This window comes from Streptomyces sp. AB3(2024) (assembly GCF_041862025.1).
GTDB lineage: Bacteria > Actinomycetota > Actinomycetes > Streptomycetales > Streptomycetaceae > Streptomyces.
In genome coordinates this window covers 1-57,042 of record NZ_JBGWAB010000015.1, presented here as the reverse complement: position 1 = coordinate 57,042, position 57,042 = coordinate 1, and the positions used below count along the sequence as shown (strand labels likewise).

Annotated in this window: 45 protein-coding genes, 2 pseudogenes and 1 riboswitch; of the genes and pseudogenes, 25 read left to right on the top strand and 22 right to left on the bottom strand. The window is 69.7% G+C overall.

The window, feature by feature from the left end; all coding sequences use genetic code 11:
* Window positions 1-46: 46 nt before the first annotated feature.
* Window positions 47-3,262: a DNRLRE domain-containing protein gene (locus ACEPPI_RS09390; protein ID WP_373914766.1), complete on the bottom strand. Its 3,216-nt coding sequence runs from the start codon at window positions 3,260-3,262 to the stop codon at window positions 47-49.
* Window positions 3,263-3,746: 484 nt separating this feature from the next.
* Between ACEPPI_RS09390 and ACEPPI_RS09385 the strand changes: the two genes are divergently transcribed.
* The 6 genes from ACEPPI_RS09385 to ACEPPI_RS09360 all read left to right on the top strand — a co-directional run bounded on the left by ACEPPI_RS09385 (window position 3,747) and on the right by ACEPPI_RS09360 (window position 15,331).
* Window positions 3,747-11,225 carry a polymorphic toxin-type HINT domain-containing protein gene (locus tag ACEPPI_RS09385; protein WP_373914765.1) on the top strand — a complete coding sequence of 2,493 codons (7,479 nt, stop codon included), beginning with the start codon at window positions 3,747-3,749 and terminating at the stop codon, window positions 11,223-11,225.
* Between the two features lie 34 nt (window positions 11,226-11,259).
* Window positions 11,260-11,658 (top strand): hypothetical protein, encoded by a 399-nt coding sequence (locus ACEPPI_RS09380; RefSeq protein WP_373914764.1) that lies wholly within the window; start codon window positions 11,260-11,262, stop codon window positions 11,656-11,658.
* Window positions 11,659-12,472: 814 nt separating this feature from the next.
* Window positions 12,473-13,720 (top strand): helix-turn-helix domain-containing protein, encoded by a 1,248-nt coding sequence (locus ACEPPI_RS09375; protein WP_329316731.1) that lies wholly within the window; start codon window positions 12,473-12,475, stop codon window positions 13,718-13,720.
* Window positions 13,721-13,911: 191 nt separating this feature from the next.
* Window positions 13,912-14,211 (top strand): hypothetical protein, encoded by a 300-nt coding sequence (locus ACEPPI_RS09370; protein ID WP_373914763.1) that lies wholly within the window; start codon window positions 13,912-13,914, stop codon window positions 14,209-14,211.
* A gap of 122 nt (window positions 14,212-14,333) precedes the next feature.
* Window positions 14,334-14,765, top strand: coding sequence for a hypothetical protein (locus ACEPPI_RS09365; protein WP_373914762.1), 432 nt, complete (start codon window positions 14,334-14,336; stop codon window positions 14,763-14,765).
* Window positions 14,759-15,331 carry a hypothetical protein gene (locus ACEPPI_RS09360; RefSeq protein ID WP_373914761.1) on the top strand — a complete coding sequence of 191 codons (573 nt, stop codon included), beginning with the start codon at window positions 14,759-14,761 and terminating at the stop codon, window positions 15,329-15,331. Before ACEPPI_RS09365 ends, ACEPPI_RS09360 begins: the two co-directional genes overlap by 7 nt.
* An 83-nt stretch (window positions 15,332-15,414) precedes the next feature.
* Here ACEPPI_RS09360 and ACEPPI_RS09355 read toward each other — a convergent pair whose 3' ends face one another.
* From ACEPPI_RS09355 to ACEPPI_RS09330, 6 genes are all read right to left on the bottom strand, one after another.
* Entirely contained in the window at window positions 15,415-16,710 is a 1,296-nt protein-coding gene (locus ACEPPI_RS09355; protein WP_373914760.1) for a tyrosine-type recombinase/integrase, read from the bottom strand.
* Window positions 16,710-16,922: a helix-turn-helix domain-containing protein gene (locus ACEPPI_RS09350; RefSeq protein WP_373914759.1), complete on the bottom strand. Its 213-nt coding sequence runs from the start codon at window positions 16,920-16,922 to the stop codon at window positions 16,710-16,712. Before ACEPPI_RS09350 ends, ACEPPI_RS09355 begins: the two co-directional genes overlap by 1 nt.
* Window positions 16,922-18,367 (bottom strand): replication initiator, encoded by a 1,446-nt coding sequence (locus tag ACEPPI_RS09345; RefSeq protein WP_373914758.1) that lies wholly within the window; start codon window positions 18,365-18,367, stop codon window positions 16,922-16,924. Before ACEPPI_RS09345 ends, ACEPPI_RS09350 begins: the two co-directional genes overlap by 1 nt.
* Before the next feature lie 151 nt (window positions 18,368-18,518).
* Window positions 18,519-19,295: a DUF2637 domain-containing protein gene (locus tag ACEPPI_RS09340; protein WP_373914757.1), complete on the bottom strand. Its 777-nt coding sequence runs from the start codon at window positions 19,293-19,295 to the stop codon at window positions 18,519-18,521.
* 40 nt (window positions 19,296-19,335) lie between these two features.
* A complete protein-coding gene (locus tag ACEPPI_RS09335; protein WP_373914792.1) occupies window positions 19,336-20,694 on the bottom strand; it encodes a cell division protein FtsK in 1,359 nt (452 codons plus the stop codon).
* A 65-nt stretch (window positions 20,695-20,759) separates the two neighbouring features.
* Entirely contained in the window at window positions 20,760-21,113 is a 354-nt protein-coding gene (locus ACEPPI_RS09330; protein ID WP_373914756.1) for a hypothetical protein, read from the bottom strand.
* 180 nt (window positions 21,114-21,293) lie between these two features.
* Between ACEPPI_RS09330 and ACEPPI_RS09325 the strand changes: the two genes are divergently transcribed.
* From ACEPPI_RS09325 to ACEPPI_RS09300, 6 genes are all read left to right on the top strand, one after another.
* The gene (locus ACEPPI_RS09325) at window positions 21,294-22,166 is read left to right on the top strand and encodes a GntR family transcriptional regulator (protein WP_373914755.1); all 873 of its coding nucleotides are present in this window, start codon (window positions 21,294-21,296) and stop codon (window positions 22,164-22,166) included.
* 577 nt (window positions 22,167-22,743) lie between these two features.
* Window positions 22,744-23,991, top strand: coding sequence for a helix-turn-helix domain-containing protein (locus tag ACEPPI_RS09320; protein WP_373914754.1), 1,248 nt, complete (start codon window positions 22,744-22,746; stop codon window positions 23,989-23,991).
* A gap of 155 nt (window positions 23,992-24,146) precedes the next feature.
* Window positions 24,147-24,488, top strand: a complete 342-nt coding sequence (locus ACEPPI_RS09315; RefSeq protein WP_373914791.1) for a hypothetical protein — start codon at window positions 24,147-24,149, stop codon at window positions 24,486-24,488.
* Window positions 24,481-24,756 carry a hypothetical protein gene (locus ACEPPI_RS09310; RefSeq protein ID WP_271245378.1) on the top strand — a complete coding sequence of 92 codons (276 nt, stop codon included), beginning with the start codon at window positions 24,481-24,483 and terminating at the stop codon, window positions 24,754-24,756. The genes ACEPPI_RS09315 and ACEPPI_RS09310 overlap by 8 nt, the downstream gene beginning before the upstream one ends.
* Before the next feature lie 931 nt (window positions 24,757-25,687).
* The gene (locus ACEPPI_RS09305; RefSeq protein WP_373914753.1) at window positions 25,688-26,359 is read left to right on the top strand and encodes a polymorphic toxin-type HINT domain-containing protein; all 672 of its coding nucleotides are present in this window, start codon (window positions 25,688-25,690) and stop codon (window positions 26,357-26,359) included.
* Complete coding sequence (locus tag ACEPPI_RS09300; RefSeq protein WP_373914752.1) at window positions 26,359-26,928, top strand: hypothetical protein; 570 nt, start codon at window positions 26,359-26,361, stop codon at window positions 26,926-26,928. The genes ACEPPI_RS09305 and ACEPPI_RS09300 overlap by 1 nt, the downstream gene beginning before the upstream one ends.
* Window positions 26,929-27,033: 105 nt before the next feature.
* Here ACEPPI_RS09300 and ACEPPI_RS09295 read toward each other — a convergent pair whose 3' ends face one another.
* The 5 genes from ACEPPI_RS09295 to ACEPPI_RS09275 form a co-directional block, all read right to left on the bottom strand.
* Window positions 27,034-28,302: a tyrosine-type recombinase/integrase gene (locus ACEPPI_RS09295; RefSeq protein WP_373914751.1), complete on the bottom strand. Its 1,269-nt coding sequence runs from the start codon at window positions 28,300-28,302 to the stop codon at window positions 27,034-27,036.
* On the bottom strand, window positions 28,299-28,487 hold the full coding sequence (locus tag ACEPPI_RS09290; protein ID WP_373914750.1) for a helix-turn-helix domain-containing protein: 189 nt from the start codon (window positions 28,485-28,487) through the stop codon (window positions 28,299-28,301). Before ACEPPI_RS09290 ends, ACEPPI_RS09295 begins: the two co-directional genes overlap by 4 nt.
* Entirely contained in the window at window positions 28,480-29,826 is a 1,347-nt protein-coding gene (locus ACEPPI_RS09285) for a replication initiator (RefSeq protein WP_373914749.1), read from the bottom strand. Before ACEPPI_RS09285 ends, ACEPPI_RS09290 begins: the two co-directional genes overlap by 8 nt.
* A gap of 136 nt (window positions 29,827-29,962) precedes the next feature.
* On the bottom strand, window positions 29,963-31,291 hold the full coding sequence (locus ACEPPI_RS09280; RefSeq protein ID WP_373914748.1) for an FtsK/SpoIIIE domain-containing protein: 1,329 nt from the start codon (window positions 31,289-31,291) through the stop codon (window positions 29,963-29,965).
* A complete protein-coding gene (locus ACEPPI_RS09275; protein WP_327136299.1) occupies window positions 31,291-31,617 on the bottom strand; it encodes a hypothetical protein in 327 nt (108 codons plus the stop codon). The genes ACEPPI_RS09280 and ACEPPI_RS09275 overlap by 1 nt, the downstream gene beginning before the upstream one ends.
* A 235-nt stretch (window positions 31,618-31,852) precedes the next feature.
* Here ACEPPI_RS09275 and ACEPPI_RS09270 point away from each other — a divergent pair, with 235 nt between their 5' ends.
* Window positions 31,853-32,725, top strand: a complete 873-nt coding sequence (locus ACEPPI_RS09270) for a GntR family transcriptional regulator (RefSeq protein WP_373914747.1) — start codon at window positions 31,853-31,855, stop codon at window positions 32,723-32,725.
* 70 nt (window positions 32,726-32,795) lie between these two features.
* Here ACEPPI_RS09270 and ACEPPI_RS09265 read toward each other — a convergent pair whose 3' ends face one another.
* A complete protein-coding gene (locus tag ACEPPI_RS09265) occupies window positions 32,796-33,518 on the bottom strand; it encodes a GntR family transcriptional regulator (protein ID WP_373914746.1) in 723 nt (240 codons plus the stop codon).
* Between the two features lie 155 nt (window positions 33,519-33,673).
* Here ACEPPI_RS09265 and ACEPPI_RS09260 point away from each other — a divergent pair, with 155 nt between their 5' ends.
* The 3 genes from ACEPPI_RS09260 (at window position 33,674) to ACEPPI_RS09250 (ending at window position 35,932) form a co-directional block, all read left to right on the top strand.
* Window positions 33,674-33,871 (top strand): hypothetical protein, encoded by a 198-nt coding sequence (locus ACEPPI_RS09260; protein ID WP_373914745.1) that lies wholly within the window; start codon window positions 33,674-33,676, stop codon window positions 33,869-33,871.
* Window positions 33,868-34,098 carry a hypothetical protein gene (locus tag ACEPPI_RS09255; RefSeq protein ID WP_373914744.1) on the top strand — a complete coding sequence of 77 codons (231 nt, stop codon included), beginning with the start codon at window positions 33,868-33,870 and terminating at the stop codon, window positions 34,096-34,098. Before ACEPPI_RS09260 ends, ACEPPI_RS09255 begins: the two co-directional genes overlap by 4 nt.
* A gap of 1,141 nt (window positions 34,099-35,239) precedes the next feature.
* The gene (locus tag ACEPPI_RS09250) at window positions 35,240-35,932 is read left to right on the top strand and encodes a DUF6193 family natural product biosynthesis protein (RefSeq protein ID WP_373914743.1); all 693 of its coding nucleotides are present in this window, start codon (window positions 35,240-35,242) and stop codon (window positions 35,930-35,932) included.
* A gap of 434 nt (window positions 35,933-36,366) precedes the next feature.
* On the opposite strand, the gene cobN is transcribed toward ACEPPI_RS09250, so the two are convergent.
* Window positions 36,367-39,987 carry a cobaltochelatase subunit CobN gene (cobN, locus tag ACEPPI_RS09245; protein ID WP_373914742.1) on the bottom strand — a complete coding sequence of 1,207 codons (3,621 nt, stop codon included), beginning with the start codon at window positions 39,985-39,987 and terminating at the stop codon, window positions 36,367-36,369.
* 53 nt (window positions 39,988-40,040) lie between these two features.
* Window positions 40,041-40,120: riboswitch (cobalamin riboswitch) on the bottom strand.
* Window positions 40,121-40,459: 339 nt separating this feature from the next.
* On the opposite strand from cobN, the gene cobG reads away from it, so the two are divergent.
* From cobG to ACEPPI_RS09230, 3 genes are read left to right on the top strand one after another with little or no spacing between them, the layout of a single operon-like run.
* Window positions 40,460-41,749, top strand: coding sequence for a precorrin-3B synthase (gene cobG, locus ACEPPI_RS09240; protein ID WP_373914741.1), 1,290 nt, complete (start codon window positions 40,460-40,462; stop codon window positions 41,747-41,749).
* 4 nt (window positions 41,750-41,753) lie between these two features.
* Complete coding sequence (locus ACEPPI_RS09235; RefSeq protein WP_373914740.1) at window positions 41,754-42,401, top strand: precorrin-8X methylmutase; 648 nt, start codon at window positions 41,754-41,756, stop codon at window positions 42,399-42,401.
* Window positions 42,398-43,903, top strand: coding sequence for a precorrin-2 C(20)-methyltransferase (locus ACEPPI_RS09230; RefSeq protein WP_373914739.1), 1,506 nt, complete (start codon window positions 42,398-42,400; stop codon window positions 43,901-43,903). The genes ACEPPI_RS09235 and ACEPPI_RS09230 overlap by 4 nt, the downstream gene beginning before the upstream one ends.
* An 89-nt stretch (window positions 43,904-43,992) precedes the next feature.
* On the opposite strand, the gene ACEPPI_RS09225 is transcribed toward ACEPPI_RS09230, so the two are convergent.
* From ACEPPI_RS09225 to cbiE, 4 genes are all read right to left on the bottom strand, one after another.
* On the bottom strand, window positions 43,993-44,493 hold the full coding sequence (locus ACEPPI_RS09225) for a hypothetical protein (protein WP_373914738.1): 501 nt from the start codon (window positions 44,491-44,493) through the stop codon (window positions 43,993-43,995).
* A gap of 122 nt (window positions 44,494-44,615) precedes the next feature.
* Window positions 44,616-45,416 (bottom strand): cobalt-precorrin-6A reductase, encoded by an 801-nt coding sequence (locus tag ACEPPI_RS09220; RefSeq protein WP_373914737.1) that lies wholly within the window; start codon window positions 45,414-45,416, stop codon window positions 44,616-44,618.
* Between the two features lie 5 nt (window positions 45,417-45,421).
* Complete coding sequence (gene cobM, locus ACEPPI_RS09215) at window positions 45,422-46,171, bottom strand: precorrin-4 C(11)-methyltransferase (protein WP_356215827.1); 750 nt, start codon at window positions 46,169-46,171, stop codon at window positions 45,422-45,424.
* Complete coding sequence (gene cbiE, locus ACEPPI_RS09210; protein ID WP_373914736.1) at window positions 46,168-47,415, bottom strand: precorrin-6y C5,15-methyltransferase (decarboxylating) subunit CbiE; 1,248 nt, start codon at window positions 47,413-47,415, stop codon at window positions 46,168-46,170. Before cbiE ends, cobM begins: the two co-directional genes overlap by 4 nt.
* A gap of 350 nt (window positions 47,416-47,765) precedes the next feature.
* On the opposite strand from cbiE, the gene ACEPPI_RS09205 reads away from it, so the two are divergent.
* Entirely contained in the window at window positions 47,766-48,713 is a 948-nt protein-coding gene (locus ACEPPI_RS09205; RefSeq protein WP_373914735.1) for an oxidoreductase, read from the top strand.
* Between the two features lie 104 nt (window positions 48,714-48,817).
* Here the strand turns inward: ACEPPI_RS09205 and ACEPPI_RS09200 are convergent, their stop codons facing one another.
* Complete coding sequence (locus tag ACEPPI_RS09200) at window positions 48,818-50,770, bottom strand: helix-turn-helix domain-containing protein (RefSeq protein WP_373914734.1); 1,953 nt, start codon at window positions 50,768-50,770, stop codon at window positions 48,818-48,820.
* Between the two features lie 338 nt (window positions 50,771-51,108).
* On the opposite strand from ACEPPI_RS09200, the gene ACEPPI_RS09195 reads away from it, so the two are divergent.
* Together ACEPPI_RS09195 and ACEPPI_RS09190 are read left to right on the top strand one after the other, a co-directional pair.
* Entirely contained in the window at window positions 51,109-51,435 is a 327-nt protein-coding gene (locus ACEPPI_RS09195) for a cupin domain-containing protein (protein WP_373914733.1), read from the top strand.
* A 150-nt stretch (window positions 51,436-51,585) separates the two neighbouring features.
* A pseudogene (locus tag ACEPPI_RS09190) lies at window positions 51,586-51,732 on the top strand (MerR family DNA-binding transcriptional regulator); the annotation flags it as partial.
* Window positions 51,733-51,836: 104 nt separating this feature from the next.
* Here ACEPPI_RS09190 and ACEPPI_RS09185 read toward each other — a convergent pair.
* Both ACEPPI_RS09185 and ACEPPI_RS09180 read right to left on the bottom strand, forming a co-directional pair.
* Window positions 51,837-52,160: a DUF6415 family natural product biosynthesis protein gene (locus ACEPPI_RS09185; protein WP_373914732.1), complete on the bottom strand. Its 324-nt coding sequence runs from the start codon at window positions 52,158-52,160 to the stop codon at window positions 51,837-51,839.
* Window positions 52,161-52,277: 117 nt separating this feature from the next.
* The gene (locus tag ACEPPI_RS09180) at window positions 52,278-53,501 is read right to left on the bottom strand and encodes a helix-turn-helix domain-containing protein (RefSeq protein ID WP_373914731.1); all 1,224 of its coding nucleotides are present in this window, start codon (window positions 53,499-53,501) and stop codon (window positions 52,278-52,280) included.
* 269 nt (window positions 53,502-53,770) lie between these two features.
* Here ACEPPI_RS09180 and ACEPPI_RS09175 point away from each other — a divergent pair, with 269 nt between their 5' ends.
* The gene (locus ACEPPI_RS09175) at window positions 53,771-55,171 is read left to right on the top strand and encodes an FAD-dependent oxidoreductase (protein ID WP_373914730.1); all 1,401 of its coding nucleotides are present in this window, start codon (window positions 53,771-53,773) and stop codon (window positions 55,169-55,171) included.
* A gap of 32 nt (window positions 55,172-55,203) precedes the next feature.
* Here ACEPPI_RS09175 and ACEPPI_RS09170 read toward each other — a convergent pair whose 3' ends face one another.
* The gene (locus ACEPPI_RS09170) at window positions 55,204-55,791 is read right to left on the bottom strand and encodes a pyridoxamine 5'-phosphate oxidase family protein (RefSeq protein ID WP_373914729.1); all 588 of its coding nucleotides are present in this window, start codon (window positions 55,789-55,791) and stop codon (window positions 55,204-55,206) included.
* Between the two features lie 148 nt (window positions 55,792-55,939).
* On the opposite strand from ACEPPI_RS09170, the gene ACEPPI_RS09165 reads away from it, so the two are divergent.
* Window positions 55,940-56,791, top strand: a complete 852-nt coding sequence (locus tag ACEPPI_RS09165; protein WP_373914728.1) for a CPBP family intramembrane glutamic endopeptidase — start codon at window positions 55,940-55,942, stop codon at window positions 56,789-56,791.
* Window positions 56,788-57,042 (top strand): annotated as a pseudogene (locus ACEPPI_RS09160) (hypothetical protein); the annotation flags it as partial. The gene ACEPPI_RS09165 and the pseudogene ACEPPI_RS09160, both read left to right, overlap by 4 nt.

The window sequence follows — 57,042 nt, the reverse complement described above, 5'->3', positions numbered from 1 at the left end:
GGGTGTCCCTGGCCAGGCGCTCGCCGATCGAGGTGCGGTGTGCCGGTCAGCCGATGGTGCGGGCGGTGGCCCAGTCGTCTTCCTCGACGCGCTGGCCGTTGCCGATGGCGGTGCGGCCTCCGTAGTAGAGGTGGAGGGTGCCGTCGTTGCGGGTGAGGTACATGTCCGGGATGCCGTCGTTGTTGACGTCGGGGGTGCCGCGGACGAGGGGCCAGGTGGTGCTGTCCCAGCCGGTGGTGCCGTAGGTGAGGTCCTTGCCGTCGGCGGAGTTGACGGCGAGGGCGAGGGAGTTGATGTCGGCGCCGCCGTCCGTGCCGGGCTTTCCGCGGCGCAGGGCGAGGCCTCGGTTGGGGTCGGCGTCGTCGCGGAAGAGTAGGTCGGGGACTCCGTCGCCGGTGACGTCGCGGACGTCGATGATGTCGCGTTTGGTCCAGCTGGTGGCGGAGAGCTGGCGGGCTTCGGTGATGGAGGCGCCGCTGTATCCGGTGAGGATCCAGAAGGTGTCGCCGGCGGTGGCGAAGATGTCCTCGGCGTGGTCGCCGTTCATGTCGGGGACGACGACGATCTGGGTGAGGGTGGCTGGGTCGGGTGCGCCGGGCGGGAGGAGGACTTCGGTGCGGCGGCTGATGTCGAAGCGGCCGTTGCCGTCGCCCTGGTAGACGTAGAGCTTGCCGTCGGGCATGCGGGCGATGAGGTCGGTGATGCCGTCGCCGGGGTACCAGTCGGTGGAGTGCGCGATCAGTGCGCTCTTGCCGGTGGCGTCCTTCCAGTAGCCGGCGGGGGCGGGTTTGCCGTTGTCGGTGGCGGCGGGCATCCAGGCGTCGACGTCGCCGGTGGCGTCGGCGGGGTAGACGCGCAGGTCGCCGGCGGCGTCGATGGCCAGGAGGTCGGCCTTGCCGTCGCCGGTGACGTCGCCGGGGCCGTCGAGGCCGGGGCGGGGGCGGACGTAGAAGGTGTAGATGAAGGGGTCGGAGAGGTTGCCGGCCTTGTTGACGATGCGGACGTAGAAGAGGTTCGGTCCGGCGTTGTCGGGGTTCACGTCGACGGTGACGGTGTCCTGGCCTGCGGCGGGGACGGCCTTCTTGTCGTAGACGGGGTGGTTGAGGGACCACTGGAACTCGCGGATGTCGGCCGGGTCGGTGCCGCCCGCGATGACGGTGATCTTGCCGGGGCCGAGGGTGTTCTTGCTCCACTCGGCGCCGTCGGGGCCGGGCGCGGGGAAGTCCTCGGAGCGGATCGTCGGCTTGACCGGCTGGGAGTGGTCGATGGTGAAGGTGCACGGCTTGTCGGTGCCGGCGGGGCCCGCGGCGGAGGTGGATCCGTCGTAGTCGTTGGCCGTGGCGGTCCAGGAGTAGTTGGTGTTCGCGGCGAAGGACTCCCAGGGGATGGTGGTGCGGGCGACGCCGTAGCTGTCGGGCCAGATCCACTGGTCGAAGACGACCTGGTTGTCGGAGGTCCGCCAGACCTTGAACTGGATCTGCTTGAGGTTGCCGTCGCCGTCGCGGCCCTGGACCTCGAACATGACGTCGGACTTGCCGATCTTGTTGAAGGGGGCGTCGGTCACGCACAGGCCGCCGGGGACGGTGTCCATGCCTGCGACGGTGGGCTCGTCGGGGGCCTTGTTGTACTCGACCTCGATGTACGGGGCGCTCTCGCCGTTGGCCTGGAACTTCTTCCAGAAGTTCGCGTCGCTCTCGTTCGGGGAGCGCAGACCGAGGGTGAGGTTCTGCCAGGCGCCGCGGGCGCCTTCCTCGACGGTGGGCTTGATGTCGATGCCGACCCAGGCGTCGGGGCAGGAGCTGTTGTAGCCGTTTCCGGTGGTGGCGCCGGCGATCCGCTTGCCCCAGAAGGTTCCGTTGTCCGTGTTGTTCCAGGTGCTGGAGCTGTTGATCAGCGGGGTGTGGTAGACGTCGAAGGCCTTCGCGGTGCAGCCCCAGGAGTACGTCTGCAGCAGGCGCAGGTTCGCGGAGCGGATCTGGGAGCCGTAGAGCTGGCTGCCGAAGTCGAAGATGAACGCCGCCCGGGACGTGCCGCCGGTCGTCGACTCGTAGCCGACACGGGCCTCGGGGGTGCCGGAACCACTGTTGTAGTTCTGGCCGTTCCAGAAGCTGGAGCCGCCCTCGGTCTTGTAGAAGGTGGTCCAGTTCTGCTTGTGGCCCTTGAACGAGGGGTCGATGAACACCGGGTACACGGTGTCCCCGTCGTTCAGCAGCTGGGCGTTCGGAGCCACCGTCAGCACGTTCTCCGCCGACAGGGCCGCGCCGGCCGTCTTCGCGTGATTGCCCTCGGCACCATTGAGACCGGGCAGGGCGAGGGTGGGGTGGTCCTTGGCTTCGGGGGCGGGCTTCGGCTCCGGCTCACCCTCGGTGACGGCCACCTTGCCCGCCGAGTCCCACATGAACGGGGTCGGGGAGGCAGCGATCTCCTGGCCCTGGCCGTCCTGGGCACTGACCGACTTGGACGCCTCGTCCAGATGGAACGTCAGGTCGGGCGAGGCCAGCTGATAGTTCAACTGGCTCAGCAGCGGGTCGCCCGCCGCCTGCTTGTCCTTCACGACCAGCACGTGCGTGTAGCCGCCGTCCTGAGCCGTCATCACCAGGTCGATGCCCGGACGGACGTTCTCGTACAGGGCCCGGGGGCCGGAGATCACCGGCTCGGGCAGCGGTCCCGGCCACGACACGATCAGATCGTGCCCGTCGGTATTGAGCCGTACGAGCTCACTCCACTCGGGTGCGGGTCCGTCCGCCTTCGCGATCGCGGGGCGGATCAGCGCCACCCGGGACACACCGCGCGACGCACGGTCCCCACCACCGGACTGAGCCTTGCTGCCGGCGCTGAACACCACGCGCCCGTTCACGGCCTTCGGTGCGAACCCGTCCTCCACCCGCTGCAGGGTCGTGTCGACCGGCTTCCACTCATTGCCGACCTTGGCCCGCGTCGCCAGACTCGAAACCCGCAGCTTGAACGTCCCGCCCGGCTGCGCCCACGTGCTGGTGTGCGCGCTCGCCTCAGCGGTGACCTCGACCTCTTTCCCGGCCTTGGCGGCTTCCCGGCGGGCCTCGGCGGCGGTGACGGGCACACCGGCGCCACGCGTCGGCTCGGCCTTCGCGTGCGGCTTGCCGTCATCGCCCGGCAGGCTCAGACCGACGGGTACCGCCACGGCGACGGCCAGCAGTGCGGCGAGGCCGCCGAGGTTCCGGCGGCGCTGAAACCAGCGGAGTGGAACAGCAGCAGCGTCAGCCGGCTTTCTTTCCGACACCACTGGCGAATTCTCGCCCGAGGATTCATTTTCGGACACGGCAAATTCTCCCCCCTCGGGCGCGCGAAATCCGCCACCCCTGGGTGTTCGCAGGTAATGGGCCCGATAGCCGGGCGGCGCGAAGAGCCGGCTCCCCGACCGGCCTTCGCGTATGAAATGTGCGGACTGAGCATGCCGTACCGCGTGGCGTCCGTCACCTGGGAAGAGCCTTTGTGGGTGGTCGATTTGCGTGAATTGTTAGCACCTATGCATTTCGTAAGTGATAAACTCCACACCTGATAGCTCCCTATGGCTTTTGATCGCTTCCGGGCCGCAGAATCAGCGAACCATTTGCCAGTTTCCTGCTACACGTGTGTCTTCACCGTGGGCAGACCGTGGGGGGGTCCACATGTCGCCGTTCTCGGCGCATAATTTCCGCCTGCCCGGAAACGAGAGATCGCGCGCGAAACGCGCGCGTCTCGCCGGGCGCACCGGCATCACCGTCTCGGTGGCGCTGATCGCAACTCTCCTGCCCATCCAGGCCTGGGCAGCACCACCGGGAGACCGCAGCGGCGTCCAGCTGCCCGGACTCCAGCAGGACATGAAGGCCAAGCTCGACAAGGTCGAAGCCGCCAAACTCGAAGGCTGGGCGGGGGCTCCCGTCCAGTCGCCACCCGAGTACGAGCCGTCGAAGACGACGCCTCCGGCGGCCGGCAGCGTCGCGGTTCCGCTGACTGGTGACCAGCTGGTGCAGGCGGGCACGCTTCCCGTGAGCATCGGCAAGGCCTCTCCGACGCCGGAGAACCCGACGCCCCCGGCGCCCTCGGGCACCTGGACGGTGGGTGTCGAGAACCGCGCGGCGACCGAGGCGGCCAACGTCGACGGCGCGCTGATCAAGGTCACTCCGCCCGCCGAGGGATCGACACCGGTCGACGTCCAGCTGGACTACAAGAAGTTCAAGGACCTCTACGGCACCGAGTGGGCCACCCGCCTGCAGCTCAAGCAGCTCCCCGCTTGTTTCCTGGACACCCCGCAGCTTCCCGAGTGCTCCGTCGCCCAGGACGTCCCGAGCGTCAACGACCCCGCCACCGGCACCGTCCGCGCCACCGTCGACCCGGCCACCACACCCGGCCAGGGCATGCGCACCATGACCGGCGGCAGCGGCGGACCGATGGTCCTCGCCGCGTCCGACGGCGCCTCCGGCGCGGGCGGCACCTACAAGGCGACCTCCCTGTCCCCGTCCGGTTCCTGGACTGCGGGCGGCAGCGGCGGCGGCTTCTCGTGGGCCTACCCGCTGACGGTCCCTGCTCCGCCGGCCGGGCCCTCACCGAAGATCGGCTTCTCGTACTCCTCGCAGGCCGTTGACGGCAAGACGTCCGTGGCCAACGGGCAGGCCTCCTGGGTGGGTGACGGCTGGGACTACGAACCCGGCTACGTCGAGCGGCGCTACCGCTCCTGCGCGGACGACCTGAAGGCGAATCCGGCCAAGCCGAACAACGACAACAGCACGGACAAGAAGAAGGGCGACCTGTGCTGGGCGGGCGACAACGTCGTCATGTCCCTGGGGGGCAGCACGACCGAACTCGTGCACGACGCCGCCACCGGCAACTGGATCCCCGCCTCCGATGACGGCTCCCGCATCGAGCACAAGACGGATGCGACGGTCCCGAACGGCGCGAAGGACGGGGAGTACTGGGTCGTCACCACCCGTGACGGCACCCGCTACTTCTTCGGGCGCCACGATGTCGACGGTGCGGGTAGCCGCCCGGTCACCAACTCGGTTCTCACCGTCCCGGTCTTCGGTAACCATCCTGGCGAGCCCTGCTACCAGACCTCCTTCGCCGCTTCCTCCTGCGACCAGGGATGGCGCTGGAACCTCGACTACGTCGAGGACGTACACGGCAACGCGATGATCATCGACTGGGCCAAGGAGACCAACCGCTACGCCAAGAACTCCAAGTTCAAGGAAGCGGTCACCTACACCAGGGCCGGATACCCGACCCAGATCACCTACGGTCTGCGCAGCGACAACCTCTCCGGTCCTCCCGCTGCCAAGGTCGAGTTCAAGGTCGACGAACGCTGCGTCAAGGAAGGCACCACCCAGTGCTCGAATACAGAGTTCGAGGGCAATAACTACGGTGACAAGCAACCGTGGTGGGACACCCCCTCCACTCTGAACTGCAAGCCGACCGCGAAGGACTGCTACGTCGGCTCCCCGACGTTCTGGACTCGGTTGCGCCTGACCTCCGTCACCACCTATGGCCAGCGCACCGAGGGCACCACCGCGCTGTCCCTGGTGGACCGCTGGGACCTGACTCAGTCTTTCCCCCGTCAGCGCACCGACACCCACCCGCCGCTCTGGCTGGAGTCCATCACCCGCACCGGCTACGGCGCCGCCAAGGATGGTGCCGGAAACCAGGAAGCCGCCACGCTTCCGCCGGTCTCCTTCGTCGCCAACGTCCAGGACATGCCCAACCGCGTCGCGACCGGTCCGACCGACGCGACCCCGGACTTCGACCGCCTTCGTGTGGAAACCATCCGCACCGAGACCGGCGGCGAGATCTCCGTCGGCTACTCCGCGCCCTGCCCCGTTGGCGGCGCGCACCCCAAGCCGGAGGAGAACACCGCCCGCTGCTTCCCGGTGTACTGGTCGCCGGACGGCGACCTGGAGAAGCCTCCGCTGGAGTGGTTCAACAAGTACGTCGTCGACAAGGTCACCGAGAAGGACCGAGTCGCCCGCCAGCCCGACGTCACCACCAACTACACCTACGAAGGCGACGCGGCCTGGGCCAAGGAAAGCGATGAGTTCTCCAAGCCCGAGCTGCGCACCTACAGCCAGTGGCGCGGCTATGCCAGCGTCGTCACGGGCAAGGGCGTCACCGCCAACGCGGGCAAGCCCGATGCCACCGAGCAGTCCCAGACCCGCACCCGGTACTTCCGCGGCATGTCCGGCGACGCCGGCCGCCCCAAGATCACCATCAAGGACTCCTCCAACGCCGAGGACCTCGGTGAGGACCTGCCCCAGTACCAGGGCCGGGCCGCCGAAAGCATCACCTACACCAAGGCCGGCGGGAGCGTGGTCTCCCGCAGCCTGAACTGGCCGTGGAGCCAGCAGACGGCAACGAGGCCCCGTGACGGCACCACCCCCCTGAACGCCTTCCGGTCGGGCACCTCACGCACCGACTCCATCCAGACGGTCAGCGGCGGCGCCACCCGGATCCTGCGGACCCGCACCGACTTCGAGCCCACCTACGGACTCACCCAGACCGTCCAGAACGAGGCGATCAGCCCCAACGGCACCGGCGGGTGGCAGACCACCCAGCAGACGTGTGCCACGACGACCTACGTCCACAACACCAGCAAGAACCTGATCGGCTTCCCGCAGCGCGTCCGTACCACCGACGGTGCCTGCGCGCAGGCCGCCACCGCGGCTCTGCTCTCCGACTCCCGCACGTCCTACGACGCGCTCGGAGCGTTCGGCACCGCCCCCACCAAGGGGCTCATCTACCAGGTCGACACCAACGACTCGAACGGCACCGGCTGGATCACCACCGCCCGCACCGAGTACGACGCCCTCGGCCGCTCCGTAAAGGTCTACGACGCCGCCGGAAACGCTTCCACCACGGTGTACAGCCCCTCCGTCGGGGCCGTCTTCTCCGTATCGGGTACCAACCCGCTCGGCCAGACGAGCACCACCAAGAGCGACCCCGGCCGCGGCGTCACCCTTGAGGACACCGACGCCAACGGCCGCAAGACCACCACCTCCTACGACAGCCTCGGCCGGTCCACCGCAGTCTGGACACCTTCCCAGAAGCCCGGCACCGACAAGCCCGCTTCGACATTCACCTACCAGATCGCCGAGCACGAACCCCCCGTCGTCACCACCAGCGTCCTCCAAGACGACGGCACCTACGCCCAGGCCGTCACCATCTACGACGGCATGCTGCGCCCCCGCCAGAGCCAGGGCGAAGCCTCGGGCGGCGGCCGGATCATCACCGACACGCTGTACGGCGCCAACGGAACGGTCCGCCAGACCAACAACGGCTACTACGCCGAGGGCGCACCCGAGAAGAAGATCTTCGTCCCGGAAAGCGTCTTCCAGCTCCCCAACTCCACCCAGACCGCTTACGACGGCCTGGGCCGCGCCGTCCGCACCACGACCCTGTTCGCCGACGTCCCCCAGTACTCCGCCACCGCGCAGTACGAGGGTGACTACACCCTCACCCGCTCGGCCATGTCCGCCGACGGCACCACCCCCCTCAAGGGGAGCACGGCGTCGAAGACCTGGACCGACGTGCTGGGCCGGACCTCTGCGATCGAGCGCGCCACGTCGAGTGACCTGACGACGTGGAACAGGACGTCCTACGCCTACGACATCCGCAACAAGCTGACGTCCGTCACGGACGCCGCCGGCAACAAGTGGGCGTACGAGTACGACGTCCGCGGCCGCCAGACCGCCTCGGAGGATCCGGACACCGGACGCTCCGAATTCGGCTTCGACAACCTCGACCAGCAGACCTGGGCCAAGGACTCCTCCGGCCGCACCCAGTACACCGTCTACGACGCCCTCGGGCGTCCCACCGAGCTGCACGACGACGCGGCGAACGGACCGCTCGTCGCCTCATGGGCCTTCGACTCCCTGCCGGGTGCCAAGGGCCTGCCCGTCTCCTCCACCCGGTACGAGGGCGGGGCCGCGTACAAGAGCGAGGTCACCAGCTACGACGCCGAGTACCGGCCCACCGGCTCGAAGATCACCATCCCGGACGTCCCCGGCACGAAGGGCCTCGCCGGCACCTACGCCTCGAACGTCACCTACACCCCCACGGGCAAGGTGCAGTCCACCACCAGCCCGGCAACCCCCGGCGGCCTCGCCGCCGAGAAGCTGATCACCCGCTACAACTCCGACGGCCTGCCCCAGAGCATGTCCGGGCTGGCCTGGTACACCGCCGACGTCAAGTACAGCCCGTACGGCGAGGTCCTGCGCACCGCCTCGGGCAACGCGCCGAACCGGGTGTGGACCACCACGCAGTACAACCCGAACTCCGGGCAGGTCACCAACCAGATCACCGACCGGGAGACCGGCCCGAACCGGATCAGCGACGTCTCCTACGCCTACGACCCCGCCGGCAACATCACCTCCATCACCGACAGCCAGCCCGGCGGCCGCGAGGACCGCCAGTGCTTCGCCTACAACCCGATCGGCCAGCTCACCAAGGCCTGGACCGGCAAGACCTCGGCCTGCACCGGCCCCAGCCTCGCTGACGTCACACCCGGCCCGGACGGCGACGGCTTCTGGCAGGAATACCAGTTCGACGCCATCGGCAACCGCACCAAGCTCGTCAACAAGGACCTGACCAACAGCGCCCTCGACGACGAGACCACCTACACCTACGGCGTCACCGCGAACGGCAGCCAGCCGCCCGTCACCACAAAGCCCCACGCACTGTCCAAGGCCGAGAAGACCACCCGGAACCCGGGCTCCACCGTCACCTCGCTCACCAACTACGCCTACGACGCCTCCGGCAACACCACCAGCCGGCGCATCGACGGCGACACCCAGACCCTGAACTGGGACCGCCGCAACAAGCTCACCTCCGCCACCAGCCCCGGCATCGGCGCCGCCTCCGTCATCGGAGCCTCCGGCAAGTGCATCGACGTCGAAAGCGGCGGCACAGCGGACGGCACCCCCGTCCAGATCTACCCCTGCAACGAAACCAAGGCGCAGCAGTGGCGCCTGACCGGCAACACCGTCCGCGCCCTGGACAAGTGCCTGACCACCAGCGGCACCAAGCTGGTCCTGGCCACCTGCGACGGCAGCGACAAGCAGAAGTTCGTCTACCGCGCCGGCGACAAGTCCCTGAACAACCCGGCCACCAACCAGTGCGTCGACGTCCCCAACAGCGCCGCCGACGGCAGCGACCTCCAGCTGTGGTCCTGCAACGCCACCGGTCCCCAGCAGTTCAGCTTCGACACCACGACCACCTACATCTACGACGCCTCCGGCAACCGCCTCATCGAGGAGACCGCCAGCAGCCGCACCCTCTACCTCGGGGATGCCGAAGTCACCGTCAACAAGGCCGGGCAGCCCCTGGACGCCGTCCGCTACTACGCGGGCCCCGGAGCCACCACCGTCCGGCAGACCGGCGGCAAGCCCGACAACCACAAGCTCAGCGTCCAGCTCTCCGATCACCACGGCACCGCCACCACCACCATCGACCAGAGCACCGGCCAGAGCATCACCCGGAGAAAGGGCGACCCGTACGGAAACCCCCGCGGCACCCAGCCCGGCAACTGGCCTGGAAACCGGGGCTTCCTCGGCAGCGGCGTCGACGACACCAACACCAGCCTGACCCACCTCGGCGCCCGCGAATACGAATCCACCACCGGCCGCTTCATCTCCGTCGACCCCATCATCGACATCACCGACCCGCTCCAGATGAACGGGTACACCTACTCCAACGGCAACCCCATCGGCGGAGCCGATCCCTCCGGTCTGTTCTGCGACGGGTGCAGCGTCAACAACCCCGACAGCGTCTGGCATCCAGATCACCTCGGAATGACGCCCACCCAGGACTTCACAGACCCGACGTGGGACTACGGGACGTATGGCAGCAAGCCCAGGAGCGGCCCCTACCCCAAGCGGGTCACGGGCACAGGCGGGCACACCGGCGGAGCGAGCAAGAAGTCCTCTAGCTGCGGCTTCTTCTCGATGTGCAACGCGAAAAAGGCAGTCAGCAAGGTAAACAAGGTCTGGCAAGAAAACAAGGTCTTTATCGTCTCGACGGTTGTTGAAGTCGGCGCCGGGATTGCATGCGTAACCGCTGCAGGCGGAGCAGCTGCGGTGACAGGCGGAGCTGGTTTTGCTCTCGTCGCCGGCTGCGGCGCGGTCGCAGGAGCCGCAGGCGCCGCAGTATCCAACTTCATGGACCCGAACGCTGACCACAGCATCAAGGGCCAGCTCAAGGACATGGCCACCGGCGCCCTATGGGGAGCAGCCATGAGCGCCGCCACCGCCGCGGCAGCGCCATACGTTGCAGCAGCAGCAAAGGTGATCGCCAAGGGAGCTGGCGAAGCCGCTTCCAGGATCGCCTCGAAGATGGCTGCCAAGGGCGGATCCAGCGAGGCGGCAGCAGCCGCGCCGGCACCAGTGCCCTGCAACAGCTTCGCTGTTGGAACCGCTGTCCTTATGGCAGACGGATCCACCAAGGAAATCGCGGACCTGCAGGTGGGTGACAAGGTCGTCGCCACCGACCCCGAAACGGGCGAGACGGTCGCCAAGGACGTCACCGCGACAATCCTGGGCCAGGGAACCAAGAACCTCGTCGAAATCACCATCGACACCGACGGCAGCGCCGGAACCGCCACCCAGGTCATCACCGCCACCGATAAACACCCCTTCTGGGCAGTCGACCTCGCGAAGTGGATCGACGCGACCGACCTCCAGGTAGGCCAGTGGCTTCGCGTCAGCAGCGGAACTCGCGTCCAGATCACAGCGATCAAACGCTCGACTTCGCCCGATGCCACTGTCTACAACCTCACCGTCGCCGACCTCCACACGTACTATGTGCTGGCTGGCGCTACCCCGGTCCTGGTTCACAATTGTGGTGGCACAGCGACGATCCATTACGACGGTGGCCATGCTTCGATCGAGGTCAGTGCGGGTGGAGAGACTCTTCACACGCACCAGGTCGGTGGTCTGGTGGAGGTAGGAGGTGAAACGATCGCTACGCCAGTTAGGTCAGAGGCCTTCACAGGAGCCGTTTCGCCCAGCGCACGTTCGGTGACTTTCAATCTGCCGAACCCTGGTGGTGCTATGGCCTATCAAGAGGTATTTCTTGAGAGGGGAGTCACTGGCACCTATGACGCTGCGACAGAAACGTGCTTTCATTACTGTGCGAGGGTTTTGCAGGCAGGTGGAGTCCCGAATGTTCCGGCCCAAGGGACAATCAGAGAGCTGGCGGTCTTCCTGCGTCGCGCGGGCCAGTGAATCAAATGGGGTCCTGCGGGGAGAAGAGGTATGAGTGGATGAGTTTGACTGGCTGGATGACCTGCCAGAAGCGTGGTCCGTGCCTCCCGAACTTAAGGGTCCCACGCGAGTTCACTTTGTGAATTTCGTGATCTATGTAATTTCGAGCGACTATACGTCAAACTCGATCAATGAATCAATCGGCGAACTTCTGGCCGAGCATGGACGCTTCAATGTTTCTTACCAGATCAGCGCAAAAGGAGGCCTTCCCGACAAGGGCCTTATGGGGCTATCGGTTGCTCTAGAAGGTGTACTCAAGAAATGTTGGGAAACGTGGTTGAAGTACCAGCAAATCTGGATCTCCGGAAGTACTCCATCTGGCGGCGACTATCAGCAACTGCTGGCGGATCTACGTGCGAGTAGAGACGAAATTAGGCGCATCAGGCCAGTCTGAGCAGACTTCCGAAGGAGCCGAGGTCTGCCGCTGGGACTCGGCGGGAACGTCTGGTAGAGATTGAATGAGCCGAAGCCCCATCGGGATATCACTCCGGTGGGGCTTCTGGCCGTCTTGACGGCAGCAGTTGACGGCAACGGCGGTGGATGGGTGCTGCACAACGTGGGTGGTTCGTCGTCGCCATCAGGCTCGATGGTGGGCGCCAAGTGGTCGTGAGCCCAGCCCAGAACGAAGGGGGCCGACGGCTGAGCTGTCGAGCTGTTCAGAGTTTCTTTACTTGATCAAGGCGGCCCGCTGACGCGGCCCGCGCGCGCTCCGGCCCCTCGGGGCCGCCGCCCGCTCCTGTCTCCGCCCCGCTTGCCGGCCGCCCCGCTGGTCCGGGCGCGCAACAGCCTTCAGCGTGGATGGTTCTGGGGCTCTGCCCCAGGCCCCGGCCCTCTCTCCGAGGGTGGAGGAGGCCGACCTACGGGTGCGGCTCCGTCGTGGTGATGGGTGGTCGGGTCGCGGGAGGCGTCCCTCGTCGCCCGGTCACCGGAGGCGTACCAGGAACCCCCGGGGGCCGCCAAGGCCAAGCGCAAGCGTCACCGGTGAGCCTTGGCGGCCCCCGGAGAACCCTGGTACGGCGAAGCTGCCCGACCGACGAGGGACCCCTCCCGCTCAGGCCCCGATGTTGCTGGGGCGCCGGCCCTGCACTGTCCGGCCACCTGACCGGCACCGAGCCGGTGGTGGGTCACCGCTTCGGGCGGGTATCTGCCGGATAGCCCTCGGTTGACTCGTCGGACCGGCGTACCGTGGCGCTGGAGGTGGTCAGCTGATGATTACGGAACTGGCGGACAACGTCCGTAAGTACCGGCGTCGGGCCGGGATGAGCCAGGAAGAACTGGCCCACGCCGCAGGCGTCTCGCCGGGGACAGTGCGCAAGGTAGAGCAGGGCGGCACGGTCCGCATGGAAACCCTTCACGCGCTGGCCCGCGCACTGGGCGTGACCACCGGCGCGCTGATGGCGTCCGACGCCCCCGAACCCGTGGGCCGCGCAGAGGAGCCGAACCGGGTCAACCTGATCCAGCTTCGAGCCGTACTCACCCCGGCTGTTGGGCTCGTGGACCAGGACGCCGAGGTGGTGGGCGAGGAACCCAACCTGCGTGCCTTCAGCCGGACGGTGGGGGACGCGCGGGTCCTCTACTTCTCCGACAGCTACAAGAGCGTCGCGGCTCAACTGCCGGATCTGCTGCGCGATGCCGCGAGGGCCGTTGCCTACTACGACAGTGGAGACGAGCACCGGCAGGCCCTGCTGGCCCGCGCGGAGGCGCTGCGTCTGGCCGGTACTTACCTGACCCAGGTCCGGCAGTACGACATCGCGTACACCGCTCTGGCCAGCGCGATCACGGATGCCCGGCAGGCCGGGGACAAGCTCGCGGCAGGCTCGGGCGTCGGCGGTATGTGCTGGCTGCTGGTGCGGCAGGGCCGGCTGGACGAGGCGGAGCGGATCGCGGCCCAGAGCATGGACGCGGTGGAGCCGAAGATCACCGGGGCCGAGTCGGACCATTACGCGGTGTGGGGCGGTCTGGCGATGGAGGCCGCAGCCGCGGCCGCTCGCAACAACCGCCCGGATGCGGCCAAGGAGTACCGGAAAGCAGCCCGGGTGGCGGCGGCTGCTGTTGGTACGTCGCACCGCAACGTCTCCCGGCACTGGTCCGTCTTCGGGCCGGTCACAGCGGCGATGAAGGCTCTCGAAGACTCCATGGTCGTAGGAGACGCGCGCGCCGTGGTGCGCAGGGCGGGCGAGCAAGAGGAGTTGTCGCCGAAGGCGTGGAAGCGCTTGGGCAGGCCCAGCACGAACGACGGGAACCGCTTCACCCTCGACGTGGCGCGCGCCCACACGCGCACCGGTGACCTGTCGGCCGCCATGGATGAGCTGACCCGCGCCCGGGAGGCGGCCCCGGAGTGGATGCGGCACCAGAACATGGCCGCCGAGACCATGCAGGAGATCCTCGGCAAGCGCAAGCGCACCCTCACGACGGAGATGCGCGAGATGGCCGACTACCTGGGCGTCGTCGGGTAGCTGCCACGTAACGCGATACTTCCGGCACGCTGCGTCGCCAACTGGCATGCCTCATCGATGGAGTGACGGACGGTAGGCACCTACGGTCGCCGTATTCCATTCGGCTACCCAGGTGGGGGTGGATCGTGAGCACATCCAGGACCGACGCAGACCGCATGCGACGGAGGGAGCTGCACGACGCAGCGGCAGGCGTGACCGGCCCTCGCTTACTGCCATGGACCACTCAGGACGGGAACCCCTGCTACCTCAGCACCGACGGCAGGGGCTACCTCTCCTCCCTCGCCGACAGCATCGAAGAAGTACAACTCGACATGGGCGAGGAGCTCATGAAGTACGCCCGAGGAGTCGTGGTTCCCGGAGCCAAAATGCTCTCGGCCGTCGAGTACCGGTGGCTTGCCTGCCGGCTGACCGAAGCCCTGACCGACGCACTCCGGGTCGCCGAATCACGCGGCGACCGCATCCCCGCCCCGCCCGAGAACCCCGGCTCCTGACGGCAGTAGCGACGGCAACAACCACGGATTCAGGCGCACAACCACGGACTCCGGCGGACGCCAAAACCCCTCCCCACCTGCATAAAAGCAGATAGGGGAGGGGCTGCCAGCACACGTACTATGTGCTGGCAGGCGCCACGCCGGTGCTCGTCCACAATTGCAATCTCTCGGCACGGGCGAGTGAAATTCATGCCGCCGAGCCGGACGAATTCGTTCGCAAGAACGTGAGTACGGTGGCTGTAATCAGGGCGGACACTCCGCATGGTCCGATCAATGTCGTTGCCGGATCTGGTGATGGCTTGACCCCCGCGCAGATGTCGGCCATCGGCAAGGGTGAAATCGTCGCCGACAATATCCCCGACACCCACGCGGAACAGAATGCCCTGCTCTTCATCAACGAAATGGGATGGACTCCCATTTCGGGAGGTACTTCCCGTAATGTCTGCCTGGGTAGGTGTGCGCCGCTCATCCGGGGCACTGGCGGTAAGATGATGGGCGAGGTGTACCCGGGAAATGGTAAAACCACAACTCGCCAGAGGAGCTTTGAGTGGTAGTCGACGAGGCTGTTGCGGCGACCCTACGGGGGCAGTCGCAGACTCAGGTTGCAACCTTCGTGGCTGGCTGCGCGGAGCGGATGGCGCAGGTGTTCACAGGGCTGTGCGGAACCGATCCCGCGCGGAGTAGTGACTCCGATGTCGTCGTCCACCTCCTGGAGAATCTTTGGGATCCTGAAGTCCCGGCAGATTCATTCCGCGTTTCGGTGGAGTCTCTGGAGGGTTTCCGGGAGCTCGAACCGTCCGACGAGGAGATCATCGACGTAGCGGGTATCTATTCCTTCTACTCGGTGCTGGCGATGCGTTACGCGGCCCTCTATCGCTCCACTGGCGACGTTGAAGATGCGCTCAAGTGTGCACATTCGTGCCTGACTGCGATGGGGCAATTGGACCAGAACCTTCCAGGTGCTGCGCTCTTCGCCCAGGAGGCGGAATTTCAGCAGCGTACAGCTTCCGCACCCTCTTTGGATGCTTTGAGTTTTGATCTCCTCTCGCGTTTGAAGGAGGATGACCGAATCGTTAGTCGCGAGCGTCTGCTGGCGATTCAGAGTCGATTTAGGAGATGAGCCGAGAGTAATTCAGGAGCCCCACCGAGGCGCATTCTCGGTGGGGCTCCTGCCGTGTTTGACGGCAGTAGTTGACGGCAACGTCAGCGGACGGCCGGTGCGCAAAGCGGTGGATCGTCACCGTCGTCGGGCCGGTTGGGGTTGCGGAGTGTGCGGCCCAGGAGGTCGATGGCGTCGCGCTGGAGGCGGAGTCTGACGTGGGCGTAGACGGTGGCGGTGACGCCGATGTGGGCGTGGCCGAGGAGTTCTTTGATCACGACGAGTTCGACGCCTTGCTCCAGGAGGAGGGTGGCGGTGGAGTGCCGCAGGTCGTGGAAGCGGATGCGGCGGAGCCCTGCCCGACCGAGGAGGGAACGGAAGCCACGATTGAGGTTCGCCGGATCGATCGGCCCTCCTGCCTGTGTGGTGAAGACGAGATCGCTCTCCTTCCAGCCCCCTGCTGCCGCGTCACGTTCTCCTTCCTGGCCCTCACGGTGTTCTTTCAACGAGTTGATGCACTCAATGGGGAGGGCGATGCGCCGTTCGGATGCGCGGGTTTTCGTGGGCAGGGTGGTCAGTCCGCCTGTCTGGGTGCGCTGGAGGGTACGACGGATGCTGGCAGTGCCAGCACTGAGGTCGACATCTCCCCACTGAAGGCCGAGGAGTTCGCCCTTGCGGAGGCCGGTGCGGAGGGCGAGTTCGTACAGCGCGAACAGGCCGTCATTGCGGGCAGCAGCGAGGAGCTGCCGGGCTTCATCTGCCGTGAGCGGTTCGAACCGACGGGGGCGCGGCGTACCCGTGCGGACGTTGCGGGCGACATTCCGCGTGATCTCCTCTTCGCGGACGGCGTGCTCCAGGGCGGACTTGAGGACGGAGTGGATGTACGCCAGCGTCAGCGGTGAGAGCCGCCTGGAGCAGCACGTCCCAGCGGCGCAGCAGCGAGGCTGATCGCGGTGAGCGTCGATGGCGCGTGCGCAGCACTGGCAAGTGGTTCGGAGCTGGTTGAGCCAGGTGCGGACGTCCTTGGCGGTGAGCTTGGCGAGCTTCTTCTTGCCCAAGCCGGGGATGAGGTGCTGGTGGACGCAGGCGGTGTAGCGGGTGTGGGTGTTCTCGCGGAGCTGATGGACGGCAACGGCCTCCAGCCAGTACGTCAGGTATGCGCTGACGCTGCCCTGCGCGGACGGAACGGGGACGCCGCGGTTGCTGGTTGCGATCCTCTCGGTGAGCTTGGCCAGGGCTTCCGTGCGGGTGCTGCCGTAGACGCGGATGCGCTTGCGGGTGTTGCCCGGGGCGAGGACGTAGCCGGCGGCTTCCCAGCGTCCGTCCTTGCGCTGGTAGACGGTGCCGTCGCCGTTGGCACGCACGCGGCGGGAGGCGGGGGTGTCGCTGGGCGGGGTCATCAGGCGGCTTCCTGGTCGAGTCGAGTGCGGATGAAATCAGTGAGGGCGTGAGTGGGGATACGGCGGGCGCGGCCGAGGGTGATCGAGGCAAGCTGTCGGGTCCGGAGCAGGTCGTAGACGGCGGAGCGGCCGAGCTGGAGGCGGGCCATGACCTGGGGAACCGTCAGCAGTTCCTGAGATGTACTGGGCGCGGTGGGCTGGTACGAGGTCATCAGTAGCCCCCTTCCGCTATGAACTGCCGTTCCAGTTCCCTGCGGTGCCAGACAGCGGCAGCGAGGAGTCCGGCGCCGGGGATGTAGCCCGATCCGTGGTAGGCCCAGTGGCCGACGACGAGGGTTGTCGTCGGGTCAAGGTCGGGCAGACCGGCCCGGGTGCGTGCCTGTTCGGTGCGCCAAGTGCGGCGGGCTTCGCGCAGCGCGCCGAGGGTGACCGAGTAGCAGCGGGACTTGGTGGAGAAGTGGCCGCGGAAGCCGAGCATGTGCGCCCACTTCCAGAGCTTGAGGTCGGCGAACTCCGGCAGCTTGCCGAGCTCCCAGCAGGTCCGGATCATCTGGCGGACGTGGCGTGCGACAGCGAGTCGGGGCAGGGGGCGGGCCTGTCCGGTGCCCCTACAGGCGGTGCACGGGAGCGGGGTCCCGTGGGTCAGGACGGTGGCGCCGCGCCCCTGGCAGGGGCGGCAGAACAGGGCCCGGTCCAGGGTGCCGGACGCATCGGCGGACTTGGTGGCGTACTTCGCCACGTAGGCGGCCACGGCCTGGTCGGTCAGTTCGGCGTCGATGCCGAAGGCGGCGATCTCCCGTACGTCGAGCTGCTCGCCCCAGGCGAGTTCGCGTTCCCCGATCGCGTCCGACACGACGGTTACGCGGACGCGGGCGGCAGCAGCCCGGATGGCATCGGTGAGCAGGGTGACGGTGGCGGACGGCGGCGGGGGCTGGGCGCTGCCGTCCGGGCCGTCGAGCCGGATCACGGCGTGGAAGTGGACCAGGCCGCGCTTCTGGTATTCGGCGACCTTGGCGAAGGAGACCCGCAGGACGGCGCGGGCGGCCTTCTGGGTGAGGCCGAGTCGGGCTGCGATCTCGCGGCGCAGGTAGATCGTGAAGCGCGCCCACAGTACTGAGGCGTGGGCGTTGAACAGGACCGCGCCCGCGTAGTCGTAGGTCGCGGGGTTCAGCGGGGTGCCGAGCAGCGCGTCAGTGGGTTCGTGGAGCTTGCGGCAGCGGCAGGGGCGGGGGCCGCCGTCGGTGTTGGTGGGGCGGTTGTGGACGGGGCCGAAGGAGGGTGCGGTGAGGGTGGCGAAGACGCGGGGGTGGGTGCGGACGGTGTCGGGGACGGTCTTGCCGCCGGTCAGGCCGGCGCGGATGAGGTGGTAGGTGTCGGCGGCGTAGACGCGGGAGCAGGCTGGGCAGCGGGAGGAGCGGCGGTTGCCGCATGTGGTGAGCAGGCTGCCAGTGGGTTCGTCGGCTGTGGTGTAGGAGCGCAGTACCTCACCGGTCGTGGTGTCGACGGTGGTGGTGTGGCCTGTCAGGCGGACGGGTTCGGTGCAGCCACCGAGGTGTTCGATCTGCTGCTGTGTGCGGTCGAAGTCTGGCAGGTTGACCAGTTGGAGCAGGTCCCGCACGGCGGGGCTTGCCACGTGGCGCAGGTCCAGGGTGACCATGTCGGGGCGTGTCCCTTCTGTCGGGGTGGGTGGCCCCGAGCAGCAACCAGCCAGCGAGGGGGCGTTTGGGTGCTGCTCGGGGCATGACGAACCGGGCCCATTGGTGGGCGTGGGGTTCAGGTGAGGTGATCCGGCCGGCGGCTGCGGCGGCTCAGAGCTGAGCGAGTGCGGCGGTGGACACCGGCAGGGCGACGCCCATGCGCGTTGCCAGCTGGGTGGCGGTGATCGGTGCTCCGTGTTCCGTGTCGTGGGTGTCCGCGATGTGCCGGGCCGCGTCGAGCAGTGCGGCGGGCAACGACGAACGGGCGCCGGTGACGGCCGTCTTGGCAGCGGAGGCCCGGGCGGGCGCGGGTGCCTCGCTCACGGAGGGCACGACGGCCGGGGCCAGAACGGGCGTGGCGGCGGGGAGCGGCTCACGGGCCGGGGTGGCGGGTTCGGGAGCGGGTGCCGGGTCGGGGTCCGGCTCAGTGACGGGGGCGGGGGCGGGGATGGACGTTGTGGTGGCCTCCAGTTGCGGAGCAAGGTGGGTTGCGGTGTGGAACTGCGCCAGGAAGGCCGGTCCGACGCGGCCCCAGCCCAGGAGCAGGAGCGGGGCGACGGTGTCCAGGCAGGCGCGGCCATAGTGGCCGATGAGCAGAGGTTCGGCGGTGTTCAGGGCGAGGGTGAGCACGCCGCACAGGTGGAGCAGGCGGGTGCCGGCCTTCAACTCGCGTGCGGGAATGCCGCGCAGGGCCAGGAACCGCAGTGCGACCAGGAGTCCGACGACGGACAGGTCCACCATGGGGGCGATCAGCGGTGCGATCGGGCGGGGGACGCCGAGCCGCAGTGCGAGCGCCCATACGTTGCCGAAGGAGAAGACGAAGGCCAGGGCCGCGATGACGGCCATGACCGTGGTCACGGTGTGGCGGGTGAATCGTTCCTCCTCCATGTGCGCGGGCCTCCTCTCAGACGCGGGATTTCAGAGGCGCTCAGGGCTTGGACGGAGGGACGGGGCCGTCCGACTCGTCATCGCCGGAGGGGGCCCAGCCGATCGAGTCGAGAAGTGCGTCCAGGCACAGGGCCGGGTCGGTGGTCAGGTGTGAGGTGGCTTCCGCGATTTGGGCTGCATCGGCATCCGAGACGTAAGGGGTGCGGATGCGGGTGTAGCCGGGGCGGCCCTGCATCGCCATGACTGCGACGCCGACGTAGGCGGGGTCCTGCAAGGTCACAGGGCTGGCGTCGGGCCAGTTGCGGATGTCGTCGCCCAGCGCGGCCACCGCGGCTTCCACGGTCTTCTGCGCGAAGGACAGCCCGACCGGGCATACGTCGCGGATGAACGTCGGCAGGGCGTCGCCGGTGGTCTTCTGGCTGATCAGGATCACCAGCATCCCGACACTGCGGCCCTTCTTGACCAGGTCTTCCACCAGGCGGGCGTTCTCCGCCGTCAGCGCGGCCAGGCGCTTGGTCTCGGCGTCGCTCCCCTTGTACTCGCGGAAGAACGTGTGCGCCTCATCGATGATCAGGACAACGAGAGGCCACTCGGGCGAGGGGCCGACGTGCCACATGTTCTTCACGCCCAGCACGTCACGGATGGTCGAGGAACGCCGCTTGCGCAGCTCCACCATGCGCTTGAACAGCGCGTTCGCTTCGTCCAGGTCGTCACCGCAGAAGGCGAACATCCGCTTGACCAGGTCGGCGTAGTCGCCCTCCGAGGCCCTCGATACCTTCCCGTCCGCACCTGCGATCTGTACGGCAGCCGACGGCGCGAAGTCGCAGACGAACTTGTTGATCCCCGAGGTTTTCCCCGCACCCGGGGTGCCGGCCACAGTCACCCCGGGCACGTTGGCCAGGGACACGCACACCTGGGCGGCGTACTCGTCCACGCCCAACTCCCAGCGAGTCAGGTCCGTGGGCGGGCGGCCGGTGGGTCGGTGTTCGGTCGGCGTGGTCAACGGATCCGAGCGCACGCCCCGAATCACCACCCGGCCGGGCCCGTCCGGTAGGACGGAGACCCGCGTGCACCGCCAGGCATCCGCCAGGAACCGGGCCGCTTTCTGGTACTCCTCCAGCCCGACCTGCGGCAGGGTCTTGGCACGCACGATCACGCCGAACTGATCTGGCTTGACCTTGATCCGGGGCGTCAGCACCCTGGGCGCGGGGGCGGGGCCGTCCTTGGACGAGGTGATCTGTGCCAGCAGGCCCGGCGTCTTGTCGGTGACAGTCAGCCCTGCCATCCGTGCCAGCCGCACCCAGCCCCAGCGCACCCGCACGGCCTGCCGCATGCTGACCCGCGTGCCCTTGTCAGCCAGCACGTAGCGCACGACGGTCAGCAGCAGGCACACACCCATGAGCACTGCCACGACCAGCAGCACCTGCGACGCAGGGTCGGTCAGGTTCCCCAGGTCGAGGCCGGTCACTGGGCTGCCTCCGCCACGATCAGTTCCAGACGGGCGGCGCGGTAGGCGATGCCGTCGGAGAGCTGCCCGTTGAAGATCCGCGCCCACGGCGTCGCGAACAGGTCCACCGGCCGCACCATCGCCCCCGGCTTGAGCCCGGCCACAAGGCCCGACTGCGGGACCGTGATCTTCATGATCTCGGCGCGGCCGTCCTCCATGAGCATCACGGTCACCGTGTACAGCGACTCGCCGGTCTCGCGGTCGGTGGCGACCTCGCCGGTCTGCTGGTCCTTGATCTTGAGCACCGGCTCGGTGCCCGCGATGCACACCGCCGTCTTCTGCATGGCGACACGGATACGAGGCATGGGCATGCCATCACTCCTCAGATTCGAGATGGAGCCGCTTGATCGACTCGCCACGAGCATAAGGAGATAATCGCTGAACTTGCAAGCTCGATTAGCTTGTGAGTGCGATGAGATGGTTGGACGGTCAGGCGGGAAGCCCAGGGATCTGCCCGTAGCGGTCCACCGGGCAGGCGATACGGTGGGGTCATGACCCTGCCCTTGGACGAGGACTCCCGACCGCCGTATCTCCAAGCGGCCGGCGCTCTGCGGGACGCGATCCTGACCGGCGAGTTCACATCGGGCGAGCGCCTGCCCTCGGCGAACGTGCTCGGCGAGCGGTTCGGCGTCTCCAGCTCCACCGTCCAGAACGCCCTGCGAGTCCTCAAGCAGGAAGGACTGGTCTACTCCCAACTAGGCCGGGGAAGCTTCGTCAGCTCGGCGGTCGCCGGGACCGGTGCCCCTGATGCCACAGCAGCGGACGCCGACGACGAGGAGCCAGGTCCGGACTGGCCCATCGATCTCATCCGCAACGACGACGGACGTCCGCCCTACGTCCAGGTGGCCGACTTCCTGCGCCGCGACATCGCAGAAGGCACCTACCCTCCGGGCTCCCAGCTCCCGCCCGCCCGCGAGATCCAAGAGCGCTTCCAAGTCGCCAACTCCACCGCGCAGAACGCCTACCGAAGCCTCAAGCAGGAAGGACTCGTGTACTCGGTCAAAGGCCGCGGCGTCTTCGTGCGCCAGGCCCCGGAGCCGGGCAAGCACCCCGGGCCGATCACGAACTACCTGCTACGGGAAGAGATCGCCCGCGAGGCCCGCGCAGCCGCCGCAGACTTCGCCGACCTCACCGATGACGAGCTGCTGGCACGCGAAGCGGAACTCGACCAGCGATGGGTCACCATCCGCGAGGAACACCAGCGAGTCTTCAACGAGCGCCGGAAGATCAAACGCGAGACGAGCCGACGCGGCCTGTTCCTGCCGCCCCTCCAGGACGACGAGGCCGACACGGATGCATCGCCACGCGAGAAGCTCGAAGCCGCACTGGCCGACTCGAAGAAGCGCCGGCAGCAGCGCCCCTGAGGGCCAGTTCGGCAGATGGGGCGACAGGGGAAGCTGTTCAGAGTTTCTTTACTTGATCAAGGCGGCCCGCTGACGCGGCCCGCGCGCGCTCCGGCCCCTCGGGGCCGCCGCCCGCTCATGTCTCCGCCCCGCTTGTCGGCGCCCCCGCCGGTCCGGGCGCGCAACAACCAGCAGCAGCAAGCTGTTCTGGGGCTCTGCCCCAAGCCCCGGCCCTCCCTCCGAGGGGCCGGGGGCCGAGTGTGGGGTGCGGGTCCGTCGTGGTGAGTGGTCCGGGGCGCGGGAGGGGTCCCTCGTCGCCCGGTCACCGGAGGCGTACCAGGAACCCCCGGGGGCCGCCAAGGCCGAGCGCAAGCGTCACAGGGTGAGCCTTGGCGGCCCCCGGAGAACCCTGGTACGGCAAAGCTGCCCGACCGACGAGGGACCCCTCCCGCTCAGGCCCCGGTCTGGCCGGAGGCCGGCCGACGGTGTGCCCAACCCCGTACGCAGCGTGGGTTACCGCCCCCGGGTGGGTATCTGCCGGGTAGCCCCCGGTTGATACGCCCTTCCGGCGTACCGTGGCGCTGGAGGTGTTGAGCTGATGACTACCGAACTGGCTGACAACGTCCGTAAGTACCGGCGTCGGTCCGGGATGAGCCAGGAAGAACTGGCCCACGTCGCAGGCGTCTCGCCTGGCACGGTGCGCAAGGTCGAGCAGGGCGGGACGGTCCGTATGGAAACCCTTCACGTCCTGGCCCGCGCTCTGGGCGTGACCACCGCCAAGCTGATGGCGTCCGACGCCCCCGAACCCGTGGGCCGCACCGAGGAGCCGAACCGGGTCAACCTGATCCAGCTTCGCGCCGTGCTCACCCCGGCTGTCGGGCTCGTGGACCAAGACGCCGAAGTGCTGGGCGAAGAACCGAACCTGCGCGCCTACAGCCGGACGGTGCGAGATGCGCGGGTCCTGTATTTCTCCGATAGCTACAAGAGCGTCGCGACTCAACTGCCGGACCTGCTGCGTGATGCCATGAGGGCCGTTGCCTACTACGACAGCGGAGACGAGCACCGACAGGCGCTTCTGGCCCGCGCCGAGGCTCTGCGTCTGGCCGGTACCTACCTCACCCAGGTTCGGCAGTACGACATCGCCTACACAGCCCTGGCCGGTGCGATCACAGATGCCAGGCAGGCCGGGGACATGCTCGCGGCAGGCTCGGGTGTCGGCGGTATGTGCTGGCTCCTGGTCCGGCAGGGCCGGCTGGACGAGGCAGAGCGGATCGCCACCCAGAGCATGGACGCGGTGGAACCGAAGATCACCGGTGCCGAACCGGACCACTACGCGGTGTGGGGCGGTCTGGCCATGGAGGCCGCAGCCGCAGCCGCCCGCAACAACCGCCCAGATGTGGCGAAGGAATACCGGAAGGCCGCCCGCGTGGCGGCAGCCGCCGTTGGTACGTCGCACCGCAACGTCTCCCGGCACTGGTCTGTCTTCGGGCCGGTCACGGCGGCGATGAAGGCTCTCGAAGACTCCATGGTCGTAGGCGACGCACGCGCCGTAGTGCGCAATGCCGGGGAACAGGAGGAGCTGTCGCCCAAGGCATGGAAACGCTTGGGCAGGCCCAGCACGAACGACGGGAACCGCTTCACCCTCGACGTGGCCCGTGCCCACACACGCACAGGCGACCTGTCAGCCGCCATGGATGAACTGACCCGCGCCCGGGAGGCAGCCCCAGAATGGATGCGGCACCAGAACATGGCAGCCGAGACCATGCAGGAGATCCTGGGCAAACGCAAGCGCACCCTCACGACGGAGATGCGGGAGATGGCCGACTACCTGGGCGTCGTCGGATAGCTACCACGCAACGCGATACTTTCGACACACTCCGTCGCCAACTGGCATGCCGCATCGATGGAGTGACGGACAGTGAGCCCCTACGGTCGCCGTATTCCATTCGGCGACCCAGGTGGGGGTTCACGGTGAGCACATCCAGGACCGACGCGGACCGCATGCGCCGCAGGGAGCTGCACGACGCAGCAGCAGGTGTGACCGGTCCCCGGTTACTGCCATGGACTACTCAGGACGGGAACCCCTGCTACCTCAGCACCGATGGCAGAGGCTACCTCTCCTCACTCGCGGACAGCATCGAAGAGGTTCAGCTCGACATGGGCGAGGAACTCCTGGAGTACGCCCGCGGAGTCGTGGCGCCAGGAGCCACGATGCTCTCGGCCGTCGAGTACCGGTGGCTCGCCTGTCGGCTGACCGAAGCCCTCACAGACGCGCTCCGGGTGGCGGAGTCGCGTGGACAGCGCATCGCGGACCCGCAGGGACGGGCGACCGGCCATGCCTGACGCCACCAGCACCGAGGCTCCGGCTCGCAGACGTTACCGCTTTCGCGAGTACCACGTGACCACCGTCGTGGACCCCATGACCCTGCCCGCCTTCGAGGCCGTCTGCGTCACCGGAGAAGACCACGGCTGCGGCACCACCTCCGGCGAGGTGCACACCGAGGACGAGTTGACCCGCTGGATCGCCGAGCACTGCGCCCAGACCGGCCACGACTTCTACCAACGCACCACCCGCACCACCCTCCGCGCCGAACCCGGCGCCTGGCAGTGAACGCCCCGCCGTCGGCACCGCTGACGGCAGTAGCGACAGCAACAACCACGGATTTCCCCGCACAACCAAGGACGCCAGCGGAACCTTGAAACGCCTCTCACCTGCATAAACACAGGTGAGAGGGCCCTGGCCAGCACACGTACTATGTGCTGGCGGGCGAGACTCCCGTTCTCGTTCACAATTCGGGTGGACTCTGTCCGAAAATCCTGGACGAGACCTATAAGTCGGCGAGTACGCCAGCAAAACTGGAGCATGTTATCGATCCGGAGAAGCACGGCTTCGCTGACCTAGTCGCTAGTTCTGGCGGCCGTGAGCAGGCAATGCGGCGTATCGTGGACAGTCTGGGAGATGTAAGCGACCTTCCGGCGGCGGGGCGATTTGAAGTGGGTCGAGTCATTGATGGTGAGAATGTGACTATTCGAGGAGCTGTCGTAAACGGCGTTCCGAGAATCGGCACGGCGTTCAACCCCGATAAGTTCCCTGGAGGTAGGTAGATGAGGGTTCCCGTCGAACCCCGCCCGCTGACCGCTAATGAGCGGGCGGTAGTGGAGCGGATTCTGCAAGTGGATTTCCCTGGAGCGGCGGAGCTCCGTCATCAACTTGATCAGGTTCGTGTGACGGCCCTATGGGGATCCAATTCTGCGAGTGTTGACCTGCGAATCACCAATGACGCACCTCGTGCTCCTATCCCAAGTGGGGTTGTGCCGGTAACTTGCACGGTTATCGACGAGAAGGGTGAGCTTGTTGGCGAAGTCATTCTCTGGACTGAATCGGGCATGTTGTCCGGCCTCGAATACGCCTGGTATGGCGATGAGCCACCGACTTCGCTTCCAGAGCTGGACCGAATAGTCATTTCATAGAATCTGATCGGATCTACTTCCGAGCATGACCAAGAAGCCCCGCCGGATTTCGTTCCGGCGGGGCTTCTGGGGTGTTTGACGGCAATAGTGACGGCAACGGCGGCGGATCCGTCACAGCGACCAGCCACCACCCGTTCTGGTCGGAGAACGACAAGAAGTGGAAGGACGCCGGAGATCTCACGCCTCAGGACGCCCTCCGCACCCCTGATGGCGGCACGGCACAAATCAATAATGTCCGGCACTGGACCGGACTCACCCCCGCCTACAACCTCACCGTCGACGACCTCCACACGTACTATGTGCTCGCGGGGGCGACGCCGGTCCTGGTTCACAATTGCGGCGGTGCTCTGCTTGATCGAGCCCGCGAGCTTTATGCAACGCGGGCCGACGAGGCATCGACAGTTGCGGTTGCCCGAGTTCGGAACGTGAATACGGGTCGATCTGAAACGTGGGTTGCAACTGAACGCACGGGTCTGCCCGATGAATGGAGGGGTGGCAATGCGCCGCTGCGCGGCGAGCGCTACATCCCCGGGCAAGGCCATGCCGAGGCTACGATCATGAATCGCTTGGGGAGCGACTGGGAGATCGCAGGGATGGCTTCGTCGACTAGGATGTGCCCTGCATGCTTCGCGCAAGCGACAGGTCCAGGCGTGGGCCTCACGCCAAGCCCGATCGGCAAGGGCACCGGAGTATCGAGTACTGGAAACACGCCATGGCGAGTGGTTCTAGGGGGTGGCGGCTGATGGACTTGTGGAGCCTGACCGGAGGGCTGTCTCTCGCCAGGATGCGACCCATCCTTGAGGTTGCGGGGACCTCGCGCCTGGCAGAGATCGATGACATCGTCGCTGGGTGCAGCGGTCCAGCAGTTCCTGGAGGTGCAGAGAAGATCGCCTCGCTGAGGAGCTGGCGAAGCGAGATCGGCGCCCTGGAGGACTCGTCTGACCCGTCATATTTTCAATCGACAGCTGCTGGCGTGGCGATTCTGGTGGCGGCGCAAGAGCTGCCTTCAGACGAACGCGAATGGAGGATCAGATCCAGCGTGGGGAACTTCTGGGATTCCTGCGATGATCTGTTGCAGGCTGGCGGCGGATACTCAAGGGCCGAGTTTCAGGGAATCAAGACGACTCTGCGGGGAGTTGAGGACATATGGCGCGAGGGTGATTTTCGCTTGTTGTCCGAAGAGGGGGCCGAGGTCGCGGAATTGTACACGGAACGCCTCTCTAAGATTCGCTCCAGTTACCCGAAGCGTCGGCAGATTGCGCGAGTCGTAGCGGAGTGTGCCGAGTGGAATCCTCCGACAATTTCCCCGTGATTTGTGGCGGGGTTATCGGAATCTGGTAGCAGTGCGACGGAGCCCTCATCGACAGTGATGTCGATGAGGGCTCCGTGCCGTTTGACGGCAACGCTGACGGCAACGTCAGCGGATGGCGACCGCAGTGGGTGGGTCGTCAGCGTCGTCGTCCTGACCGCCGAGTGCGTGGCCCAAGGCGTCGATGGCGTCACGCTGGAGTCGGAGCCGTACGTGGGCGTAGACGCCGGCGGTGACGCCGATGTGGGCGTGGCCGAGGAGTTCCTTGATGACGACGAGGTCGATGCCCTGTTCCAGGAGCAGGGTGGCGGTTGAGTGGCGGAGGTCGTGGAAGCGGATGCGTCGGAGGCCGGCCCGGTTGAGGAAGCTGCGGAAGCGGCGGGTGAGGTTGGCCGGGTCGAGAGGCCGTCCGGTGGGCGTGGTGAATACGAGCCCGCTGTCGCTCCAGTCCGATCCTGCTGTCCCTCGCTCCTTGTCCTGCCGTCCTCTGTGCTCCTTGAGGGAGTGGAGGCATTCGGTGGGGAGGGCGATGCGGCGCTCGGACGCCCGGGTCTTGGTGGGGAGGCGGGTGAGGCCGCCGGTTCGGGTGCGCTGGAGCGAGCGCCGGATGCTGGCCGTTCCGGCGTTGAGGTCGAGGTCTTCCCAGTGGAGGCCGAGGAGTTCGCCCTTGCGGAGGCCAGTGCGGAGGGCGAGTTCGTACAGCGCGTGGAGCCGATCGGCGCGGGCCGTGTCGAGGAACTGACGGGCCTCTACTGCGGTGAGCGGACGGAAGCGCCTGGGCTGGTGCGTGGTGGTCTTGACGTTGCGGGCGACGTTCCGGGGCAGCTCGTCTTCGCGGACGGCGTGTTCCAGTGCCGACTTCAGCACCGAGTGCACGTAGGTCACGGTCAAAGCGGACAGCTGCTTCTGGCAGCACTCGCCGACGGCGCAGCACCTCTTCCGTTCGGTATCCAGGCCCTGGGCGCAGCACTGGCATGTGGTGCGGAGCCGGTCGAGGAAGGTGCGCACGTCCTTGGCCGTGAGGCGAGCGACCTTCTTGGTGCCGAGTCCGGCGATGAGGTGGAGGCGGACGCAGGCGGCGTATCGGGTGTGAGTGTTCTCGCGGAGCCGGTGGACGGCGACGGTGCCCAGCCAGTAGGTGAGGTAGTCGCCGAGGGTGCTGTCGGCGGTGGCGACGGGGAGGCCGCGGTTGCTGTCGGCGATCTTCTCGGCGAGCTTGTCGGCGGCTTCCCTCCGCGTGCTGCCGTAGACGCGGACGCGTTTACGGGTGCCGTTCGCGGCGAGGACGTAGCCGGCGGCTTCCCAGCGGCCGTCCTTGCGCTGGTAGATGGTGCCTTCGCCGTTGGCGCGGGCCTTCTTGCGCTTGGGGGCGGTCATCGGGCGGCCTCTTCCAGGTAGCGCTGGACGTAGTCAGCGAGGGCGTGGGCGGGGATGCGGCGGGTGCGGCCGATGGCCAGCGAGGCCAGGCGCCGGGTGCGCAGGAGGTCGTAGAGCGCGGAGCGACTGATCTTGAGGCGGGCCATTACCTCGGGGGCGGTGAGGAGTTCGTCGTCGTCACGCACCGGCCGTCACCTCCTGCTCGCGCGCTGGGCCGCCACCGATGAGAACGGCGAGGCGTTCGAGGTCGGGGGTGAGGCCGGTGCCGTCGTAGGCCCAGTGGGCGAGGACGAGGGTGGTCGGGGAGGGCGGCGGGGTGTGGCGGCGATGCCAGGCGGCTCGGGCGGCCCGGAGGGCGCCGAGGGTGGTGGAGTAGGCGCGGGTCTTGGCGGAGAAGTGGCCGCGGAAGCCGAGCATGTGGGCCCACTTGCGCAGGTTCAGGTGCTTGAGGTCGTCGCGGGCGCCGAGGGCCCAGGCGGTGCGGATCATGCGGGCGGCGTGCTCGGGTACCGACTCGAACCAGAGGTCGGTGATCCTCTTCAGCCGGTGGTCGAGGGTGCCGGTCGCGGCTTCGGTGCCCTTGGTGGCGTACTTGGCGACGTATCCGGCGACCTTGCCCTCGGTGATCGTGGTCCCGCCCTGGAAGGCCGTGGACCGGATGATCCTGGTGTCGATCTGCTCGCCGAAGACGAAGGCGCGGGCCCGGCCGTTGGCCTCCGGCCCGTCGATGCGGGCGCGGGTGGCCGAGATCCGAATGGCATCGGCCAGCAGGTCGGGTGTGGCCCAGGCGGGCGGCGGGGTGTAGGGGCCTGCGGGGCCGTCGAGGCGGATGACAGCGTGGAAGTGGATCAGTCCGCGCTGCTGGTACTCGGCGACCTTGGCGTACGAGACGCGGACGACCTTGTGGAGCAGGCGTTGCGGGAGACCAGCTGCGGTGGCGATGGTGCGGCGCAGGTGGAGCATGAAGCGGGCCCACAGGGCGGGGGCGTGGGCGTTCCACAGCACGGCGCCGCTGTAGTCGTAGCGCTCGGGGTCGAGCGGTGTGCCGAGGAGCGGGTCGCCTTTGGTGTGGGTGCGTCCGCAGCGGCAGCGGGCGGAGCCGCTGGTGCGTCGCCCGTGGACGGGGCCGTATGAGGGTGCGGTGAGGGTGGCGAAGACGCGGGGGTGGGTGGCGACCTGTTCGGGGATGTTCTTGCCGCCGCGCAGGCCGGCGGCGATGAGCTGGTAGGTGTCCTGGCGGTAGAGCTCGGCGCACGAGAGGCAGCGGGTGATGCGGCGATTGCCGCAGCGGACCAGAAGGTGCCCGGCGGGCAGTTCCTTGGACTTCAGTTCGCGCAGGATCTCGCCGGTGAAGGCGTCGATCTCGGTGCGCTGGCCTTCGAGCCGGATCGGCTGGGCGCAGCCACCGAGCGAGGACAGCTGCCGTACCAGGCCGAGCAGATCGCGGTACCCGGTGAACGTGGGCAGCGCGGCCGTGGCGGGTTCGGGGCGGGGGATTGTGGTGGTCGGGTCGCGCGGTGGCATGCTGGCGGGACCTCTCTGCACTGCGGCACACACGCGTGCCGTGGATGGATGGGAGGGAGGCCCCGGCAAGGGCGAGGGTTTGGCGACTACGCGCCCTTGCCGGGGATCACTGCGAAGCGGGACCAGGAGGCGGCGGTCACGCGGCCTTGTCCAGGTCGACGCGGTCGGGCAGTTCGCGGACTTTGAGCCCCTCGACGCACATGAGGTCGTTGATCTGCCAGCAGGCTTCGGTGGGCAGGTAGACCGAGCGCAGCCGGACGGCGGTGCGCATGTCGCCGACGGAGGCGATGGACACGCCCTGGGGCATGGTGCGGTCGGCGGCGGTGATGTCGAGGTCCCGGCCGTCGGGGAAGAGGTGGAGGAAGTCCTCGACGGTGTCGACGCGGTGGCAGATCCGGGCGGACAAGTTGGTGCGTACGGCGGTGGTGAGCACGTCCGCGGAGGGTTTCTGGGTGAGCAGCCACAGCCGTATGCCGAACTTGGCGCCCTGGCTGGCGATGGCCAGCAGCTCGGCCTCGAAGCGTTCGCGGGCCTTGCGGTCGGGGTGTCGGGTGTAGTTCGCCACCTCGTCGATCACCACCAATAGAAGCGGCAGCTCGGGGCTGAAGTCGGTGATGCGGTCGGTGCGGCCGGACCAGAACAGCCGTTCCCGGAGCTGCATCTCCTCGCGCACCCAGCGCAGGATCTCGGTCGGCTCGTCGGGGTGGATGGCGTCGGAGACCTTGTAGGCGGTACGCCACCAGGGCGCGACCGCGCCGAGGTTGGGGTCGATCACGATCAGACGCACGTCCCGCATGAGCGAGGCGTAGGCGAGCAGGGTGTTGACGGTGATCGACTTGCCGGAGCGGGTGAGGCCGGCGACGAGGGCGTGCGCGGAGTACGCGAGGTTGAGAACGATGGGGGCGCCGTCCTCGTCCCAGCCGAGCAGCACGTCATCGGTGGAGACGAACTGACCCGGTCGGCACACCGGGGAGCCATCCGGACCGAGGAGTGGTGAGCGGATCACCGCCTCCAGCGGCTCGCGCCGGAAGCCACGCGCGACGATCACTCCGGGCTTGGGCTGACTGATCCGGACGCGACGCATACCCCAGGCGTCGCACAGGCCCTCGTTCGCGTCCTGCCAGGCGCTGAGCCCGACCTGCGGCAGGGCATCGGCGGTGACGGTGACGCCGAAGGCGTCGGCGCGGGTGTGCAGGCGCGGGACCAGCACGCGCGGCTTGGTCGGTTGTTCCTGGGGGCCGTACTGCTGGAGCACGGTCGGGGTGGCGTCCTTGACCGCCAGGCCGAGCATCGGGGCGAGCCGCTTCCAGCCCCACCGCATCCGCCGCGCCTGCCGCAGGCTGATACGGGTCTCGGCATCGGCCCGGTACCAGCGGGCGAAGCTGTGCCCGGCCCAGCCCAGCAGCCCAAGCGCGACCAGCACGGCGACGACGAGAAGCGCGAGCCCAAGGCGATTGTCGGGCATCAGGCGCCTGCCTTGACGGTGATGGCGTCGGCACGCACGGAGACACCGTGCCGGTCCTTGCCGTTGATCTCGTTCTCCCAGGCCGACGCGACAAGCCCGGTGAAAACGACCGGCAGGCCGACCTTCAGCCCCTTGCCGAGACCCGGCTCCGGGACCTTCACGGCGATCACTTCCGCCCGGCCGTTGAACGCGAACATCACGTCCACCAGGTGCACGTGGGCGCCGGTGCCCCGGTCGATCGCGGGCTGCCGACCCTCGCGGTCCTTGAACTGCGGCCGGGGCTCGGAGGCCAGGATCATCAGGGCCTGTGACTGGTCGATGGGCATGGTCTTCACGGCAAACCTCCGGGGAGAAGGATGCGATTCACCCGTGTGGGTGATCACGTGCCGCACAACATAACATCAATCCTCAGTCCATCCGTAGTCCATTCTGCGTGAATCCATCCGTTGCTGCGGCGGTCCATCCGTAGGGCCGCTACCCTGACCCTGGGGGCTGAGCTGGTGAAATAGGGCGGCAGCAAGCAGCCCTTCTAACCCAATCGGACCCGGACCAGGGATGGACATGCCTGCTGACGAAGCGCGTTTGACGTTCGAGCGCATCGCGGACGACCTGCGGCAGGAGATCCGGGACGGCAAGCTGCGGCCGGGCCAATTGCTCCCGACGCAGACCCAGCTCATGCAGACCTACAAGGCGTCGAGCCTGACCGTGCAGAAGGCCATCCGGCTCCTGCGGAACGAGGGCTGGGTCATCGCCCGCCAGGGACGCGGCACGTTCGTCACACGCTCGGCCGACTTCGAGGACGCCTTCGAGAAGGTCGCGGGCGACCTCCAGCAGCAGATCTACTCCGGCACCCTGGCCCCCGGCGCCAGGCTCCCAGCCCGAGAGGTCCTGGCCGAGCACTACGCGGTGCCGCTGAACGTGGTCACCAACGCCATTGCCCTGCTGGCCGGCAACTTCCTGCTGCGGTTCCCCGGCGAGCTGCCTGGTGACGAGGTCTACGTACGCGACTGGGACGACCACGGCTTCGCCACCCAGCTCATCCACGGCCGCCTGGTCCGCAAGATCAGGGACGGCTCACTGTCCAGGGGCGCCACGCTGACCGTGGACGAGGTAGTAGACGCGATCGGAGGCGATGCCGAAGCAGCCGACCAGGCCCTGACGTTCCTCGCCCTGGAGGGCAGGGTCAAGAAGATCCACGAGACCAGAGGATCGCATCGGGAAGTCGCGTACGTCGTCCTGGGCGGCGAGTTCGGCACCGAAGTACCGGTCACCGTCCAACCAGTGGACAAGCCGGCCGAGGCATCCGACATCCCGGCGAAGGAGTTCCCGACCGCCGGGGTTGCAGATCTGGCCTACAAACTGGAACGCGCCCTGGAGCGGATCGAGGAGCTGGAGGAGCGCGTCGAACGTCTCGAAGGTCGCGACGGCAACTGAGACAGGCACGAGAACGACAGCGTCCCCGAAGGCCGCAGGCTGGCATTCGGGGACGCTTCGCGTTGACCGGTCAGGGCTGGTACTCGTAGCCGATGGTGAACCGGGGCGGCAGACACCACTCCCCGTACTCGATGATCCCTTCCGCATCCGACCAGCGGTGAGCGCCGGCCAGGATCGGGGAGCCGACCGGCAGCCCCAGTGCGCTCGCCTCTCGGGCATCGGCGGGGCGGGCGTGCATGTCGTCACGGGCGTGGGTGATCGTGCGCGCGGTGGCTTCCAGAACCCGGGCGGACAATCCGTGATTGCGGCCCGGGGCGGTGTTCAGCAGGTCCGGTACGAGGGCGGCGAACGGGGCCGGGTACCAGGTGACGGCGAACACGGTCCGGGTCTTGCCCCGGCCCGCCAGCCACTCGCGCCGCACCACCTGGTCCCCGGCCTCCAGATCGAAGATCTCCGCCACGTACAGCGGCGGGATGATCAGCTCGGCGGCCGTCACCCGGCTCGTCTCGCCCTCGGCGAGGAACGACTTCACACGCTGGACCCGGGCCAGCCGGTCTCGCGCCGACAGTGTCCAGCGCGGGTCGTCGGCGACGTAGGTGCCGCGCGGGGTGGTGCGGATGAAGTTCTCCACCTGGAGGGCCTGCAAGGCGCGGGAGACGGTGGCGGCCGCGGCCTGCCACTGGCCGGCGATCTCCCGGTTGGTCGGCAGCTTGGCGCCAGGCTCAAGCTCTCCCGACAGGATGCGCTCCCGGAAGTGATCCGCAATCTTCGTGAACGTCTTGGGACTGGGCATAAGGCGTGCCCCTCCGTTGAGTTGACGTGGTGTCAGTGATGGCACACTAGTGCACTGCGAACCGTAGCGGGAGTGCTTCGGCCACTCGAATACTGAACTAGAGCACCGGCCTGTCAAGAGGTCGGCCATGTGACGTTCGAGAGGTGGCGATGTGCATGACGGAGCCGACCAGGTACTCGACCCCGCCGGTCGAACTCCCCTTGCGCTTGGAACCGGACCCGGCACCAGTCGAGGGCTGCGCGGGCTGCGCCGAGCTGGCCAACGTGCGCGACCGGGCCCGAGTAGTCGGCGACATGACCACCGTCAGCGACTGCAACGTCTACATGCGACGCCACCCGGAGGGCCACCAGTGAGCCCCCGCGCCGTCTACCGGCACATCACTCACACCATCCGCCACGCGCCCGAGGGCGGCATCACCTACGAGGCGTTCTGCGTCACGGTCGGCTGCGACGCAGAATCCGGCCCCCACGACGAGCAAGAGGCCGCACAGGACTGGGCACTCCGCCACACCGGACGCACCGGCCACGACCTGTTCAGACGCGTCTTCACCGACCACGCCAAGGTCACCCGAGTCGAGTAGAACCACCACTGCCAGCCGGAACAGCACCCACAACCCGCAGACCATCGCATCGGGCCAGCAGCCCAACCGGATGCTCGGCCACCGACCACGGAGTACCGCCGAAGAGGGATGCGTCCAAACTTTCTCTACGTCTTCAAGGCGACCCGCTGACGCGGGTCGCGCGCGGCACGGCCGCCCACCCGGCCCGCTCTCGGCTCCGCCACCGCGGGCCGGCCAGCGACCAGGCCGCGCAGAAACGCGTAGCGGACCACCGGAAGCGCTGAGGAAGCCGGACGCGCCCGCACGCGAACGCCAGGCCGACGGCAAGGCGACGGCGGGGAGTTGGCCGGGGCGAAGGCCCGGAAGTGGGGGCGGTCGGCTCCGTGGGCTTTACCCACCTGTTCGGGCCGGGGCCCGCGTCGGGCAAGGCCAGGGGGCCACTCGTTCAAATTCCGGGCAGGATCAAAGCCTGCCCGAGTTGCCGGCCAGCGTACGGCCCCCTGACCATGCCCGACCCCAACCAGAACAGGACACCGGCCAAAGCCCACTCCGCCGCCCTCACACGCGTAGCCATGTGACGGCAACGCCGACGGCAACAGGGGCGCACGACAAGGCACTTCCACGCACGCCCACGGACTGACTGAATTCCGCTGACCTGCGAAAACGCAGATGACAGCACCTCAGCACGCACACGTAATATGTTCTTGCAGGTTCCACAGCAATCTTGGTTCACAACTGCAAGAATGTTGCACTTGGCATGCAAGAAGCAGGGCTCGTGGAATGGGCTACGGGCAAAAAATTCTCGCACTTCATAGGCAAGGATTGGGCCGATGGCAAGTGGATGACTGGCGTGACGAGGGCAATTAAGGACCCAGACACTACAATTCACGTCTACACTGCAGGCTTTACCGGAGGCTGGGAAGGATCGGCCATCCGGGGGATGTCAGCCGGAGCGAAGGCCACGGAACAAGAGATGGGCTGGATAGCGCGCGCTCTTAGCAAACGGCCAGACCACATGGGACAAGGTCAAGTTCTATGATCATCACGGAGAGATGGATCTGACCGAACCGGACTGGGCTGATCCGATATTTAAAAAGGTGCACATCTGGGGTGAGATATGAGTCCGGCGTGCCAGACCGGCCATGCGGTGAACAGGGGTGATATGAGCGAAGGCGTTGTGAATCTTTCAGAGATTTTGGATGCGCGCTACTATGCTGATCTGATCGAATGTGGCGGATTGGTTGCGTCGATTGTGCATGTCTCGAATCTAAACGGGATTGACCTGGGAGAAGTCGGCCCGCAGGCTCGCTCGGGTGAGGGGATGTTCAAGACCGCTAATGCCAATTCGCGTCGAGGGAGGATGTCGGTACTTCTCGGACTGGGGCGTCGATCATTTTCGCTGACGCTTGAAGGTCGTGAATTTGTTTGGGCCAGCGGGGGCACGCCTGATCTGCTCATCCTGATTTCCGCGATGGATTCATGGCGCAAAGGGGCATCGCTTCGGGAAATCGGCACGGAGTTCCCCTTCCTTCAATATGGTCGAATCAGCCAGGCTCATGAGGATGGGGATGCGGTCGAAGTTCAGTGGAGAATCCTCGCCGAGAGTGAGCGGTTCCGGGAGCATTTTCATCTGATTCGCCTGCTCCAGTCCGATGTCAGACTCCGAGAACTCTTCCCATCGTTCTCACATGAAACCCTGCGACTCGCCGTGGACTGTTACGACAGATGTGCAGGAGAAATTCTCATTGAGCGCCATGGCGAGAAATACCTCGTCTCCGCTTCCGGCGGAGAAACGGCCAGCCTCGCAATCTTGGCTAATGCCGCACAGTCCCTGATCTTTCATAATTTCTCTTGATTGCACTTAATCTTTATGCGGTCCCCGTCGGGAATTTTCCGGCGGCGATCGTGTGCACAGGTTGTCGCAGAGCGATTCGAATCTGAGCGAATGGGGCCCCGAGGTTCCTAAAGGTGCTGGCCGCGGCGCGAGTGGTTCCAGTCGCCGGAGCCCGTTAGGGCAGTGAGGGAGGGAAGGAGGAAGAAGCAGTCCTCTCTTCGCGGATGTGGTGGTGGAGGTCCTCCGCAGCCGACGGAATGCGGTGGCGTCGCCCGCGGAGGATAAGTTCCACTGTGGAGAGGCGATCCCGGCGTTCCTCGACGAGAGTCGCGACGGAGGATCTGTACTCCGGATCCAGGGAAGTGACAGAGAACAGGCCGTCCTCCTCGCCCCTTCAGTGGGCGAGGAGGACGGCCTGCACCGTCGGGACCAGAGCGCGGAGGGTGTCGCCCGCGTCAGTCCGACTCGCCCTCCAGGTTGCCTTCCGTGTCCAGGTAGACCTGGCGGAGGGATTCGAGGATCTGGGGGTCCGGCTTTTCCCACATGCCGCGGGATTCGGCTTCCAGGAGGCGTTCCGCGATGCCGTGGAGGGCCCAGGGGTTGGCCTCCTCCAGGAAGGCGCGGTTCGTGGGGTCCAGGACGTAGGTTTCCGTCAGTTTGTCGTACATCCAGTCGGCGACGACCCCGGTCGTGGCGTCGTAGCCGAAGAGGTAGTCGACCGTCGCCGCCAGTTCGAAGGCGCCCTTGTAGCCGTGGCGGCGCATCGCCTCGATCCACTTGGGGTTGACCACGCGGGCGCGGAAGACGCGCGAGGTCTCCTCGACCAGGGTGCGGGTCTTGACCGTTTCCGGGCGGGTGGAGTCGCCGATGTAGGCCTCGGGGGCCGTGCCGCGCAGGGCGCGGACCGTGGCCACCATGCCGCCGTGGTACTGGAAGTAGTCGTCGGAGTCAGCGATGTCGTGTTCGCGGGTGTCGGTGTTCTTCGCGGCGACCGTGATGCGCTTGTACGCCGATTCCATTTCGGTGCGGGCCGGGCGGCCCTCCAGGCCGCGGCCGTAGGCGTAGCCGCCCCAGACCGTGTAGACCTCCGCCAGGTCGGCGTCGGTGCGCCAGTCGCGGGAGTCGATCAGCTGGAGGATGCCCGCGCCGTACGTGCCGGGGCGGGAGCCGAAGATGCGGGTGGTGGCCTTGCGCTCGTCGCCGTGGGCGGCGAGGTCGGCCTGGGCGTGGGCGCGGATGTAGTTGTGGGCGGCCGGCTCGTCCAGCGAGGCCGCCAGCCGGACCGCGTCGTCCAGGAGGCCGATGACGTGCGGGAACGCGTCGCGGAAGAAGCCCGAGATGCGGAGCGTCACGTCGATGCGGGGGCGGCCGAGTTCAGGGAGGGGAATGGCCTCGATGCCCGTGACGCGGCGCGAGGCCTCGTCCCAGACGGGGCGGACGCCGAGGAGGGCGAGGGCCTCGGCGACGTCGTCGCCGGAGGTGCGCATCGCGCTGGTGCCCCACAGGGACAGGCCGACCGAGGCGGGCCATTCGCCGTCGTTGTCGGTGCGGTAGCGGGTGAGGAGGGAGTCGGCCAGGGCCTGCCCGGTTTCCCACGCGAGGCGGGACGGGACGGCCTTGGGGTCGACCGAGTAGAAGTTGCGGCCCGTGGGGAGGACGTTGACCAGGCCGCGGAGCGGGGAGCCGGACGGGCCGGCCGGGACGAAGCCGCCGTCCAGGGCGGTGACCACGTGGGCGATCTCGTCCGTGGTCCCGGCCAGGCGGGGCACGACCTCGTGGGCCGCGAAGGTGAGGATGTCCGCGACGGCCCGGGGGTGGCCGGCCGCGACCGTGGCGACCGCCTCCGGGGACCAGTTCGCGTCCTCCATCGCCTGGACCAGGGCGCGGGCCGTGGCCTCGACCTCGTCCGCCGAGGTGCGGGTGGCGGCCGACTCGTCCAGGCCGAGGGCCTCGCGCAGGCCGGGCAGGGCGGAGGTGCCGCCCCAGATCTGGCGGGCGCGCAGGATCGCGAGGACCAGGTTGACCCGGGCCTCGCCGGTCGGGGCGCCGCCGAGGACGTGCAGGCCGTCGCGGATCTGCGCGTCCTTGACCTCGCACAGCCAGCCGTCGACGTGCAGGAGGAAGTCGTCGAAGCCGTCGTCGTCGGGGCGTTCGGCGAGACCGAGGTCGTGGTCGAGCTTCGCCGCCTGGATCAGGGTCCAGATCTGGGCGCGGATCGCGGGGAGTTTGGACGGGTCCATGGCGCTGATCTGCGCGTACTCGTCCAGGTGCTGTTCCAGGCGGGCGATGTCGCCGTAGGACTCGGCGCGCGCCATCGGCGGGACGAGGTGGTCGACCAGGGTGGCGTGGACGCGGCGCTTGGCCTGGGTGCCCTCGCCCGGGTCGTTGACCAGGAAGGGGTAGATCAGGGGCAGGTCGCCGAGCGCGGCGTCCGGTGCGCAGGAGGCCGAGAGGCCGGCGTTCTTGCCCGGCAGCCATTCGAGGTTGCCGTGCTTGCCCAGGTGGATCATCGCGTCGGCGCCGAAGCCGCCGTCCTCGGCGGCCGCCTGGATCCAGCGGTACGCGGCCAGGTAGTGGTGCGACGGCGGCAGGTCCGGGTCGTGGTAGATCGCGATCGGGTTCTCGCCGAAGCCGCGCGGCGGCTGGATGAGGATGAGGAGGTTCCCGCGGCGGAGCGCGGCGAGGACGATGTCGCCCTCGGGGTTGGCGGAGCGGTCCACGAACATGTTGCCGGGGGCCTCGCCCCAGTGCTCCTCGACGCTCTCGCGCAGTTCGGCGGGGAGCTCGGCGAACCAGCGCCGGTAGTCGGCGGCCGGGATGCGGACCGGGTTGCGGGCCAGCTGCTCCTCGGTCAGCCAGTCCTGGTCGTGGCCGCCGGCCTCGATCAGGGCGCGGATCAGCTCGTCGCCGTCGCCGGAGACCAGGCCGGGGATGTCGGCCGTCGGGCCGAAGTCGTAGCCGTGGGAGATGAGGGTGCGCAGGAGTTCGACGGCGCTGGCGGGGGTGTCGAGGCCGACCGCGTTGCCGATGCGGGAGTGCTTGGTGGGGTACGCGGAGAGGACGAGGGCGATCTTCTTGTCGCGGCGCTCGATGTGGCGCAGGCGGGCGTGGCGCACGGCGATGCCGGCGACGCGGGCGGCCCGCTCGGGGTCGGCGACGTAGGCGGGCAGCCCGTCCTCGTCGATCTCCTTGAAGGAGAAGGGGACGGTGATCAGGCGGCCGTCGAACTCGGGCACGGCGACCTGGGTGGCGGCGTCGAGGGGGGAGAGGCCCTCGTCGTTCTCCTCCCAGGTGCTGCGGGAGCCGGTCAGGCACAGGGCCTGGAGGATCGGCACGCCCAGCGCGGCGAGGGCGCCCGCGTCCCAGGACTCGTCGTCCCCGCCCGCGGAGGCGGTGGCGGGGCGGGTGCCGCCGGCGGCCAGGACGGTGGTGACGATCGCGTCGACCCCCTCCAGCTCGGCCAGCAGCTCCGGCTCCGGGGTGCGCAGGGAGGAGACGTAGAGGGGGAGGGGCTGCGCGTCCTTGGCCTCGACGGCCTCGCACAGGGCGTGCACGAAGGCGGTGTTGCCGCTCATCTGGTGGGCGCGGTAGTAGAGCACCGCGACCCGGGGGCCGCTGTCGCGGCCGGCCGTGCGCTCCAGCCGGCCCCAGGTGGGGGAGCCGGCCGGGGGCTCGAAGCCGTGGCCGGTGAGCAGGACGGTGTCGGAGAGGAACCGGGCCAGCTGTTCGAGGTTGGCGGGGCCGCCGTGCGCGAGGTAGGCGTGCGCCTCGGCCGCGATGCCGATGGGGACGGTGGAGGCCTCCATCAGCTGGGCGTCCGGGGCCTGTTCGCCGGTCAGGACCACGACCGGACGGGTCTGGCCGGGGGCCAGGAGGACGTCGAGGCCCTCCTGCCAGGCGCGCAGGCCGCCGAGGAGGCGTACGACGACGAGGCCGACGCCGTCGAGGAGGCCCGGGAGGTCGTCGAGGGGAAGGCGGGAGGGGTTCGCGAACCGGTACGGGACGGGGCCGTCCGCCGTGTTCGCGGCGCGAGCGCTGAGCAGATCGGTGTCGGACGTCGACAGCAGCAGGATCATGCGGCGGCAGGCCTTCCTCGGGGTTTCCGCGCCCCGGGCAGTGAGGACGGCGGGAGTTCCTGACTCACCCCGCGCGGGTGCTCCGCGGGGTTCACAGTGGCGGGACCGCGCCGGAATCGCACCGGGCTTCCTCCCATGTCGCCGTCCTCGGCGATGACGGGCCGAGCGGCCCGTCGGAAGGTCATCTTAGGCGGCGTCGTCCCTGGCCGGGAGTGGGGGTGGGCGGGAGGTGCGGGTCGGCGGGGCCGGTGGGGGTGGGCGGGGTGCGGTGGCTTCGTCGGAGCTCTGCCCCGCGCCCGGTGTCCCCAACCGCCCGTGCTCCGGCGCGCCCGCCCCGCGCCCCGGACACCACCGGGGCCGGAAGCGGAATCCGGAGGCGGAATCCGGAGGCGGAATCCGGGTGCCGGTCCGGGGCGGCGGGGTGGCGACGGACACAGGTCGGGGGCGGGCAATCGTGGGTATGCTCGCGGCCATGCCCCAGCCCCCTTCCGCCGCATCGCGGGACGAACCCGTCATACGGGAACGCGGTGACGCCTGCCCCGGCGCGCTGCGCCTGCACGCGGCCGACGACGGGTTCCTGGCGCGCATCCGGATCCCCGGCGGACTCCTCGACGGACCGGCCGCCCTGCTGCTGGCCGACGCCGCCGAACGGCTCGGCGACGGCCACCTCGACCTCACCTCGCGCGGCAACGCACAGCTGCGCGGCCTCGGCGAGAGCTGCGGCGGGGAGCTGGCGGAGCTGCTGAGCCGGGCCGGGCTGCTCCCCGCCCCCTCCCACGAGCGGGTCCGCAACGTCGTCGCGTCGCCGCTGGCAGGCCTCGACCGGGCCGGGCTGCCGGACGTCTCGGGCTGGGTGCCGCTGCTGGACCGGCTGTTGTGCGCGGATCCGGGCGCGGCCCGGCTGTCGGGCCGGTTCCTGTTCGCCCTCGACGACGGGCGCGGCGACGCGGCCTCCCTCGCGGGGGACGTGACGCTGACCGCCTGCGCGGACGGCGCCCTGGTGTGGACGGCCGGGTCCCCGCAGGGCGTCCGGGTGGCTGCCGGTGACGCCCCCCGGGCCGCCCTGCTCGCCGCGTCGTACTTCCTCGACGCCGCCGGGCGCGCCGGTACCCGGGCCTGGCGGGTGAGCGAGCTGCCCCCCGAACATGCTCTGGAAGTAAGGGTGTTGGCCGATCGCCTCGCCGCCGCCGGAATCGCGGGACGGGTGGCGGACATCCCCGCGCCCCGCGCGGCCGACGGACCCGAGCCCGGGATCGTGTCCGGGCCCGGGGGCGCCGCCGCGCTGTCCGTGCTCGCACCCCTCGGGCGGCTGACCGCCGGCCAGTGGCGGCTGCTGGCCGGGCTCACCGGCCGGATGCGGCTGACCCCCTGGCGCGGGGTCGTCGTCCCCGGCCTGACGCACCGTGCGGCCGGCCCCGCGCTCGACGCCCTCGCCGAAGCCGGGCTCATCACCGCACCCGACGATCCCCGACGGTCCGTCACGGCCTGTACGGGACGGCCCGGTTGTGCCAAGTCCCGGGCCGACGTACGCGCCGACGCGCGTGCCCTCGCGGCGCGGACGGCCGGCCCGCTGCCCGTGCACTGGTCCGGATGCGAGCGGCGCTGCGGGCACCCGAGGGGCACCGCCTGGGTGGACCTGGTCGCCGCCCCGGACGGGTACGAGATCTCCGCGCCCGGGCGGCCCGCCGCACCGGTCGCGCACGCAGACCTGGCGGCGGCCCTCACGGCCGCCCGCAGCACCACCCCATCACCGTCGCTGTGAAGAAATGAGCGAGTACACCGTGTTCGAGTACGAGAAGGACGGCGCCGCGATCTACCGCCAGTCCTTTGCCACGATCCGCGCCGAGGCGGACCTCTCCGGGCTGCCCGCCTCCGTCGCCCAGGTCGCGGTGCGCATGATTCACGCCTGCGGGATGACGGACCTGCCCCAGGACCTCGGCTACACCCCCGAGGTCGTGCTGCGGGCGCGCGCGGCGCTGGCCGCGGGCGCGCCGATCCTGTGCGACGTGCAGATGGTGGCGAGCGGGGTCACCCGCAAGCGGCTGCCCGCCGACAACGAGGTGATCTGCACCCTCTCCGACCCGGCCGTGCCGGAACTCGCCGCGAAGATGGGCACCACGCGCAGCGCCGCCGCCCTCGAAGTCTGGCGTGACAGGGGCCTGTTGGAGGGCTCCGTGATCGCCGTCGGCAACGCGCCCACCGCGCTGTTCCGGCTGCTGGAGATGATCGAGGAGGGTGCTCCGCGCCCGGCCGCCGTGATCGGCGTGCCCGTCGGCTTCATCGGCGCCGCCGAGTCCAAGGACGCCCTCGCCGCCCACACCTCGGGCCTCGACCACCTGATCGTGCGGGGCCGGCGCGGCGGCAGCGCCATCGCGGCCGCCGCCGTCAACGCGATCGCGAGCGAGGAAGAATGAGCACCAGCACCACCCCGGCCCCGGGCAAGCTGTACGGCGTCGGACTCGGCCCCGGCGACCCCTCCCTGATGACCCTGAGGGCCGCCGAGGTGATCGCCGAGGCCGACGTCATCGCCTACCACAGCGCCCGCCACGGCCGTTCCATCGCCCGTTCGATCGCCGCGAAGCACCTGCGCTCCGACCACGTCGAAGAGCCGCTGGTCTACCCGGTCACCACCGAGACCACCGACCACCCCGGCGGCTACCAGGGCGCGATGGAGGAGTTCTACGAGGCCTCCGCGGCCCGCCTCGCCGCGCATCTGGACGCGGGCCGCACCGTGGCCGTGCTCGCCGAGGGGGACCCGCTCTTCTACGGCTCGTACATGCACATGCACAAGCGGCTCGCGGACCGGTACGAGGCCGAGGTGATCCCCGGCGTCACCTCCGTGAGCGCCGCCGCGGCCCGGCTGGGCACCCCGCTCGTCGAGGGCGAGGAGGTGCTGACGATCCTGCCCGGCACCCTGCCCGAGGAGGAGCTCACCGCGCGCCTCGCCGCCACCGACTCTGCGGTCGTCATGAAGCTCGGCCGCACCTTCCCCGGCGTGCGCCGGGCGATGGAGGCCAGCGGGCGGCTGTCGGAGGCCCGGTACGTGGAACGGGCCACGATGGAGGGCGAGCGCACCGGTGTCCTCGCCGACACCGACCCGGACACCGTGCCGTACTTCGCCGTGGCCGTCGTGCCCAGTCGGATCGGCAACCCGGGCAGCGTGCCGTCCGGCCCCGGGCAGGTCGCCGTCGTCGGCACCGGGCCCGCCGGGCCGCTGTGGCTGACCGCCGAGACCCGGCGGGCGCTGGCCGACGCGGAGGTCCTCGTCGGGTACACCACGTACCTGGACCGGGTGCCGGTCAAGCCGGGGCAGGTGCGGCACGGTTCCGACAACAAGGTGGAGTCCGAGCGGGCCGAGTTCGCCCTCGACCTCGCCCGGCGCGGCAAGCGGGTCGTCGTGGTCTCCGGCGGGGACCCCGGCGTCTTCGCCATGGCCACCGCCGTCCTGGAGGTCGCCGGCCAGCCCGAGTACGCGGACGTGCCCGTACGGGTGCTGCCGGGCGTGACCGCGGCCAACGCGGCGGCCGCCGCGGCGGGCGCCCCCCTCGGCCACGACTACGCCACCATCTCGCTGTCCGACCGGCTCAAGCCGTGGGAGGTCATCGCCGAGCGGCTGCGCGCCGCGGCCGCCGCCGACCTGGTGGTCGCCCTGTACAACCCGGGCTCGCGCAGCCGGACCTGGCAGGTGGCACAGGCCAAGGAGCTGCTGCTGGAGCTGCGTTCGCCGCAGACCCCGGTGGTCGTCGCGCGGGACGTGGGCGGCCCGGAGCAGTCGGTGCGGATCCTCACCCTGGACGCGCTGGAGCCGGCCGAGGTGGACATGCGCACGATCCTGCTGATCGGTTCCTCGCAGACGCAGGTGACCGAGCGGCCCGACGGCTCCCGGGTGACGTGGACCCCGCGCCGCTACCCGTGACCGTGCCCGCCTGAACCCCGGTGCGGGGCCCCGGTGGGGTCCCGCACCGGGGGAGGCCCGGGGGAAGTCCCGATCGGGGCCCGCGCGGGTCAGCCCGCGCAGCCCGCCAGGGCGTCGGCGCAGCCCTGGACGGCCTCGGGGTCCAGGGTGAGCAGCTGCCACGACAGCACCCCGACCGGCGGCGAGTCGTCCTGCGGCTTCGGTTCGATCTGCGCGGTCAGCGGGGCGCCCACCGGGAGGTTGAGCCGGGTGACCTCCCCGGCGGTGCACGCCACGTCGAAGGAGCGGTCGCCCGCCCCGCCCTCCCGGGACAGTACGAGGGTGACGTGGGTCTCCTCCTCGCTGTCGCAGGCGATGTCGAAGCGGTACGGGCGCTCCCCGCCGGTCTCCAGGGTCTTCTCCAGCCCGGAGCGCAGGAACCCGGTGCCCCGCGCCGTCACCCGGCCCTCCCCGGCGCCCTTGCCGAGGCTTTCGTCGGCCCGCTGCAGGGCGTCGTCGGGCGCCCATGCCCTGGGGGTCGCTTTCTGGCCGCATCCGGTGACGAGCGCCGTGACGGCCAGGATCAGGACGAGGCAGTGACGTATCCGCATTCCCTCAGCCTAGAGGGTGCGGCGGCGGGCCGGGACCGGCCGGAAGAGCCCGTTTCACCAGGGACTTCGCTCCCGCCGTCCGTTCTGTCCGTCCCGTCCGTCGGTGCCGCCGCGGCCGTCCGTCAGTGCGTGCCCTCCGCCGCCGGGCCCCGCGTGTCGAGCCAGCGCAGGGCCGCCTCCACCGACGGGGCCTCGGCGACGCCCTCCGGGACCGCGGGGCGGCGTACGACGAGGACCGGGATCCCGGCCTCCCGGGCGGCGGTGAGCTTGGGGGCCGTCGCGGACCCGCCGCTGTCCTTGGTGACGAGCAGGTCGATCCGGTGCCGGGCGAGCAGCTCCCGCTCGTCCTCCAGCGTGAACGGACCCCGCTCCAGGAGCACTTCCAGGCGCGGCGGCACCGGTCCGGCCGGCGGGTCCACCGAGCGCACCAGGAACCAGGGCGCGGTGAGGTGCGCGAAGGTGTGCAGGCCCATCCGTCCCGTCGTCAGGAACACCCGGCTGGCGTCCCGTTCCGGCAGCAGCGCGGCGGCCCCGGCGAGGGAGTCCGCGAACGTCCAGGCGTCGCCCGGACCCGGGGTCCAGCCGGGTCGGCGCAGCGCCAGCAGCGGCACGCCCGTGAGCGCCTCGGCCTCACAGGCGTGGAAGCTCATCCGTTCCGCGAAGGGGTGCGTGGCGTCCACGACATGGGTGACGTCGTGGCCGACGATCCAGCCGGCCAGCCCGGCGACACCGCCGAAACCGCCGATCCGGGTCTCGCCCGGCGGCAGCACCGGCGCGGCGACCCGGCCCGCCAGCGAGGTCGTCACCCGGTACGCGGGGTGGTGCTCCAGCGCCTCCGCGAGGCGGCGGGCCTCCGTGGTGCCGCCCAGGATCAGGACGTGCGCCCGGGGGCGGTCAGCGCGGACGTGCCGGTCAGAGGACATGGCGGTCAGCAGACGTGCCGGTCGCGCTCGGGGGAGTACAGGTGGCTGTCCGGGAACTGCTCCGCGCCCAGCGTGCGGCCCACGATGATGACGGCGGTGCGCACCAGCCCCGCCTCCTTCACCCGCGGCGCGATGTCGGCCAGGGTGCCGCGCAGGATCAGCTCGTCGGGGCGGCTGGCCATCGCGACGACCGCCACCGGGCACTCGGCGCCGTAGTGCGGCAGTAGCTCGTCCACCACCCGGTCGACGTACCGGGTGGCCAGGTGCAGCACCAGCAGGGCCCCGCTGCGGCCGAGCGTGGCAAGGTCCTCGCCGGGCGGCATCGGCGTGGCCTGCTGGGCGATCCGGGTCAGGATCACCGTCTGGCCGACGGTGGGCACCGTCAGCTCCCGCTTGAGGGCCGCCGCCGCCGCGGCGAAGGCCGGAACGCCCGGGACCACCTCGTACGGGATCCCGGCCGCGTCGAGGCGCCGCATCTGCTCGGCCACCGCGCTGAAGACCGACGGGTCCCCGGAGTGCAGCCGCGCCACGTCCAGGCCCGCCTCGTGCGCGCGTACGCACTCGGCGACGATCTGGTCCAGGTTCAGCTGCGCCGTGTCGACCAGGCGGGCGTCCGGCGGGCACTCGGCGAGCAGCTCGCGCGGGACCAGGCTGCCCGCGTACAGGCAGACGGGGGCGGCGGCCAGGGTCCGGGCACCGCGCACCGTGATCAGGTCGGCGGCGCCGGGGCCCGCTCCGATGAAGTACACGGTCATGTCTGATCCTTCTCCTTGGTAACCGACCACTGTGTGACGGGCATCGCCTGCCGCCAGCCCGTGAAGCCGCCGACCGGAACGGCGTGCGAGACGGCCAGCTTCACCAGGTCGCCGCCGTGGCGCCGGTAGCGCTCGGCGAGCACCGCCTCCGACTCCAGGGTGACCGTGTTGACCACCAGCCGGCCGCCGGGGGCCAGCGCCGCCCAGGCGGCGTCCAGCAGTCCGGGCGCGGTCAGCCCGCCGCCGATGAACACCGCGTCGGGGGCCGGGAGTCCCTCCAGGGCCGCCGGGGCGGCGCCGACCACCACGCGCAGTCCGGGCACGCCCAGCGCCGTGGCGTTACGGGTGATGCGGGTGGCCCGCTCCGGTACGCGTTCCACCGCCACCGCCCGGCAGGACGGGTGCGTCCGCATCCACTCGATGCCGATGGACCCGGAGCCGCCGCCGATGTCCCAGAGCAGCTCGCCGGGGGCCGGGGCCAGCGCGCACAGGGTCGCGGCGCGCACGTGCCGCTTGGTCAGCTGCCCGTCGTGCTCGTACGCGGCGTCGGGCAGGCCGGGGGTCGCGCCGAGCCGGGGAGCCGGATGGGTCCGGTCGCGGCGGCACTCGACGGCGACCACGTTCAGGGGCGCGCCCGGCGGCCGGTCCCAGTGCTCCGCGACGCCCTCGTACGCGTCCTCGTCCTCGGAACCCAGCTGTTCCAGCACGCGCATCCGGCTCGGGCCGAAGCCGCGCCCGCGCAGCAGGGCGGCGATCTCGCCGGGGCTGCCGGCCCCGGCGCTCAGCACGAGGACCCGTCGGCCCTCGTGCAGCGCGGCCGTGAGCCGGGCCACCGGGCGGCCGACCACCGTCACCACCTCGGTGTCCTCCACCGGCCAGCCCAGGCGGGCGCACGCGTAGGACACGGAGGAGGGGTGGGGGTGGATCCGCAGGGCGTCCGGGCCCAGCTCCTCGCAGAGCGCGCGGCCGATCCCGTAGAACATCGGGTCCCCGCTGGCCAGCACCGCGATCCGGCGCCCCGCGTGCTCGGCCATCAGCTTCGGCACGGCCGGGCGCAGCGGGCTCGGCCAGGCCACCCGCAGTCCGGCGCAGGGGTCGGGCGGCAGCAGGTCCAGTTGCCGGGGCCCGCCGATCAGCACCTCGGCCGAGGCCAGCGCGGAGCGCGCGCCGGCGGTGAGCCCGGCCCAGCCGTCGGCGCCGAGGCCGACCACCGTCACGGGGAGGGGAGGTGCTGCGGAGCTCACGGAGAGGTACCTCGGGGGCGGGAGTAGGGGGAACGCGAGGGATGGCTCCGCAGCTTACCGGTGGCTCCGCCGGGCCCCGGGTGGCAGGGTGACCTGGGCGGGAGCGGTGGCGTCGGGGGTGGTGGCGCCGGGGGCGGCGCGGTAAGCCGGGGCAGGCCGCCGCGAGCCGGACGGCCCGCCGCGGCGCGACGCCGACCGGGGGCCGTGGGCCACCTGCGGCTCCGGCCGAAGCCGCGGCCGTGTCCCGGCTCCGGCCGCCGGTGAGGGCGGGTCCCCGATGGGTGCGGGCGGGGGCTGAGTAGGGTGGCGGGGACCGTCCAAGACCGTGCATCCGTGCCCAGGGAGCCGCCGTGACCGGCTGGAACGCCACGCACATTCCCGACCAGAGCGGCCGGACCGCCGTCGTGACCGGGGCCAACAGCGGCATCGGCTACATCACCGCCCGCGAGCTCGCGCGCCACGGCGCGGCCGTGACCCTGGCCTGCCGCAGCGCCGCGCGCGGGCGTGCCGCGGTGATCAGGCTGCGCGGTGAAGTACCGGGTGCCGAGGTGGAGTTCGCCCCGCTGGACCTGGCCGACCTGTCCTCCGTACGGGAGTTCGCGCGGGCCTTCGGACAGCGCCGGCCCCGCCTGGACCTGCTGGTCAACAACGCCGGGGTGATGGCGCTGCCGTACGGGCGGACCGCCGACGGGTTCGAGACGCAGTTCGGGGTGAACCACCTCGGGCACTTCGCCCTGACCGGGCTGCTGCTGCCGAGGCTGCGGGCGGCCGGCCCCGGGGCCCGGATCGTCAACGTCTCCAGCGGTTTCCACGTGCTCGGCGACGTACGCCCCGAGGACCTCGACCCCGATCCGGCCCGGGGCGCGGACGGCTACCGGCGCTGGATCGCCTACGGCCGCTCCAAGAGCGCCAACCTGCTCTTCACCCACGAACTCGCCCGGCGGTTCACGGCCGCCGGTGCCACGATCACCGCCGCCGCTGCGCACCCCGGCTACGCCTCCACCAACCTGCACGCCGGGGCCTCCGCCCACGAGGGCCGCACGCTCACCTCCCGCCTGCTGGCCCTCGGCAACGGCGTCCTCGCCCAGCCCGCCGCCAAGGGCGCCCTGCCCACCCTCTACGCGGCCACCGCGCCCGGCGTCGGCCAGGACGCCTTCTTCGGCCCCCGGCTGGGCTGGCGCGGCGCGCCCGTACCGTCCTGGCGGGCGGGGCGGACCCTCGACGACGCGGCGGGCGAACGGCTCTGGGCCGCCTCCGAGAAGCTCACGGGAGTCTCGTACGCGTCGCTGCCGCGCTGACGTACGGTCGCCGTGCGACGGCGGCGGGCAGGCGCCGGAGCACGGGCCTCTCCTGCGCGCCCGATCGTCCTGACGAACCCCGAAGCCAATCGCTGACGGACGATCTACTGCGGAGACTGCGGTCCACGGCCGGCGCGAGCACCCCGAAGCGCCGTCACGCCAGGACCCCGACCGACTTCAAGACGGCGGACTCCCGCTGTGCGCGTGGGGTCGGGCAGGATGGGCTGGGGCGTTCCGGGGGCGGCCTGGACCGCGACGGCGAGGCTTCGCAGCCCGGACTGTTTGGCGGGGGCGTCTTCGTCGTCGGGCAGCGGTCCGGCGGGGAGGGTGGACAGGAGCACCCATCCCAGCAGCGTCTCGGCGGTGCGGATGTGCCCGCGGACGGTGGCTGGGTAGAGGCCCAGGCGTTGCGCGGCGGCGTCGACCCGGAAGTCCTCGTCGGCCCAGCTGCGGAGGGTCTGCGCGAGGGCGTCGCCGCTGGTGGTGCGCCGGTCGGTGCATTCCTGGCCGAGTGGGGAGAGCGCGGCAGTGGCCCATTCGGTGACCGGTGACTGTGCCAGCAGGTGGGCGAGGGTGGGCGTGTGGTGGGGGGCGGGGTCGGAGGCCGTGCCGTGCAGGGCGTGTATCTGCAGGGCGAGGGAGAGGGTGATGCGATCGGCGGTGCGGTCGCAGGTGAGGCCGGTGGCCTGGAGCATGGTGCGTATGCGGCGGCTGAGGGTGTTGCGATGGATGCCAAGTATCCGAGAGGCGGCCGAGACTTCGAATTCGAGGCCGAGGGCGACGGTGGACAGTTGCTGGTCCGCGCCGCGCTGGTCGAGGACCGGCTGGAGCAGGGCGGTGGCCCATTGCTGTGCGGTGGCCGGGTCGAGGACGTCCAGCAGGCCGGGGGTGAGGGAGGCGACGGCGGCGCGGGTGGGGCTGATCCGGGCGGCGGCGATGGCGTCGTAGGCCAGGCCGAAGCCGGTGGCGATGTCCTCGACGGGCAGGGTGGGGCTGATCCCCAGGCTCAGCCGGCGACTGCGGTCGGCGACGAGCGGGCGCAGGGCGGTGACGGCCGCTGCTTCTGGGAGCTCAGGGTCGGGGTGAGGGGCGAGGACGACGATGTGCCCGTCGAAGGCGGGGCACCGCACGGCGAGACCGGTGTCGGACAAGAGCGCCTCGACTCGGGCGAGTGTCTCGTCGCGGGGGGTGCCGGCGCAGTCCATGATGGCGATCTGGACGTCGTCCGTGTCGAGCAGGTGGGGCGAGAGGGGACCCAGGATGCGCTGGGCGGGTTCGATGTGACCGACCATCAGGGCTTGGAACGCGGCCAGGCGTACGGCGCGCAGGGGCTCGGCGATCAACGTGTCACACGCGGGTAGGGACGCGTGCCGACGGATCGCGAGGACGGTGGCGGATCGGGTCAGCAGGTCCCGGTCCGACGTGCTGAAGGCGTGGTGGCGGCGGGCAGTGAGGAAGCGGTCGCTGTCCGCGAGAGGGTGGGTGGAGGTGAAGGCGCCGCCCGCCGCGGGCAGTCGGCGTCTGGTGGAGGGGGTGGGGGTGCGGGTGTCGGCCTGAAGGCTCACCTCCGCGTCCAGCTCGCGGGCCAGCCATTCCAGGAGATCGCCGGCTGGTGGACTGTCGTTGTCCAGGTGGTCCAGGTGGTCCAGGAGATGGGCGAGGCGGGCAGCGTGCCGGTCGCTGGCCTGTCGGCGGTGTTCGGTGATCTGAGGGATCAAGGTGTGGCGCCAGGTTGCCACGGGTGCGCCGGAGGCGAGCAGCGGGAGCGCCGCGTGGCAGGCGGCCTCGACCAGCGGTTCTTGCGGATGGGACGGCGTGTCTGCCGCGAGGATCAGGCCGGCGGCGCCTTCGTCGGAGAAGCGCTGCAGCCAGGTGCGTGCATGCCTGATGTCGATCGTGTCGGGTGGACAGATAAGGAGCGTGCCGGCAAGCCGGCCGGGGCAGTCGGAGGGCGTGACCAGTTCGGCACGGTCCACGACCCGGTCGTCGGGGACTGTGGTGTGCAGGGGGTGCAGGACGTACTCGGGCTGGTGGGCCAGGGCCGCGAGTGTGAGCATCACGTCTCCTCCGACGGGGATGGGGTGCGAGGTTATCCGGGGCGCCGGTGCGGCGGGGCGGCAGGTGATGCGGATGTGGGCGGGTGTGATGAACCGTGCGTCGGGGCCGCCAACGCCCTTCACAGGAATCCTCGTTGCGGGCCGCCAAGACGGTAACGGGCGGTATCGCGGGCTCGGGCGGCGAGGTGTGCACGCGTGCTGTGCATCAGGAGGAAAGTGGTGCACGAGTTGCGTAGTAAGCGCCGCCGGATATTCCTAGGCTGATCGACATCCGGTGGAGGGCAACGGGCTTCCACCACATAGCGGCTGAAGTGGGGAAACCTATGCTTCCGGGTTTCGTGGGCGTTCATCCGGACCAGGCCTCGGTATCGGACATCCATGTCAACGAGCACATCACCGCGAGTCGCCTGAAGGAGGGCACGCCGAACGACCCCAGCGTGATCATGCTGCTGGAGTTCGCGCCGGGCGCACAGTTCGGCGAAGACCGGCACACGGTCCGCGAGTTCGTTCACGTGGTCAAGGGTGAGTTCGGCGACGGCACGGACATCTGGCAGGCCGGCACGGTGCTGTGCGCCGAGCCCGGCTCCGTGCACTACCCGCAGTCTGCGGCCGGCTGCACGCTCCTGGTCGTTTACCCCGATGGCGAGGACACGAACGACCAGTAGCTCGGACAGGGCAGGCACCGTCGTCCTGGTACCCCGGTGTGACTTCGCGATCTGTGCCGCATCACGCAACGTTGGTCGGAACCTGTGGCGCGGGGCGACGAAGCCCGGCCGGCTTGTACCTCACGCGACGTCAGGGGGGACCGTTGATGCATGAGCATCGACCAGACACGGAAGGTCGGAACGCTCGCTGAGGCGAGTGGACTGACTGTTCGTACCTTGCATCACTGGGACCAGATCGGGCTTCTCAGTCCGTCCAGGCGTACGGCCGCCGGACATCGCGAGTACACCGATCGGGATGCAGCCGGAGCGGGCCACCGTCGTGCGCGGGCAGGTGCCGACGGCGATGACGGCGAGCATGCCGAGCGCGATGAGGACGTACAGCAGTTGCCGCACGCGCTCGGTCACCGTGCCGTGCTCGGCTGCTCGTTCAGGGTGGAGGCGAGGCTGCGCAGGATGCGGGCCAGGGTGCGGGCGTGGTTCCAGTTCGCGTGGTCGCCCCGGCCCGTCGGACCGGCGTCGACGAAGTACGTCCACTCGGCCAGGGCGGACCCGGCGCGCTCGGTCCGCCGGTCGCCGGGGACCGTGGCCACCTCGGCGTGCAGGGCCTCCCCGCCGGTGATGAGGTCGTCGACGAGCCGGGCGACCGCCGCGGCGTCGGGCCGCTCAGAGTAGGGCACCAGCGCCCGCCCGATGAGCCGCTGAATGTCCGAACCGTCAGGATTCACGCCGGTGCTCCCTGTCGTCGTCAGTGAGTGGTGGGACGACGGTAGGAGCCGCAGGGGCAGGGAGGGGGTAGGGCTCCTACCCCCTCGTCGAGGGGCAGAAGCTCTACCCCTCTGTGGTCAGACGGCCACGCCCAGTTCCAATGCGAGGGCGTGTGCGTCACCCCGGACGGACCGGGGCCCCGACTTGGCGAGCTCGGGCAACACCATCCGGGTGTGCATGTTGAAGCGGACGGTCTCGGGGGACTCCCGGTGTGCCTTCTGCAGCAAGGCCACGGAGGCGACACCCTCATCGCTCAGCCCGTGCGCACGGGCCATCTCCACCAGGTGGTAGGCGCGTCGCGTTGCCGATGGCACGGCCTCCAAGTCGAGCGCGGACGCCACCTCCAGCGCCTTTCCCGGCTGCATGAGGTCGTTGTGCATGGTGAGCGCATAGGCGTCCACCACTCCCTGCCCGAAGATCAGCCAGGGATGGGTGTAGCCGGCGCCGAGCCGACCAGCGGCATTGCTCGCCCGGTCCCAGTACCGCCAGGCGTCCCCGGCCCGCCCGACCTTCGCGAAGGACAGGGCTGAGGCCAGCTGGAGCAGTCCCCAGCGGGCGAGTTCCTCCTCGTCGTCCTGCCGGAGCAGCGCGGCGGCTTGCTCGGCGAGCTCCACACGCGCCTCCGCAGCCTCGTTCGCGTCGCGGTAGACGTGGTTCATGTACCAGGCCGCACCGGCCATGGCCCGTGGGCTGTCGGCGTCCTGAGCCGCGGTCATCGACCGGTCGCCGGTCAGCATGATGAGTTCCGGTGCGGGCTGGAACGCCAGGAACAGTTGGGCGAGGTGGTAGGTCTGCGCCTGCGCCGCGAGCACGCGTCGCCGGTCGGTTCCCTCAAGTGCGCGGGCCGAGTGCTGCGTGTCGGCGAGCAAGTCGGGAAGGAGCGACGCGATCCTGGATCGGTGGTCGCCTCGGTCGTGCCACAGCTTCCAGGCCTGCCGTACGCGGGCGGCGAGGACTTCGGCCGACTCGGGCTCGGCCTCGGCCGGGGTGAGCCTGTAGGTGGTCAGGGCCCGCTTGATCGCGGGTAGTGCCGCGTGGGCGGCCTTAGTGTAGGTGGCGGCGGAGATGCGCTCGTCACCGGTCAAATCCGCGATGTCGCACTCGTAGATCGTGGCCATGCGGATCAGCATGGGGAGGCGGGGCATTCCGATTGCGCCCGTCTCAAGCCCTTTGACCCACTCGGCCGAGCGGCCGACAAGGCCTCCCGCGACGGGCCGGGTGAGGCCCGCGCGGTCCCTCGCTGCCCTGGCGCGGTGGGCGAACGTCTGGATGGCGGGTGAGGTGTCGTGCTGCTCGGGCATACTGGACACTCCGTTTCTGGCCTCGACACCCAGAACGCTACTCCCGTTCGGTGACGGGGGAACAGTCGAATCGTCCCCCAACCCAAAGGTCCGAAGGGTGCGTTGTGCTGTTCGGGAGACGCAGTGGCGCGAACACCCCCGGCCGGTGTCGACGATGTCCGTCGGCGGCGCGGTGCTGCGCGGGCGTGCCTCCGTCCGCCCCCGTCGTGCCTCCGTCCGCCCCGGGCGGGGGCTCATCGTGAGGGTTGCGGTCGCCTGACACTCGCACCATGGACGACACTGCGGACAACCACTCAGAAGGCCGCGACCATGCGGTGGTGCTCGGCGCGGGCCTGGCCGGCCTGCTGACGGCACGGGTGCTCGCGGAGCGGTTCGCGCGGGTCACCGTCGTGGAGCGGGACGAACTGCCCCGGGGCGGACCGGAGTTCCGGCCCGGCGTCCCGCAGTCCCGGCACGCGCACGTGCTGTGGGCGCGGGGCCTGGAGGCAATGGAGCGGCTGCTGCCCGGGATCACCGGTGAACTGACGGCGGGCGGGGCCGTCCTGCTGGACTCGCCCCGGGACTTCCTCTGGCTGAGCCCCGCCGACTGGTTCGGGCCGCTGCCCGGCACCCGCGTGCTGCTCGCCAGCCGGGAGCTGACCGAGTGGACGCTGCGCCGGGCCGTGTTGCGCGACCCGCGGATCGAGGTGCGTACGGGCCGTCTGGCCACCGGACTGGTCGCCGGGCCCGACGGCCGGTCCGTGGCCGGGGTGACCCTGCGCGAGGACGGCCCCGTACCCGCCGGGCTCGTCGTCGACGCCACCGGCCGGACCTCCAAGACCCCGGCCTGGCTGGCCGCCCTGGGCCTGCCCGCCCCGGCCGTCACCCGCTACGACTCCCACCTCGGCTACTCCAGCCGCACCTATCGGATCCCGCCGGACCCGGAGCGCCGCTGGCGGGGCATGTACGTACAGGGCCGCCCGGACAGCCCGCGCGGCGGCGTCCTCGTGCCGGTCGACGGGGACCGTTGGCTGGTCACCCTCATCGGCAACGGCGAACACGCCCCGCCCACCAAGGACCCGGGGTTCCTGGAGTTCGCCCGCGGTCTGCGCAGCCCCGCCCTGTACGACGCCGTCCGCGAAGCGGAGCCGCTGTCCGAGCCCGTCGGCTTCCGCGGCACCGCCAACGAATGGCGGCACTACGAGCGCCTGGAGCGGCTGCCCGACGGCCTCCTGGTGGCCGGGGACGCCGGCTGCCGCTTCAACCCCGTGTACGGGCACGGGATGACCGTCGCCGCCCTGGGGGCGGAGGCCCTGCGCGAGGCCCTCGCCGGCCTGACGGCGGACCGGATCCCGGCCGCGTCCCGCGAACTCCAGCGGCGCACCGCCACGGCGGCCTCCGTCGCCTGGCAGATCGCCACCAGCGAGGACCTGCGCTACCCCGGCACCGAGGGCCCGCCGCCCGACCGCGCCACCCGGATCCTCCAGCACTACATGTCCCGGGTGATGGTCGGCGCGAACACCGACCCCGAACTCTCGGCGCCCTTCTTCGGGGTCCTCTCCCTGACGGAGCCGCCCACCACCCTGCTCAGCCCGTGGACCGTGCTCCGTGTCCTGTCCAAGTGGCGCCGGCCCACGTCCCCGCAGGCCCCGGCCTACCCGCCCCACCACCCGGCACCCCGCCGGAGCTAGGAGGGGAGCCCCGCGCGGAGAGGGGCTGCCGCTCAGAAGTCGGCGGGCGGCAGCGGCAGGGGGAGTGCGGGAAGGCCGTCGAGGCTCTGGGCGATGTGCTCCTTCTTGGCGAAGTACGCGCTCAGCGACGCGTCGTCCTCGCGTGCGAAGCGCTTGCCGTGCAGGTCGCGGTCCTCGTCGTACGACATGAAGGGCACCCCGTATCCGCAGGAGTCACGGACGAGTTCGGCCGTCACCACGATGATCGCGCGCAGCCCGTGCGGGGTGGGGTCGATGTCGGGGAAGTGGGTGAGCAGTTCCTTGAAGCGCGGGTCGTCACGGAAGACGGGTTCGCCCCGGCCGTGCACCCGCACGATGTTCGGCGCTCCCTGGAAGGCGCACCACATCACCGTGATCCGGCCGTTCTCCCGCAGGTGGGCGATGGTCTCGGCGGTGCTGCCGGCGAAGTCGAGATAGGCGATCCGCTGCTCGTCGAGCACCGCGAAGGAGCCCTTGAGGCCCTTGGGGGAGAGGTTGACCGTGCCGTCGCCGACCAGCGGGGCGGTCGCGGTGAAGAAGATCGGCTGCTGCTCGATGAAGGTGCGCAGCCGGCCGTCGATGCGTTCGTAAGTCTTTCCCATGTCTAAGGATTATGTGAGGAAGGCATTCGCCTGTCTAACGAATGAAGCCGGTCGGGTGGGGGTGGACCTGGGCGCACCCCCACCCGGGTGCCGGGTGCAGTGTCCGGGGCCGCCGGGCCCGGCATCGTCGTCCTCGTAGGGAATCGGGATGCGGACGGACGGACGGACGGGCGGGGCGGGCATGGCGAGGGCGGACGGCGTGGGACGGGCGGGGCGCGGGGGGACGTGGGGTGCGGCGGGGGTGTTCACCGGGGTGGCCTTCGTGGCGGCCGGGGCGCTGGGGGCCGTGCAGCCGGCCACCGGTGTGCCCACCGAGGTGGTGCAGCTGACCCAGTTCGGGCCGGCCGCCGGGGTGGGCGTGGTCGCCCTGTACCGGTGGAGGCGGACCCGCGAACTGCTGTCGGGCAGGGGTGGGGGCGGCGGGCGCGCGGCGGGGCTGCTCGGGTCGGCGGTCCTGATCGTCGCGCTGACCGTGGGCGCGTACGGGACGCTCTCCGGGGGAGTCGGCTTCACGCGGCCGGGGGCCCTGCACCACCCCTTCGTCCTGACCGCGGCGGCGCAGCTGGTGGGGGCGTGCGGGGAGGAGATCGGCTGGCGCTGCTTCCTCCAGCCGCTGCTGCGGACCCGGTTCGGGACCCTCGTCTCGTCGGTGACGGTGGGCGTGGTGTGGGGTGCCTGGCACGTACCGGTCTTCGCGCAGGCCCCGGCCTACGCCGCGGGCTTCCTCCTCGCCACCGTGGCCATGTCGGTGGTCCTGGGCGTGGCCCTCGACGGTACGGGTGGACCGTACCGGCTGCTGCTCGCGGGCGGCTTCCACACGCTGGTCAACCTCGGGCTGCTCCTCTTCATGGACGAGGAGTCGGGGGCGGTCACGCCGATGCTCTGCTTCGGGCTCTCCTGCCTGGTGGTGGCCCTGGCATGGGCGCGGCGACGCGCGGCGGCGGCCCCGGAGCCCGCGTCGCAGGCCGTGCCCGCGCCGACTACCCTGCACGGGACATGAGTTCGACAGTCGCCCGCTCCCGCGCGGGAACCCTCCGCGCCCTGACCGCGGTCGGCCGCTGCCACCTGGCCGGACTGCTCGGCCTGGCGGTGGTGGCCTGTGTGGGACCGGCCGTCGTCGGCGCGCTGCTGTTGCTGCCCTTCGGCCTCGGCCACCGGCTGCTGCCGCCCGCCGCGGCCGTGCTGCGCCGGTGCGCCGACCGGGCCCGGGAGCGGGCCGCGCGCTGGTCGGGGGTGCCGGTCAGCCCGCCC

Bases quoted from the DNA above. Each gene is read 5' to 3' on its own strand.
- ACEPPI_RS09325 (WP_373914755.1), top strand. From the start codon at position 21,294: ATGACCCTGCCCTTGGACGAGGACTCCCGACCGCCGTATCTCCAAGCG.
- ACEPPI_RS09225 (WP_373914738.1), bottom strand. From the start codon at position 44,493: ATGCGGATACGTCACTGCCTCGTCCTGATCCTGGCCGTCACGGCGCTC.
- cobN (WP_373914742.1), bottom strand. From the start codon at position 39,987: ATGATCCTGCTGCTGTCGACGTCCGACACCGATCTGCTCAGCGCTCGC.
- ACEPPI_RS09295 (WP_373914751.1), bottom strand. From the start codon at position 28,302: ATGACCGCCCCCAAGCGCAAGAAGGCCCGCGCCAACGGCGAAGGCACC.
- ACEPPI_RS09235 (WP_373914740.1), top strand. From the start codon at position 41,754: ATGAGCGAGTACACCGTGTTCGAGTACGAGAAGGACGGCGCCGCGATC.
- ACEPPI_RS09275 (WP_327136299.1), bottom strand. From the start codon at position 31,617: ATGCCCATCGACCAGTCACAGGCCCTGATGATCCTGGCCTCCGAGCCC.
- ACEPPI_RS09285 (WP_373914749.1), bottom strand. From the start codon at position 29,826: ATGCCACCGCGCGACCCGACCACCACAATCCCCCGCCCCGAACCCGCC.
- cobM (WP_356215827.1), bottom strand. From the start codon at position 46,171: ATGACCGTGTACTTCATCGGAGCGGGCCCCGGCGCCGCCGACCTGATC.
- ACEPPI_RS09300 (WP_373914752.1), top strand. From the start codon at position 26,359: ATGGACTTGTGGAGCCTGACCGGAGGGCTGTCTCTCGCCAGGATGCGA.
- ACEPPI_RS09280 (WP_373914748.1), bottom strand. From the start codon at position 31,291: ATGCCCGACAATCGCCTTGGGCTCGCGCTTCTCGTCGTCGCCGTGCTG.
- ACEPPI_RS09330 (WP_373914756.1), bottom strand. From the start codon at position 21,113: ATGCCCATGCCTCGTATCCGTGTCGCCATGCAGAAGACGGCGGTGTGC.
- ACEPPI_RS09200 (WP_373914734.1), bottom strand. From the start codon at position 50,770: ATGCTCACACTCGCGGCCCTGGCCCACCAGCCCGAGTACGTCCTGCAC.
- ACEPPI_RS09340 (WP_373914757.1), bottom strand. From the start codon at position 19,295: ATGGAGGAGGAACGATTCACCCGCCACACCGTGACCACGGTCATGGCC.
- ACEPPI_RS09345 (WP_373914758.1), bottom strand. From the start codon at position 18,367: ATGGTCACCCTGGACCTGCGCCACGTGGCAAGCCCCGCCGTGCGGGAC.
- ACEPPI_RS09355 (WP_373914760.1), bottom strand. From the start codon at position 16,710: ATGACCCCGCCCAGCGACACCCCCGCCTCCCGCCGCGTGCGTGCCAAC.
- ACEPPI_RS09375 (WP_329316731.1), top strand. From the start codon at position 12,473: ATGATTACGGAACTGGCGGACAACGTCCGTAAGTACCGGCGTCGGGCC.
- ACEPPI_RS09250 (WP_373914743.1), top strand. From the start codon at position 35,240: ATGAGCGAAGGCGTTGTGAATCTTTCAGAGATTTTGGATGCGCGCTAC.
- ACEPPI_RS09315 (WP_373914791.1), top strand. From the start codon at position 24,147: ATGCGCCGCAGGGAGCTGCACGACGCAGCAGCAGGTGTGACCGGTCCC.
- ACEPPI_RS09350 (WP_373914759.1), bottom strand. From the start codon at position 16,922: ATGACCTCGTACCAGCCCACCGCGCCCAGTACATCTCAGGAACTGCTG.
- cobG (WP_373914741.1), top strand. From the start codon at position 40,460: ATGCCCCAGCCCCCTTCCGCCGCATCGCGGGACGAACCCGTCATACGG.
- ACEPPI_RS09320 (WP_373914754.1), top strand. From the start codon at position 22,744: ATGACTACCGAACTGGCTGACAACGTCCGTAAGTACCGGCGTCGGTCC.
- ACEPPI_RS09220 (WP_373914737.1), bottom strand. From the start codon at position 45,416: ATGTCCTCTGACCGGCACGTCCGCGCTGACCGCCCCCGGGCGCACGTC.
- ACEPPI_RS09270 (WP_373914747.1), top strand. From the start codon at position 31,853: ATGCCTGCTGACGAAGCGCGTTTGACGTTCGAGCGCATCGCGGACGAC.
- ACEPPI_RS09260 (WP_373914745.1), top strand. From the start codon at position 33,674: ATGACGGAGCCGACCAGGTACTCGACCCCGCCGGTCGAACTCCCCTTG.
- ACEPPI_RS09165 (WP_373914728.1), top strand. From the start codon at position 55,940: ATGCGGACGGACGGACGGACGGGCGGGGCGGGCATGGCGAGGGCGGAC.
- ACEPPI_RS09230 (WP_373914739.1), top strand. From the start codon at position 42,398: ATGAGCACCAGCACCACCCCGGCCCCGGGCAAGCTGTACGGCGTCGGA.
- ACEPPI_RS09310 (WP_271245378.1), top strand. From the start codon at position 24,481: ATGCCTGACGCCACCAGCACCGAGGCTCCGGCTCGCAGACGTTACCGC.
- ACEPPI_RS09170 (WP_373914729.1), bottom strand. From the start codon at position 55,791: ATGGGAAAGACTTACGAACGCATCGACGGCCGGCTGCGCACCTTCATC.
- ACEPPI_RS09265 (WP_373914746.1), bottom strand. From the start codon at position 33,518: ATGCCCAGTCCCAAGACGTTCACGAAGATTGCGGATCACTTCCGGGAG.
- ACEPPI_RS09175 (WP_373914730.1), top strand. From the start codon at position 53,771: ATGGACGACACTGCGGACAACCACTCAGAAGGCCGCGACCATGCGGTG.
- ACEPPI_RS09335 (WP_373914792.1), bottom strand. From the start codon at position 20,694: ATGGGTGTGTGCCTGCTGCTGACCGTCGTGCGCTACGTGCTGGCTGAC.
- ACEPPI_RS09180 (WP_373914731.1), bottom strand. From the start codon at position 53,501: ATGCCCGAGCAGCACGACACCTCACCCGCCATCCAGACGTTCGCCCAC.